Origin of the sequence: Chitinophaga nivalis, assembly GCF_025989125.1 — a bacterium.
In the GTDB taxonomy this organism is placed as follows: Bacteria; Bacteroidota; Bacteroidia; order Chitinophagales; family Chitinophagaceae; genus Chitinophaga; species Chitinophaga nivalis.
This window is the reverse complement of record NZ_JAPDNR010000001.1, coordinates 7,179,963-7,237,633: the sequence shown is the minus strand read 5'-3', so window position 1 is coordinate 7,237,633 and position 57,671 is coordinate 7,179,963. Positions and strand designations below refer to the sequence as shown.

Sequence of the window (57,671 nt, the reverse complement as noted above, 5' to 3'; positions counted from 1 at the left end):
GACTACTATATTAATTATTCAGATGCGAATCAGCATTATTACAGCAGCGGGTATACTGTGCGGGTGGCTCTTGTCCGGATATGCACAGGCGCAGGAATCCCGGCGTCCTGCTATGGCTTTTACAGATACTGCTTTTGCCGGCGTGAAGGTGATTGATAAGGCGTATATACATAAGATGGGCGCCGTTAGTCTGACCGATGTGCTCCGGTATGAACTAAATATAGAAACGGAACAGTACCCGGCTGATGGTGGTGCGCGTACCCGGGTATTTGATCTGGACAGCCGGTATTTTAAAATACTGGTCAACGGTATTCCCATAGGAGGCGCTGATATGTTTGGCGGCCGTGTAGATATCAGCAGTATTCCCCTGGCCAATGTGGATTCCATCCTGATCACGCAGGCGCCGTTAGGCGTGGCCTATGGCAGTGGTACCCTGACAGGTATTGCCAATATCATTACCCATAAAGGGGGAGACGCGGAAAAAACGACGTTACGTGCTTTTCTACAGGAAGAAAGTGTGGGAGATGAATATAACCTGCGCTTCGGTCATGGCGCCAGGGGGCGGCATGTACAAGGTTTATCCGTCAATCATCAGTTATCGAGGCAGCTATCTGTTGGTGTTAGTGGGGTGAGAAATCGTTTTAATGGGCATAGAGGCGCCTTTAACGGTGATGACTATACTTCGGGTCCATCTTATCAAAGAGGCTATGAATGGTCGCCTTATACCGCCTGGAATGCAGCCGCCTATCTGGCGTTCCAAAGCAAAACCTGGTCTGCTTATTATACCTGCAGCCATTTTAATACAGACCTGACCTTCTATGGCCATGGTGTAGAACAGGAGTTTGCCGGTAATGAGCCCTTACCGCTATACGCGGCTACCGATAATCGTTATGTCAACCGCCGGACCAATCATCATATCAACCTCCGGGGGAGTTGGTGGAAGGGAGCTGCATTTAATATAGATCTGTCTTTGCAGGAAGGCAGTACCAAAAGAGGGATCGGTAAGGTCAATACGGAAAATAATAAGTCGCTGGAAGACGTCACACTAACCACCCTCTATGCAACTAAAACATTTTATGCCAGGGCAGGACTGGAAAAAGCACTGACCGATAATATAAAGTGGCAGGCGGGGCTGGAGATGGATCGAACCAACGGATTTATTGCAGTGGCTCCCGGGACTTATCTCAGCCGCGAAATAGATCGCAGTGTGTTTTCCATCGCCGGATTCACCTTTTTTCAATGGCAGGTATTTCGTCGGTTTGCATGGCAGCCAGGGTTTAGATTAGCCGGTAATGGACTGTCTAAAGCTTATCCCACTGTATCACTATCGATGAATTATGACCTGAACCCGAAAAGCAACCTGCAATTGACACTGGAACAGGTACGCCGCTTTCCTAATCACAGGGAGTTATTTACTTATCTGGAAAATGAGTTTAACCTGCTGGAAGGGAATGAAGCCCTGAAACCGGAAACAGGAAATGCCGTGTTGCTGACCTGGCAATACCGCTACCGGCATACCGGTAATACCCGTGTGCAAATAGCCGTGCAGTCCGGCTTCCGGGAACTGAAAGACCGTATCATCATCGTGGCCATGCCATACCGGATACCTACACAGGAGGTGTTTCAATATGCCAACTTAAATAAACAATATTCCTGGTTGAATAAAGTAACACTAACAGCCAGTAGTACACACCTGCAGGTAGTAACAGGGATTTTCCTCACCGGTCTGAAAGGAAACGATTATGCCCATGCCAGCCAGTATGATAAATATCTTTTTCATACACAGGCGACAGCAGCGGTTACCTATACTTTCTCCAACGGATACTGGCTACACGCCAACTATCGTTTTACCGGCCGGCAGCCCGTCTATTCTTTTGAACGGGAGTTGCCTGCACCGGCCCTGATCAGGGTACATAACCGGGCCCCCGCTTTTCATATGCTCGATATAAATGCAGGCCAATCCTTTTTCAATAATCAGCTGGAGGCCAGCATCGGCGTCCGGAATCTACTGGGGGTAAAGGAAATCAACTTTCACCCAACAGATGGCCAGGAACATTATCGGGGAGATCTGAGAACCTTATATGCCGGTTATGGGCGAAGTGCTTACCTCCGATTGGGATATCGTATCGGAAAATAATAAGATCATATTGTATTTATAAAATTCAGTCAGTTTAAACAAGAGAAAACATGTTGAAATCAGCAATCATCACCGCTACCGCTATGCTCTTTGCGGGTAGCATAATGGCACAAAAGAAACAGGATGAGGAAGCGATCAAAAAACTTTGCGGCTGCTTTGCTGTTACGTTTAACTATGCGGAAACATTCACCCATGACACGGTACACAAGAAGTATGCACATCCGATGGATAACTTTGCTGTTACAGAGTATGCCTATCCCATAGCAACATCCAAAAATAAATATGTCATCCAGCATTTGCTGGTAATCCCTGATGACAAAGGCACAGTAATTAAGCACTGGCGGGAAGACTGGGAGTATGAGCAAACAGAAAGATGGCAATATACCAATGCCAAAGAATGGAGAAAGGTACGTGTTCCACTGGCGGATGTAAAAGGTGAATGGACGCAGTCTGTATGGGAAGTGAGCGATGCACCGCGATATGTGGGCTCTTCTGCCTGGGTACAGGCCAATAAACAGACTTTCTGGCTGAATACCACAGATGCACCATTGCCACGTCGGGAATATACCACGAGGAAAGACTATAATATACTGAACCGTACCAATAGGATTACGGTTGCTGCCGATGGGTATCTGCATGAGCAGGATAACAAAAAGATTATCCGTAAAAGCGGTACCGCAGATAGTTTACTGGCAGAAGAAAAAGGCTACAACAAATATGTACGGCTGCCAGACAGCGACTGTGCCAAAGCCCGGGCCTTCTGGACAAACGCCATCGCGGAATACTGGCAGGAAGTACGACAGGTATGGTCAGATAAAATGAAGGTAACAGACAAGGTAACGCTGCAAAACAGGATAGATGGTAAGTACCTTTTTGAAAAGCTGGATGAACTGCAAGACAAACCTTTCACCGGTACGGAGAGAAAAGCAGCCATCACAAAAGTGATTACGCAATATCTGCAGGAAAAACCGGAAGAACCGGAAGATAGTCATAAGCAAGGATCCCATTGAGTAGTTACCATTGTAAAATAATAAACGATGATCCGGTTTATGCAAGACATCCCGTTTTTATGGACAAGAAAGTTCGTTTATGTATTGATGCTGCTGATCCTCTTTTTTACCGCGTGTAAAAAAGAGGATCAGCCAGGTCCACCGGCACCTGCGGAAGGTACACGTCTGCAGTTAAGCCTGGATTCTCTTTATCTGTATGCTAAAGAAACCTATCTGTGGTACGAGGCACTACCGGATTACCATCAGTTCAATCCACGTAGCTATGCCGGCTCTGGTTCAGACCTGTCGGATCTTCGCAGGGAGTTGAATGCGCTGACGGCACTGGCGATAAATCCGCAAACCCAAAAACCTTACGAATACCGGTCAGGTGATGACCGCCCCTTGTATTCCTATCTGGCGGCAGGTAATATTATCACAGGCCGCCGGGCCGCCGTAGATATGGAAGGAACAGGTAATGATATGGGATTGGGCTTATCCCTGCTGACGGAAAATTCGGTATACGTTAGCTATGTGGAAGCCGGTTCCCCGGCAGCGGAAGCAGGCATTAAAAGAGGGATGCGCGTAACTGCTATAGATGGCGTACAGGTGCCTTTAAACAACAATATTATACAAGAGTTACTCGCCGGTACTGCGCTGGGTATTCATTTACAAAAACAGTCGGGCGAAAGCTTTCATGTAACCCTGCACCCCAAAGTATATCATGCTGCACCGGTATTCAAATCTGCGATCCTGGCAGCGGGTGGCAGGAAAGTGGGCTATGTGGCATTGGCGAGATTTAGTGCGCTGCTCCGTGCGAAAACCAGTATAGAAGCTGTATTTAATCAGTTTGCCAACGAAGGCGTCAACAGCCTGATTGTTGATCTCCGGTACAACAATGGCGGCTACGTAGAAACTGCAGAATATGTTGCCAATCTCATGGCGCCGCCGGCCATCCATGGTGCGGTGATGTATGAAGAGCATTACAATACCCTGTTGCAGCAAGGAAAGGCGCCTATCCTGCAAAGCATTCCTTATCTCGATAATAATCACCAACCGGTATATATCAATGGCAGAAAAGCAACGTATGCAGATGTTGATTTTTCTGTAGCCAGGAATACGTACCGGTTTGCCAAAAAAGGATCCTTTCCGGGCAGCCGCAGTATTGTATTTATTGTGAGTGGTATCACCGCTTCTGCCAGTGAGCTGTTAATAAATAGTTTTAAGCCGTATGCAGATGTAAAGCTGGTAGGTAGTAAAACCTACGGAAAACCTGTGGGTTATTTTGGGATCGGTATAGATGTATTTACCGTGCATCTGTCGCAGTTCCGGATCTTAAATGCAGAGAAGAAAGGAGATTACTATGAAGGGATGCCGGTTGATTTTCCGGGTGCAGATGACGTCACCAAAGATTTTGGAGATCCGGAGGAAAGCTGCCTCGCTAAAGCGTTGTCGTATATCAATGGCGCCGCTTTACGCAGTGCCGCTGTAGTGTTGTCTCCGCTGGAAAATACAAGCTGGAAGCAGGGGCAGCGCACCGAAAGATGGGCTATCTCCGGTATGGCAGAAAACAGGTTAAAACTACGTTGAGCCGATACCGGTATAAAAAAACCTTACCCGCTTTACGAATAAAGATGGTAAGGTTTTTTTATGGAAGATATTACTGTGTTACAGGTTGCCGATATTGGTAATCATATTGTTTCAGGATCATACCGTCCAGGTCACGTACTGTTTTCAGTCTGTTCAGCCCATCATATTCATAGTAAATAAACTGGCCTTTGCTATCGCTTTGTGAGGTAAGTCCCACTAATGGTTCATACGTATAGGTAGCAATGCTGGCATCTGCAGGGTGAAGTTTCAGTTCATCAATGAATCCGGTTCCGCTGAGGGTAACCGTGGAAACGCCCGTTACCTGATGGGAGTAGAAGGTCCAGCCTCTGAGCGAACGTCCTTTCTCCGGACTGCCAATCGTACCTGCAATCGTGTAGGGACTGGCATTTTTGGTCCAGTAAGATACCCGGAATTTTATACCTGCCGCAAGCCCTGATTTGCTGATATTGCCCGAAGCCAGGTTGTAGTATTTTTTGCCGGATGGTACGGAGGCATCTGTGATGCCGGTGCCGGCAAAACTCCAGCTTTCATTATTGGCAGCTTCAAAAGAAGTATAGGCAATGTTATCGTAGGCGCTGCCGGTTACAATGGCAATAGGCCCGGGATAGTCCTTATTCCAGATATAGCTGCTTGTTTCGCCACCGTCGGTAGTCTGTTGCAGTAAGTTGCCATAAGTATCGTAGCGGTCGAATGTCAGGCGCTTTTCATAGGCGGCATCTTTGCTGCTTACGCCATTTGTAATGGTGAAGGGTATGAAGTTGGTGCGTGGCGCGTCAGCTGTCAGTTTATAGACCGCGTTGTATTTCAGGTTGTTTTCGTTGAATTCTTTCAGTATCGCATCGAGTACCCCCCAGGTATTGCTGCCATTTTTTTTGATGGATGTCACCTGCTCTACTACTTCACCAATCATATGCGCGTCCTGCATTTTCTTCAGGGCACGGGTGGCCGGATCAGCGCCGTTTTGCCGGGGATAATTAAGCGGATACTTGTTGCTTATCTGTTTTTCGTCGCCATTACTTTGAAAAGTAGTGATGATGGCGGGCTGGTAAACGGTAGTGTCATATTGAATAGACTTCGTAATACTAAGTGTATTGGTGTTATCATCTCCATAGGTAACAGTGGTATCTGATTGCGGCAGGAAAGCCTCTGAGATCATTTTGAATGGCGCCACGGATACCTGATTGATGTTATACTTGTACTCGTACCAGCCAATATTGGTAACATAGCCGTAAGTCACCGACCTGGCGCCGATTTTGACACCATGCATCGTTTTCCGGAACGCAGAATCCGGGAATGTAGTTTGCGGAAAGTTCACGGCTACATCTTTATACCAATATTTTATAGCAGTTCTTTTCACTGGTCGGAAAAGGGTACCCTCTTTTTTGAATTCCTCTTTTTTCAACAGCTGGCCTCTCCGGTGCTCGAAACTGAATTTTGGCGCGTAAGGGAAATTGTGGTTAGAGGGTAACATCTGATCCGGAAACCAGGTATAGGTATAATCCGTTCTAAGCGTATCCCGGGCAGAAACTACCAGTTCGGAAACATTCGGGTAATACACACAGGCCCCGTTGGGTTGTAATAGTGGATAGTTGCTATAAGCCGAATATTTTGTCTGGGTATATTCTCTGGTTACTAATACATACGTGGTCCCCATCTGCATATCTCCATACATCTTGATTTGTATTGGAGCCGTCTCATAACGGGGAGATTCCAGCAACTTTACATCCTGGTATCGGAAAATTCGTTTGAACGGTTCTGCTGTTTCAAAAAGAGAAGAATCCGTGATGGATTTGATCCGAAGACCTCCTGCATAGGATTTGTAATAAGTGGTATCAAACTTCGCTTTCTTTTCTTTCCAGCTTAGCTCTGTACGCATGACTGCAGTGGTGGGCGGTTTGGTCGGAAAAACACTGTTGAGATAATAACGGCCATTGGTAAGATAGAGATAGCTGCTGTCCAGCAAACTGTCAAAGATATCCACTTCAAATCCCGGGTTTTCTCTTTTCCGCAAATAAATGCGGGTATCAGGAAAAATCTGGCCGGAAACAACTTCGTGTAACACATTTACTTTTAAAAAGGGCGTCGCAATATTAATATCAAAAGAGTCTTTTCTGAACTGAGCGTTGTTGGAAGTAACCAGATGTGTTTTGGAGCGTGAGATCACAGAATCTACTTTGAAGTTAACAAACTCCAGTTGATTGGGCTCATATTCAAAACGGGTGCTGCCTCCGGTTGGATAAGTTATTTTTTCCAGGATGGCAGCTTTTACACTGGTGGTATCTATATTTCTGTGGTTATTGAGAAAATTACCGTCGATGCCCTGGTAATAATCCAATACATCCGGCGGAGTAGACGGGTTTTCTGAATAGTAGCCCCAGTGATCCTGTTTGTTATGTTCCAGGCGGGGTGGTAGTGGCGTGTTGTTGTAATTGAAGGCATGAACGGCTGATGCGGTGCCGGTAGCTACATCTATTTCCTTGAGAGAATCCAATCGTAGCCGCAATTCTTCCGAAGTGGTGGAATTGGGCAGTGTTTTGAAGTAGGAATAACCAAACTGATACTTTTTGATGGGTTGCCCCTGTTTATTAAATACGTTGATGGCATCCACCTTTTTGCCGCCGGTAAGATCGTTACGGTCGCTGTTCACAAACTGGATGCTGCCATTGCTGAACTCAATACGATCCGGATAATCGGTATAGGTATTATTTTCCGAGGTACAATTGACCATTTCTCTCGATAGGGGAAGAGGTGGAAGACTTCCACCGCTGCCTGCTAATTGGAAAACATTGTGCGTGGTAGAACTTTCAGAATTAATCTTGTAGGTGGTGCGGGAAGTGGTATAATGTAGCCGGATGGTATCCGCATTGGGTGAAATGATCTCGGCTAGTTTCCAGGCAGTCGTAACGGGTAGGGGTTCATCCGGACTGCCAATCGGTACGGTACATTGACTGTAGCTGACCGTTGATTCTGTATATTCTGTGCCGGCACTATTCCTGCCAAAGATATAACGTACCCCTTTCGGATCTGTGATAATAAATTGCCGGACGTAAGAGGAGTTGCCATCGTATTTGTCGCAATAAATTTTCAGTGGCTGATAGGGAGCTGTATAAAATTTGTTGTCGTCACCCAGCATAAACTTACCGGAATAACCACCAAAACTGAAGACATAAATATCCGGCGCAAAGTCTATATAATTTTGAAACCCAGGTACATCGATCAGCTCCTGTAATTCACCTTGTTCGGTGCCATTGAGGGAACCTTTATTTTTTAACGTATTTATACGTTGGATATACCAGGAATAGTTTGTTTGATTTACACGCTCATCAGGGATACCCTGTACAGATACGGTGATGCTCCCGCCGGTCTGTAAAGCCCATCCCAACCCAACACTGGAAGCTACATCTTCTACTTTATTACCACCACTATGGTAACTAAGACTGACAGGCAATTCCAGGTCGCGGGTTTTAATCTTGTAGAGGGGGATGCCTATATTGGCCAGCCCATTGTAATGTGTAAGCGGAATCAGGGAAAATTTAGCCAGGTTGGCGACATCTGGCGACGGTGGTGCGAAATTGGCAGGCTTGTATAAGGCTGGATCTTGTGCAAAGCACGATAAAACAACAATATGAAGCAGGCAGCACAGGTAAAGTGCACGTAAATTCATAGCTATATTTTAGGGATAAATAACCTGCTACAGCAGGTTGTATACAGGATTACAGATTGAATGAATGTGAATTAACGGATAACGGTGTTGGTCGGATACATGTATCAAAGGTTAAGCGGATAAATGAATATAGTTTGTATGACAGGGTATGTCTGTTCCCGTAGGAACACACAATTCATGGATCAATTTCCATAACGATTTTGGTTATTTGATTAAATGCCTGATACAAATTAATGGAATAAAATGAAAATGAGAGGAGGGATTGCAGCTTGAAAACTTGGATGGTGGCGGGATATAATCACAGGCAGCCACTACTTGTTAATGTATATCTGCAAAGCATCGGCGAGGGGTGGACCGGTGAGATAAGTATAATACACCACGGTGTAAACTTTTCCTTCTTCAAAAGTAATATCAGCCTTTGCATAGTTTCTGGTGGAACTCTGCACGCTAAACAGACCGTAGGTACCTGCACTGATGGCGGTATAACCATCATTGGCCTGGGCAGTAGCTTCCGTTTCATAGCTACGGTTCACAAAGATGGGCGTAAAACCTGCTACGGTCACTGTGCCAGCTTTTACGGGTGTAGAGCTGCTCACGAGATTAAAAAAGCGGATATACGATTTTCCTGGCGTACCAGTTATTATATCATCTTCTACAAACGCAGATTTTGTATTGGTGTAAACATCATACAACAAAAGGCTGTAATTTTTTCCATTGACAAAATCTACCTCTTTACTTAAAACCACATTACTGGTGTTGGCCTGATAAATAGTGATAGTACCGCGGCCGGCTGTGGTAGATTTATAGCCGGAACTATTGGTGAAAGTGACGGCGGCATCGTTTAATTTTTTACCGTTGACGGTAACGTCTATACCTGTGGTGCCTACAATTAAATTGGCGACCATGAGTTGCGCGCTCCCGGGATCGCTGTTATTATTGCTTTTGCTGCAGGAGGACAACACCAGAAAAAGTACCAGTACAAATGAACAAAGAAAGCTGCGATATTTCATATATGCTACTTGGAGGATGGTAAATGCTGCGAAGATGAAGAGGTATGATGCGAATATAGACAACCTGAAAAGAGGTTTGTTTTGCGACAGTGCCAGTCTGCTGAAAATAGCCGGGTGATCATGACTAGTATTCCAAATATAGTAAAATTTGTAGAGAAAGCAAGGTACCGGGCCTCCCGGTGGGTTTCAGGCATTCAGGTATACTCAACTATTGTCAATCGTTATTTTAAGCTATTTTTGCGGGCTAATTCAGCTAAATAAGTAATATTATATATGTCAATAGGTGAAAATGCCAATGCCGGCTTAAACGGGGATCCGTATGAGAATCTTCGTTCATTATTACAGCAGTCGATTGTGTTCCCGACAGATTATACTTTTAAGTTCATTATAAAAGCAGCGGAAGAAGGTAAGATAGCGGACCTGAAATCATTGTTTACAGGCACCGGGGCCCGCATTACAGAAACCGGTTCCTCCGGTGGAAAGTACAAGTCTTTCACCGTGGTGGCACCTGTCCGCGATGAGGAAGAAGTGATCTCCTACTACAAGGAGGTATCAAAGATTGATGCCGTTATTATGTTATAGGGAGGAATGCCTGGTGGGGAAAACTGTAAATGTCAGAGAATTGCTATAATATTGATATTATTCAATATATTGTAGGATCGTTTAAATCAAATCATGTATTTTCGATGACTTATACATTGTTTAAATTTAAATTTATGAAGCAAACAGTACCTGCACTTGTTATGCTGCTGACCATGGCGGCATGTGGTGGAGCCTCCACCGATCAGGCAAAGACCGAAGAAAAGAAAGAAGCAGCTGCCACCTCCGGTGCAGCCTATGCGATTGATAGCGCTACTACAACCGTTGAATGGCGTGCTACCCACAAAGGTGGTTTTGCACCGCGCTTTGGTGTCATCAAAGGCGCAGAAGGCAGCCTCAATGTAGAAAATGGTGCTGTTACCGGTGGTAGTTTCACTGTAAACCTGAACACACTGGCGGTAGATCCGGCTTCTATCACTGAACCGGAGAAAAAAGCAGCAGACCTGGAAGGACACCTGAAAAGCGGTGACTTCTTCGATGTAGCCAAGCATCCAACTGCTAAATTTGTTATTACCGGCGTAGCTCCTTACGACAGCACTAAACAGAAAAGCCTGCTGCCAGGTGCCACTAACCTGATCAGCGGTAACCTGACCCTGAAAGACAGCACCCTGAACATCACTTTCCCTGCACAAATCGTAGTAGGTGAAAACGATGTTACCGCTAATGCAAAATTTGTGATCGACAGATCTTCCTGGGGTATCAACTACAAAACAGAAGGTAGTCCGGAAAACTGGGTAATCAGCAAAGATGTTGAAATCGGTTTTAGCGTGAAAGCAGCGAAGAAATAATTGCTTGTAACAAGATCTTTTTATTAAACAGCCCCGCCCCGCAGATATTATTGCGGGGCGGGGCTGTTTAATTGACCGGTATCCTGCAACCTGTACTTAATCGTTCAACGTATTTTTGTAGATGATCCCGTTTTTGATGATAACCTGGAAATATTTTTCCGGATCAGCTATCAGTTGTATGTTTTCGATAGGATTGCCATCAACGATGATTAAATCTGCATAAGCACCCTCCTGTATCACGCCCAGCTTTCCTGCTTTATAGGGGTTCCGGGGACCACTGAGCGCCAGCAATTCGGCATTGGAAGAAGTAGCCATCGTCAGGATTTCCAATGGGGTATACCAGCGGGTTAATTTGGCGAGTTGTTTACCTTGTTTTACTGCCAATGTGGGATCAAATAAGCAATCCGTGCCCCACGCAGTTTTTATTTGATATTTTTTCGCCAGTTTATAAGCCTGATCGGTGCCATTGGTCATTTCCAGCTGTTTTTCGCGGTTCTCCGAACCTGCCGGAAAGGGAATGGCATCTTCATCATCGAGAAAGGGTTGTAGGCTCCACCATATTTTCTTTTCAGCCATCAGCCTGGCTGTGGCATCATCTGCCAATTGTCCGTGATCGATACATTTTACGCCCGCACGAATGGCCAGTTGTATGGCTTTCGGCGTATAGGCATGCACCGTTACGTAGGTCCCCCAGTTTTCTGCGGCACTCACGGCTGCTTTGATTTCTTCCTCGGTATATTGGGTAACATCCAGTGGGTCGTAGTTGGAAGATACGCCACCTCCTGCCGTCAGTTTTATTTGTGTGGCGCCATTACGTAATTGTTCCCTGACCCGCAACAACACCTGATTCACGCCGTCGGCAATCATCACCATACCTTGTTGTTCCAGATAAGATAGTTTACCTGCTGACCGGGGTACATCAGTCGGTAACCCAAAATCACCGTGCCCGCCCGTTTGGGAAATGATGGCGCCGGATGGATAAATACGGGGGCCACTGATGATGCCTTCATCGATGGCTTTCTTTAAGCTGAAAGTGGCGCCGCCTAAGTCCCTGACCGTGGTAAAACCTCTGAGTAGTTGTTGATGGGCGGCATGCGCAGCAACAAGCGTTACATAGCCGATATCTGATGAAAGCGCCCGGTTTAAAGGTATCGATTCCATCATCGTATGCGCGTGCGCATCAATTAATCCGGGTATGACATATTTGCCTTTGCCATTGATGACATTTGTATAGGCACTTTTGTCTGCCGGTAGCGGGCTTGCTGAGATTCGCCGGATGATATTGTTTTCAATCAGGATGTTAGCTACCTGTAGTTTACCATCTTTGCCGTTAAAGATGTGAACATCTGTGATGATAATTTTTTGAACTGGTTTTGATTGGCCACATACGATGGCTGATGATAGCAATACCAATACGGCAGCCAATAGCAACGGTCGTTTTTTTTGCAGGATCATAGTGTAGCATATTTATGTAGCGTCATCTATATCAAATACGCGTTGATACTGCAGGCAGTGTGCTGATAGTAGGAATTATGGTATCCTGCTGCAGTTTTTTTAGGTAAACACCCCTTGCATCCGGATTGTTTAAACTGGGATATAAGGACAAAAGCCTTGCAGATATCCGGAAAATATCTGCAAGGCTTTTGTATAACGAACATGACTATACTGATTCGACCAAAGATCTGAGCCGGTTGTCAGTATTTACATGTAGGGCCGCTAATGCTTAGCTGCTGTTTTATTTTCTTTCGTGAAGATATCATCAAATGCATTTTTATACAGCTGGAATTTTTTAGGATCTCCTGTGGCATCGGGTAAGGCGTGGGGTTGATCAACCAGCCCCATTACAAAGGAACAATCACTGCCCCTCAGTTGGGTAACCCCGTGACATCCCTGGCATCCTCCCATGCTATATAGTTTTCCATTATGCAATGAATTGGGACCATTATCAAAAGGCTTTTTAAGGCTGCTTCCTCTGAAATAAGCCAGCGGAGGATCTGATTCTATGACATAATTAGCCAGGTAAAAACTGAAAGACGTAGGATCATTGGTAGGATTTCCCTGTACGCCTACGAGCCGGTAATTTTGCCAGATGGAATTAGGATTCAGTTTCCGCAGCTCCCTGTGTACATACGCGGTGGAAGAGTCTACCACGGCAGGGATGGGATGCGCGCGATTATATCTTTGCGGCACCAGTGGTATGGGCACGGTATCCAGCCTGATATAACCCATATCGCTTTTCTCCACATCTTTATGTTCAAAGGTGGCAAATATGAAGTTGGGGAAATTAACGGTTTTATGAATGATATGTATACCAATCAGCCCATAATACTTGTTTTGTGGTATAATCTTATTATTGGACTTTACATAGACAATTACTTTCCGTATAAAATATCGGGGAACTTCTGCCAGCGATATTTCTCTCCAGGCTGTTTTTACTTCCAATGCTCCGGTGTAGATGGTGCGGGTAGTGCCGGGAACTTTGGCGCCACCACACGGCAAACAAAAAACGTTTGCTTGCGGTGGACAGTTACAGGTAGAATTATCATATCCCGGATAACGGCCAGGCTGATAGTAGGCTTTAAACATTTGAATGTTAGTCGCCGTATTATGCTGGGCTGTCTTTAACTTAAAGGAATCCTTAAAGGTATCATATACATACTTGTATTCATCTCTGTTAACTTTTGCCTGATAGAGTACCTGTATTTTCTTTTGATTGAATTGAGAGATGTCTGCATACAAATTACAGGAACCGATTTCATTCCCCTCATCCAGGTTATTGAATAAGGTAAGGTCTACGCCGGGTTGTGCTTCGAATGGTACCTCATAAACATACTTCGGCACCTTATCGAAAGGGAGTCTGTTGTCATCATATGGCCTTACCTCTACGCGGTGGGCGTAGGTTTCCCATACCAGAGGATCTTCCGGGTAGGGCGTCTGGTCATTCTTATAACTCCAGCTTTCGTCCGCATGGCCCCTTAAGGCAGTGGATCGATAGTTGGATTTCCAGTTCAGGGCAAAAAATTCATTCCAGGCGAAGGTGATCAGTTCTACAGAATCTGCATTGGGAGAAGAGGGGTTTTTAGGAATGGCCGAACCAAATGTCACCGGGAAATTAAATTGTGTAATTTTCTCAGGTGGGGACGCCAGATTCTCATGCGTGGGTGCTGCCTGGGAAGGATCATTTCTGGAGAAGGCGATAAAAATGACGCCTGTTACAATAACAGAAAAGAGGATGAGCAATACTTTTTTCATAAGATATATTTAAGTGATGAGATGATCGGAACTACCTCAATACCGTAATAGCCCTAATGAAACAATAGGAGTAGAAAAATAAGGTTACTGCAGGCCATGTAATACCTGCCGGATCAATCAGGGGTAAGCGTAAATAAGGGAAATAACGTTACAGCCCTGCTATGAATGCTGCCGTTTAAATGTTTGATTTAATGTTTGAGAGGTCGTGGTTATTTGAGATTTTTAAAAAATACGCTGTTGAGTCTTCTTAGAAATTATTGATGACGACAATCGTTATAATTCTAAATTATCAAAAAAAAACCAGAATACCAATAATTTTTGTGTCCGGTTGATGCGCTGCCGGGATTAAACGATGAAATAATCATGGCCTTGAAAATTATAAAAAGGAAGTGGGCCGTAATTATTTGTTTGATGGGAAAAGACAGTATATCAAGGTATCGCCATGCTGGACAGTATATGGGCAGGAATAACAGGTAACCCCGAAAATAAATCTGATAAAGAAATAGCAGATGAGATGGCTGAATCGAAAATGCTGTTTTATCTTACAAAAGATTTACTGTCATGTTATTTTAAGATAAGTACGATACCCTATACCAAGATGAAAATAAGACTAGTCCTTTTAGTTGCCGGTCTGATAATTTCGCTGTCATCCCTGGCGCAAAGCTGGACGCCAGCGCAGCTGAATGCAGCTAATACGGCACAGCACATTGCCAGCCTGTCAAAAATGGAGAAAGAGGTGATCCTGTATATTAATCTTTGTCGCTTATTCCCGAAAGACTTTCTTCGTATAGAGCTAAGAAAGTATGAGATAGATAGTAATTACGAAGCCAGTTATCTGAAGGCATTTGCCGCGTATAAAAAAAGTCTTGAAGCAGATCTGCTCAAAAGAGTAGCTGCTGATGTGTTGAAATTCGATGAAGCACTTTACAAGGATGCCAGGTGCTATAGTACTGAAATCTCCCATGCCGAGCGGAAGCCGCACGAAAGAAAGGATTGTCCGCCTGGTCAGTATGCAGAGTGTATTTCTTTTGGACTGGCAAACGCAAAAGATATTGCGATGCAATTGCTGATTGATGCGGAAGTACCTTCTTTAGGGCATAGAATGATCTGCCTGGATGAAAGTTATCATAAGGTTGGCATTAGTGCCGGGCCCCATTTTAGCTGGCAGTTTTGCGCAGTGCTGGAGTTTATCTGATCCTAACCTCTTCTCATTTCCCATGTTCCTGTCGTTATTTCAGCGTAATCACCATCCGGATGTGCATGTAGTCTTCCGATAAGTTCCCAGTCCCCGGAAAAAACTTCGTTGATGGGATCATAATGACCATAGTAACTCAATTCAGGGGTTTTTAGCGCCGTATGCGGTACTACCTGGTTGTCATCCGTGATGAGGAAGAATTGACGATATGCTTTTGTGAAGCTGATAAAGTCGTCTTCTACAAACCCCTTAATAGTAGCAGTATTGTTTTGACTGACGGGACTATTTACATCATGGCAAACGCCTTCGAAGTGATCATCCCCTGTATCGGTCAGGGATAACTTAAACAATACTTTTTCTGCGGATAATTTTTCCCCGAATGCAGGGTCATAAATATAGTATCCTTGCCATTCGCCGGTGAGGGAAATCATGATGGATAAGCTGTTGAAAAGGTAAACAGGTAAAGTTATACGGCGTTAAAAATAGTGTTTCCATAGCAAACTTACTATCCATATCTTAAAATGAAATGAGGTCGTGTTACTTCGTTCAGCCAGCGGTGTTATATAAGTACTATGATATTGTCGGGATCTAACTTAACAATTCCTTAATAATGGTTATGTAGTTTCACGGCTGCAAGTCATCATATAAATGGGGATTCAATGAAGTATATTATTCTTTTAGGGGCTTTTCAGGCGTTGGTTGTATTTAGTATATTCATTATAAATGATAAGAGACGATCTGCAGATAAGATATTAGGCTGGTTTACCATCTGGGTATTTATTCATTTGGGCGCTGGTTTTCTGTTGCATACACTTTTTCCGAATGCGGAAATCCACAAACAGTATTACACCTTTATTACGTTGATCTACGCGCCCTTGTTATGGATCTATGCCCGGGAACTCTCCGGCCGGCGCCAGCAGCTGAAAAAGAAAACCTACTACCTGTTTATCCCGGCGCTGATAGCGGCGGTAGCCTATTTTGCCATTGCCGGCTACATTGTATCTCATGGAGGCAAAACACCATCGGTTATTATACAATATAATAATACAGTAGGGTATACGGCTTTAATCCTATTCCCTGTTTTTGCTATCCTGTCTCTGAAAGAATCCTTTCATATTCCTTTTTTCTGGCGATCTGAAAGGCAGCTGGTACGCTTTATCGCCATTATGTTTCTGATACTGCCACTGATCAGTCTGACGATATCGCTCAATAAGCTGTTGCTGCCACCTTCGTACTTCATACAGGATATCCATTCCTGGAGCAGGATTTTTACCTATATCACCCTGCTGAGTATTTGCCTGGCTATTGGCAGGGTCAAAATATTATCCTTGATGGCTACCAATGCCCCGGCGCCATTAATAGAAGAGGAGCCATGCGACCTCCCGCTGATAGTGGAGCAGCCAGCTGCGGCCACGGAGATACCTGTTGAGGAGCCGGTGCCGGATACGCCGGGTCAGCAACGAAAGTCAGTATTGCCATTGGAACAGCAGGAGGTGATAGCCCGACAATTAATCAGGTGGATGGAAGAAAAGGCTGTCTATAAAGACGCTGAGATTACCCTCGACAAACTGGCTGCGGCCATGGAAGTATCCAGACATCATCTTTCAGAAACCCTGAATCAATACCTGGGACAATCCTTTTATCAGTTTATTAATGAATACAGGATCAGGGAAGTCGTTAAGCTGATCGATGGCAGCCTGGAAAATAACCATAGTCCCAATATCCTTTCCCTGGCTTTTGAAGCGGGCTTTCATTCCAAGTCATCCTTTAACCAATACTTTAAAAAGGTGACTAACAGTACCCCTTCTGCCTATATGAAAAGTAAAAGTATGCCGGAAAAAAGCAGACGGGAAGTGATAAAACCTACCCTGACCTAGCGGTTTTAACCTGGTTTAACAATTAGGTAATATTGCATAATTGATTGGTTTTTAATTATTTATATTTTTTATCGTCCTTCCCGATCTACCCGTACGTCTAGGTTTATCTACAAGGGCGACTTCTTTGACCGGCCGGTCCAATTTTGTGAAAAAAATATTTGCTCATGGGTAGCCGGCTTTTGTTATTGATCTTACTCTTTCCTTTTTTCTGTACGGCACAGCAGATCAGGGGAACTATTTTATCCAAGGAAGGGCCATTACCTGCTGCTACCATCGTTATTGATGGGAATGGAACCCAAACAGATCTCTCCGGGGCTTTTGATATCAATGTCAGGAAAACCGGAACGGTAACACTTAAAATTAATTACATCGGGTTTGCTGCCAGGACGGTAGTGGTAACCGTAAAGCCCGGCCTGAATCAGCTGGGAACCATCCTGATGGAACCTGCCAATGACGTATTGGGAGAAGTGGTGGTGAAAGGCGCTTCCGCCGGTTCACAGATACGGGCCATCAGCATCAAAAAGAATGCTTCAGGCATTATGGAGGTACTGGCGGCTGATGCTATTGGTAAATTGCCCGATCGTAATGCCGCGGAAGCCGTGCAACGTATTCAGGGCGTTTCTATCGAAAGAGACCAGGGTGAAGGCCGCTATGTGTCGGTTAGAGGTACGCCTATCCAATGGAGCGCTACCCTGCTGAATGGTAACCGTTTACCTACCGCCAGCCTCGATTATACCGACCGGCGTATACAAATGGATATCTTCCCTTCCGAGCTGATAGAGTACGTACAACTGTCGAAAGCCATCACGCCGGATATGGAAGGAGATGCCATCGGAGGTTCCATTAACTTTATTACCAAAGCAGCTCCGCTGTCCCGCACACTCCGGATCAATGCTGCCGGCGGATATGGCGATCAGGCGCGCAAAGGTTCCTACAATGCTTCTGTTGTTTATGGAGACAGACTGATGAAAGGGAAGCTGGGCTTTGTACTGTCTGCGGTGATCTGGGACCGTACTTCTGCGCAGGATCGTTATAATATGAATTACGATTTTGCCAATCCCCACCCGGTGCAATCCTATTCTATTACAGATCTCCAGTTGCGTGACTACATCGCACACCGCAAAACCACCGGCCTGAATGCAGGACTGGAATACAAATTCAATGACCGGCATAAAATACAGTTTAAAGGTATTTACAGTGAGTTTGTAGATGCCCAGATGGTACGGGAAACCTATTTCTATTTCAACACGAAGAATGCCAGCATTATCGACCGGGCTTCCAATTACCACACCAGTCTGTACTCCGGTGAGCTAAGCGGTCAGTCGGTGCTTTCCGGTAAATTAACCCTCGACTGGGCTGCCAGTATGGACAAATCCAGGTTCCAGTTTAAAAATCCCGGTTACTATCCGATGGCCACTTTCCAACAGGCTGTTACCTACGAAGGCCTGGCAGCTGACGGTAAAAAATACCTGGCGATGGATGCCCCGGATGGACAGGGCGATGTGATAGATGCTGTATTGCCGCATATTTCGGCCGCTACGCCTATCAGTAATGAGGCCATGAAACTCTCTCAACTGGTGATGGTACGTAGCACCAACTGGGAAGAAAACAAGCGTTTCGGCTTTAATGTCAAATATACACCGGATCATAAACTCACGGTAAAAGCGGGTGGTAAGTTCATTCACAAAAACAAGGTAGTACAATCTCCCTACGATATCTACTTAGGCGGTGTGCTGGGCCCCGCGCCTACCATGGCCAGTCTGGGAGCGGAGCCATTTCCCTATAATGGTGGTTTCCTCAGTGAAATAGGTTCGCCCTATAATAATGTCATCATCAACCAGATGCCACTGGGCCAGCTGCAAAACCTGGTCACACCGGAAAGTATCCGTAACAACAAGTTGCTGCCTTACCAGATAGATTCTGCTACCAATGCCTCCGGTGCTACCAAATATTTCACGGGTGTAGAAAACGTATATGCGCTGTACGTGATGGGAGAATATAAGGTGTCGGACAAACTGACGCTGACAGGTGGTATTCGCAATGAATATAATAAGGTAACATTCAACGGTAGCAAAGTAACCACCAATGCGACCGGCAAACAGGTGACGGCTATTACACAGGATAACAGCTACAATGCCTTTTTACCGATGCTGCATGTGAAGTATAGTGTGACCGATAAAGACATCGTCCGGCTGGCCTATACCCGCAGCTTTGCACGGCCGGATTTCAGCAGCCTCAATCCCGGTACCACGCAGGACGAAATGAATAAGGTGATCAGCCGGGGTAATGCCAACCTCAAACCAACCTTCGCCAATAACTTTGATGTCATGGCCGAACACTACTTCGGTGGCATCGGCATGGTGAATGTGGGCGCCTTCTATAAAAAACTGACAGATCTTATTTATAACAACGAATGGTCTGAAAATATTAATGGGGTACGTTATGCCGTGAGTGCGCCTGAGAACCTGCAAAGCGCCTGGCTCGCCGGTTTTGAAGCAGGTGTGGTGAAAAGATTTACCGGTTTGCCGGGCTACTGGAAAGGATTTGGGGTAGATGTCAATTATACATTCACGGATTCCAAGGTAAAGATTCCCCGTTTTGTAAATGGCCAGAAAACGGAAGACAACAGCGTCATCCCGAAACAGGCCAAACACATCTTCAATGCATCCCTCATTTACGAGTACGGTAAAGTAATGGCAAGAATAGCCGGTAACTACAAAGGCAAATACCTGGACGTTATCCGCCAGGCGGCAGGCCCCGATCATTACCGTTGGTATGCCGAGAACTTCACAGTAGATTTTTCTGCCTCCTATGCTATTACGCCCCGGATCAGGGCATTCCTGGAACTGAATAACATCACCAACGCGCCTGTCCGTTATTACCATGGCACCTTTAACCGGGTAGAACAGGCGGAATGGTATTCCTTCCGTGGACAGCTGGGCGTGAGTGCTAAAATCTTCTAATCATAAAAAACAATTGATCATGCAGACAATTATTAATAAAGCATTGGGGACAGTGCTGATGGCAGGTGCAGCAATGGTTTGCAATGGACAGACTGCCCGGCTGGATGCGCTTAAAATAAATCAGGTACAGGTACTGGGTACCCATAACAGCTATGCACAGCCGGTAGATTCCAACGTGTTGGCTTACATTGATCCTATCATAGAAAAAATGGCGGAAGGCTATATGAAAATGATGCCGCCGGAACAATTGAAGTCTATGGCAGAATTTCATCCCAATAAGATGAAGATGAGTGAAGGGCTTAAATACAATCATCCACCATTCGATGTACAGCTGGATGCGGGTATCCGAAGCCTGGAGATAGATGTTTACAATGACCCTACAGGTAATCGGTTTAATGACCCGGCTGCCTACCGGGAGCTGCGGAAAAAAGGAGTGACCAACCTGGCGCCGTTTAGTACAAAAGACCTCGATAAACCAGGCTTTAAAGTACTGCATATGGCCGACATCGACTTCCGGACCCATTACACCACTTTCAAAGCGGCACTGACGGCGATGCGGTCATGGTCTGATACACATCCGGGTCACTTCCCCATCTTTGTGATGATAGAAGCAAAGGATAAAGGCATGCCTTTATTCCCGGGTGCTGCCAGCGTATTACCTTTTGATGAAAAGGCATTTGATAGCCTGGATCAGGAAGTGGTGGCCACCTTAGGCCGGGATAAGCTGATCATACCAGATGATGTACGCGGTCAGTTCCCTACCTTGCGGGAAGCAGTACAGGCTCAAAATTGGCCTACCGTGAAGGCGGCGAGGGGTAAATTTGTTTTTCTGTTGCTGCCATCCATGGCGGGTATGAATATGACTTCCGATTATGCCAAAAACAAACCTAACCTGGAAAACAGGGTAATGTTCCTGCAATCACTGCCAACAGATACCTATGCGGCCTTTTTCCTGCTCGACAATGCAATGGTGCGTAAGCAGGAAATACAGCAGTATGTACAGCAGGGCTTTTTTGTCAGAACACGGGCGGATATTGAAACGTATGAAGCCAAGGTGAATGACTACAACAGAGCCAATGCCGCGTTTGAAAGCGGGGCACAGGTTATTTCTACCGATTTTTTCCGCCCCGGAAACGGATATGGTACCCCTTATGTGGTGAAGCTGCCAGGTGGGGGAGAAGCACGGCCGAATCCGGCGAATGCTAAAAAGAAATAGAGCAAATATATTTTTGCAAAATCGTAGCAGGGATTCCTTGCTACGATTTTGCTATCTGCTGAATTTAATGATGGGTAGTGAAAGGTATTATAGTGGTAATGTTATTTGGGTGGTGCGTAAATCATATCGGGCGGTATAGGTTTTATGGATGATGTGGAAGGCATCACAGTCTACCTGCCATTTGAAAGAAATTTGCCGGTATATAGTGGGATGATTCATTATTCCGGACATTTTTAACAGGGATATAAAAATACAGGCATTTTTTCACCTCCAAAAACAGACAACATTATCTTTCTCCCCTCAATACCCGGAGTACCTCTACATTGTACATCAGTGTATATTTAGCTTTGATCACATTGGCAGCAGCCACATTATAATCCAGTAAAGCCTTGTTATATTCCATGGCACTGGTTTCTCCGATATCATAGCGCTCTTTCATCGCCTGATAATTCTTTTCCAATGCATGGTATTGCACCTGCAATACCTGATACTCCTTCACCGATTTCTGATATTCCTGTGTGGCCATGATGAGCACTTTCTCCCGTTCTGTCTTTACTTTATTCAGCTCAGATTGTTTTTGTTGCAGATCAAGTTTTAGTCTGCTGATATTATTCCGGGTTTTAAAGGCATCAAAAACCGGCATGGAGAGAGACACCCCGAAATTCAACGCTTTATTCTGGTTTACCTGATCTCCAAAAGGCATATAGTGCCCGCTCATATAATCCTTACGCTCGGAAGAATAGTTGGTACCATAGCCACTAAAGAAACTGATGGTGGGATAGTAGGGCGCCCTGGCATATCTTAAATTTAAAGTGGACTGTTGTAATGATAATGCAGCGAGTTGAATCGCAGGATCATGTGCGGGCAGGCTATCGCCATGTTGCGGCGCTGTAGCTGCAATATCCTGGTTGGGTGTTTCCAGTTGCACAGTGTCTGTCAGCGGTATACCCAACAGTTGTTTTAGTGCAACCAGACTACTGTTGCAGGCGGTATTGCTGACAATACCACTTAGCTCGTTGGTGGCCACCTGACTTTCGGCCTGGGCTACATCTACCAATGTATTGGTCTGTAAGGCAAATTTTGCGCGTTCCTGTTCCAGCTGCTCCTGTGCGTACTGCAACTGTTTCAGACTGATTTCATATAAAGCATGGTTGGCCGTAGCATCAAAGTATCGCGCCAGCAATTCCAGTTTGAGGGATTGGCGGAGTTGATTTTGCTGTATTGCTTTACTTTCCAGACTTAATAGCGCCTGTTTGAGTTTATTGATTTGACTGAATCCCTGGAATAGCGTAGTGCGTGTACTCAGGTTGGCATTGGCGGTATTCGACCATTTATTGCCGGTCACCAGCTGGCCGGCGATCTGGTCAAAGGCAAGTCCCATGTTATAGGTATGGCCTGCATTAAACGACAAAGTTGGCAGAAAGGCATTCCGGGCGTCCTTTACATCTACCGTGGCTAATAGCACATTGATATTGGCCTGACGGAGCGCCTCATTTTGCGATGCCAGTAATGCAAAAGACTGATCAATATTCAGTGTGGTCTGAGCCAATAGCGGATTAGCCAACAGACAGCAAAAGGTCAACAGAAAAATAGGACGCATCAGTTTTCCTTATTTGTGTTCGGCATAGATTCCTCTTCATTAGTTATGACTATAGGGTTGGCTTTTTTCATTTTTCTTCATTAACGTGTACGGGTAATTAGCGGAAGCAAAAAAACAGGCACAGCTGCCGCTTTAAAGTAAGCCAATATAATATTTTCTCCAGCTGAATTTTACAGCAAATTTTTTTATGCGGCCTTTCTATTATGTATCCGGTAAAACTATATTGTCCGGAAACCGGCTGTGAATAAGTGTTTGAAAGAAGTGCGCGTTTGAAATAAATTGTTGAAATCATTTTAAATAATCGAAATAATACTTGCTCATTTTATCTACATAGATAAAAATATTTGAATTTTAAAAGTTTCGTATATCTTTAAGACCGTCACCTGTTCATAGCTGTAATTATGTCGATAGCCACGTTATTTGCCAGTAAAAAAGAGAATGATCTTTTTAAGACTTGTCATTATTTATTAAAAAAACTGCAGGTTAATGTTACCCATACCGGATTGTCTGAAACCCTGCAGCGCCACGTAGAATATCCTTCCCTGCTTGCCATCAAGGATACGCTTTTTGAATATGGTATTGAATCCGGCGCCATAGAAAAAGGAGTGCATAGTTATGATGCATTTGAAACGCCTTTTATTTGTTCCATACAACAGGAAGGTTGGCCCATCGCCTGCTTTACCCTCGTAACCAGTACAACAGCGGAGCATATTGAATACCTGGATCCGATTACGGAAAAGCCTATAAGTATTCCGGTGGCAGATTTTGAGCAGATAGATAAGCACATCATCCTGTTGCTGGATACTACTGCACCCAGGGACGAAGCCCATTTTGTTGAAAACAGCAAAAAGCAACGGAATCATATGTTGACGAAGCGCGTGCCGGTATTCCTGGTATTGGCTGCCATATTGCTGGCGGGTGGTTATATCCTGTCTCAGCCTGTTGGCATGCAAACCTGGTACGGATTGGGATATCTGCTGTCGGCTTTCCTGGGACTGGTTGTTTCATCATTGCTGATTTGGAACGAGATAGATGCACACAATCCCTTTATTAAGGAAGTATGCGGCGGCAAAAGCAAAAAGCTGAGCTGCAATGCGGTGCTGTCCTCTTCAAAAGCATCGCTGATGGGGATCAGCTGGTCCGTATGGGGATTTACATTCTTTGCTACTTTTTTCACTACACAGGTACTTTTTCCTGCTAACACCAGCTTTATGCTGATGTGGTCTGTGCTGTCGCTGTTGGTGGCTCCCTATATTTTATTTTCCATCTATTATCAGTGGAAGGTAGTCAGGCAATGGTGTCCGCTTTGCCTGGCTGTACAGGCGGTATTAGCTGTGAATGCACTGATGGCAGTGGGCTGTTTGCCGGGCACACCTGCATTCATCACCGCTATCGCTCCATATACGATGGCGGCGATCCTGTTTACAGGCCTTTTCTTTTTGCTGCTGACCAATATGGCCATACCGCAACTCAAGGATGCCCGTGATGGGAAAAGTTATGAAAAGAGATGGAAAAAGCTGCGCTATAACCCCGAGATATTTCAGGCGTTACTGGATAAAAGCGACCGGGTTACTATTCCGGTCGATCACCTGGGTATCGTAGTCGGCAACCCGCAGGCTACCCACGAGATTATTAAGGTATGCAACCCTTATTGTGGTCCGTGTTCTAAAGTACATCCGGAATTGGAACATATCATCAAAACAAACCCGGATGTAAGGATACGTATCATATTTACCGCCACCGGAGAGGATACCGATAAAAGAACGCCCCCCGTAGCACACCTGCTGGCGATACAACAAAAATATGGCCATGAAAAGGTACAGCTGGCACTGGATGACTGGTACTTGGCTCCCCATAAAGACTATGAAGCCTTCGCACAAAAATATCCGATGAACGGAGAACTGCAGGAACAACAGGAAAAAATATTCGCGATGCGCGACTGGTGCAACGATATGAAGATCAGGGCTACCCCAACGATATACATCAACGGCAGAGAATTGCCGGATAGCTATCGGGTAAATGAACTCAGGAACTTTTTCTAGAAAAATAGCCAGGACCGGTTGCAAACGATCTTGGGCAAACAGAAGGCTCCCTGTCAAAGGCCCTCTCAAGATGCCCCGGAGTGAGCGGACATCAGGTATTCATCTCAATTTCACAATTATGAAAAAAATTTCGCTGAAAGATTTAGGTACATTAGGCATTCAACAACTGTCCAGAGAAAACCTGAAAAATGTAACAGGTGGTAGCTGGTGCGCACCGAACGAATTCGCATGTAGGAATGGTACCTGTATCCCCATATCTAAAGAAATGGACGGTGTCATGGATTGTTTGGATGGTAGTGATGAAATGGCACATTCCTGCTCCTGTACATTGAAAACAACTTCCGGAACGAGTGTTGATTTCCCGATTTCCTCCAGTGCCAATACCCAGGAATTATGTTCAGACGGCTGTAAGACTGCCTGTGATAATGCATCGGGTTGTGCCAGCTGGTCATCTGTGTTTGCATCGTCTAACTAAGTGATCAAATAACATGCTGAATGAGTTTTAACCAGGGATTACAGCTGGTTAAAACTCATTCAGGTTTAGAAAATAATAGCGTATGAAGCAATATATTCGTTTGATGGGTACCTGGTTGCTGTTGTTGCTGCCATATTTTTCTTTCTCCCAATATCATTATTGCGTTGAGGGGGAATTTGATAATAAACTGTTGGGAGATGTCCACCCCTATAGCTTTAAAGACGGAGATACGATCACGATGGAATTGCTGAACTCCCGTCAGTGCTATACGACTATTATCAAAGACGGGCATTTTAAGTTTGAAGGAGAGGTAGCCACACCAGCTGTTGCCTCGATCGTTCTATCTAAAAAAATGGGTACAAAAATTCTTATCGACAGCAGTAAGTATGTCTGTACTTTCTTCCAGGAAAAATTAGCAAATAATAAAGTAGGTTATGATGTGAAGGTAGTCACTACCTCTTTTTTTCATAATCTATGGGTGACGCTGGCACAAAAGCAAGGCGCGCTGGGAAAAAAACAAAGAGAACTACAGGAGCTGATAGCCAACAGTGAATCCGGGTATCAAAAGAATGTCTATAAAGAAGAGTGGGAAACGGTGAATAAATCCCTGTCGGATCTTTATTATCAGGCATCGGTCACCTATAAGGGCACCTATGAAATGACCTATATACTGCAAAGTGCGCCGGATCTAACTTACGACAGGTATATTCATTATTACAATGAATTGCCCGAGGCTATCAAAAAAAGTTTTTATGGTAAGAGACTGTATGAAAAATTGATGGCTACAAAAAAATGAGTATGACAAAAGAACTGTTGAAATGTGCTGTTTTGCTGATTTTTTCCTGTGTCGCCATTGTATCTTACGGGCAGAAAGCCGGATCGGAAAAAAAGAATGTTACCATAAAAGGTTGCCTGAAACCTTATCCCAATACCCAAAAATTCGTATTGACATACCGTACAGACCGTGATACTTTTCAACTGTCCGTTGATGCAGCTGGCTGTTTCTCGCAGACAGTAACAGCCGGATTTGACAATGCAAACCCAGCGTCAGCCATACTGGAATATAAAGATCTGAGCAATGATCCATCCACTTCCATCAAAAGATATTTTATTATTGATACCAATGTTGTTTCCCTTCATCTCAACGTTACGTCGGGAGCATTCATGGTGGAAGGCGGAATGGAAAATCAGGTAGAAGGTCTTTTCAGAGATATAGAAAATACCTACACCGAAAAAATGAAAAACCCATATCTGACGATACCAGGCATGGACAGTATCAGCGTAGAAAAATACCTCCATGAACTGACACTCATAAAAAAATATAACAGCAGCTACATCGCTTTGCAAAGATTACAGAGCCTATTCAGGCCGTCTGCCTATCTTATCAGCGATAGCATAAAAGCAGCCATCGATCACCTGGATACCAGCCGGTTTTCTCCCGCCATACTTGCGGAGCTGATGAAGCAATATGCTGATTATGTAACAGCGAATCGTATCAGACTGGACGATGGCATTTTCCCTCAATTGAACTTTGAAACAATACCAGGTAGTACTGCATTTAAAGTACTGGCTGCACAATATCCCTATCTGCTGATTGATATCTGGGCTACCTGGTGTGGTCCCTGTATTCAGCAGCACCCTGTCTTAAATAGATTAGCTATTAAAGCACAGCATCATAAATCCTACGCCATTGCAGGTATAGCGATCTCCAGCCGGAAAGCTGATTGGGAAAAACACCTGCAACAAAAGCCGTTTAACTATCCCAATTACTGGCTGGATGAGCAGGAGGGCAGAAAACTGACGCAGAAAATACACCTCATCGGCGTACCGAGATATTTATTGTTACGTACAGCGGATAATATTATTGTTGAAAAGGATATAGAGATGGAGCAGCTGGAAAAAATACTCCGTAAATACACCATTCAGCAGCCGTAGATCTACAGTACGATTCCCGGAAGTAACAATACCCACATCATTGGCAACAGAATAGACCTGAAGAGAGACAACTTTATACATGCTGAAACGTTTCCCGCATTACAAGCAAATGGACATGATGGACTGCGGCGCCACCTGTCTGCGTATTATCTTCAAATATTACGGACAACTCGTATCCATTCATAAGATACGCAAGCTATGCCAGACAACCCGAAATGGCGTCAACCTGCTGGGTATCTCGGAGGCCGCTGAAAAACTGGGATTCCGCTCCTACGGGGTGCGCCTGACCCTGGCACAACTTAACCAGGTAGAGCTACCCTGTATTTTACATTGGGATCAGAAACACTTTGTGGTGTTGTACAAGATCCGAAAAGACAAATACTATATCTCCGATCCTGCCAGTGGATTAGTCTCCTATGAAGAGAGGGAATTCAGCAAACATTGGTTTTCTACCGGAGAACAACAGGCCGGATTATGTCTGTTACTAAGCCCCGGACCGGACTTCTATCAGATCGAGGAGGAGGAACCTACATTGGCTTTGGGATGGAGTAAGGTATTTACCTATTTCTACAAATACCGGCGCCTGTTCATCCAGTTGATAATGGGAATGGTGCTGGGTACCGTTTTATCCCTCATCGCACCGTTCCTGGCCCAATCGGTGGTGGACATTGGTATCAATACGAAAAATATCAGTTTTATCAATCTGATATTGATTGCCCAGCTGATGCTCTTTATTGGTAGTACGGCCGTATCCTTCATCCGGTCCTGGATCATGCTCCATATCAGTACCCGGGTCAATATCTCTATCCTGACAGACCTGCTGATCAAGATCATGAAACTGCCGATGAGTTTCTTCGACCTCAAGACACACGGCGATATCATGCAACGTATGGCCGATCAGCAACGGATCGAATCCTTCCTGACAGGTAGCACCCTCAATACCCTGTTCTCGCTGGTGAATATGGTGATCTTTGGGAGTTTGCTTATTATCTACAATAAAACCATTTTCCTGGTCTTCTTTGTAGCAACGGTATTGTATACACTGTGGATACTGGCATTTATGAAATACCGGCGGGAGCTGGATCATAAGCGATTTAAAATATCTTCCGAGAACCAGACGTACATGGTAGAGATGATACAGAGTATGCAGGACATCAAACTAAACAATGCCCAGAAACAAAAGAGATGGGGTTGGGAGATGTTGCAGGCCAAACTGTTCAAATTCCGGGTGCAAAGCCTGGCGCTGTCTCAGTATCAGTCAGTAGGATCCATGGCGATCAACCAGGCCAAGAGCATTTTGATTACCTATATATCGGCCAAGTCGGTCATCGATGGAGAGATCACCCTCGGTGGGATGATGGCGGTTCAGTATATCGTGGGTATGGTCAGCAATCCGGTGGAGTCCCTGCTGGGATTCATGCAATCCTATCAGGATGCTAAGATCAGCCTGGAACGCCTGAACGAAATCTATGAAACCGAAGAAGAGATAGATATCCGGAAAGACTACCTGACCCGGTTACCGGAAGATAAAACCATCGAACTGCGTAACCTTACCTTCCGGTACTACGGGGCCGGTAACGAGCCTGTTTTTACCCGCCTGAACCTGACTTTCCCCACCGGTAAAACGACCGCCATTGTAGGCGCCAGCGGCAGCGGTAAAACGACCATCCTGAAACTGCTGTTACGTTATTACAACCCGGAAGAAGGGGAGATCCTGGTGGGGGGCAAGCGGCTGGACCAAATCGATTTCGGCCTTTGGCGCGACAGCTGCGGTTCGGTGCTGCAGGAAAGTTATGTGTATGCGGATACCATCGAGCGCAATATCGCCATCAACGATGAATTTCCGGACGAGAATAACATACAGAACGCCGTGCAAATCGCCAATATGGAAGACTTTATTGCCAATGAACCTTTCGGGCTGGCTACCAAGATCGGAACAGCAGGTAAGGGCATCAGCCAGGGGCAAAAGCAACGGCTGATGATAGCCCGCGCTGTTTATAAAGATCCTGCCTTCTTATTCCTGGATGAAGCCACCAATTCACTGGATGCCAATAATGAAAAGGCCATCGTAGAAAAACTGGATCGCTTTTTCAATAAACGCACGGTGATTGTAGTGGCACACCGGCTCAGCACCGTGAAGCATGCAGATAATATCATCGTACTGGAAAAAGGTGCCGTGGTGGAGCAGGGCACACATGCTGAGCTGACGGCAAAAAGAGGAAAATATTTTGAGTTGGTAAGAAATCAGTTGGAACTGGGAAATTAAGATCATGGCAAAGAAAACTTATCTGGAAGACGACATACATTCGGAAGACCTGCAGGAAATCATTGCCAGGCCGCCCTCCTGGCTGATGAAAAGAGGGATCTCCCTGGTACTGCTGACCATTCTGCTGCTCATCAGTCTTTCTGTATTCATCCGGTATCCGGAGATGGTACCCGTATCTATGAAATTTAATACCAGCAGTGCCCCAAAGGCACTGGTGAGCCGGGTAAGCGGTAACCTGGTGAAGATATTGGCCAAAGAAGGGCAGTGGGTGGAAAAGAACACGGACATCGCCTACCTCGAAAGTACCGCAGACCATGCAAGGGTCATCGATATATTGAACCGGTTGAAAGCCATCCGGAACAACGGTACTTCCCCGCAGGAGCTGGAGCACCTGGTTTCTCCCACTGAACTGGACCTCGGTGAACTACAAGGTAACTACCAGAATTTTTATACGGCCTATCTGAACTACAGAGCGGTCAACAAAGAAGGTATCCTGCAGAAAAGAAAAGCCTTTGTACAGCATGAGGTGACCAACGTCAACGACCAGAATCGCCGCATCCAACAGATCTATGAACTGCAGAAAAGTGAACTGGCCCTGGCAGAAGCAGAATATGAAAAGTATAGACTGCTGGCAGAAAAGCGGATCATCAGCCCACTGGAACTACAGCGGAAACAAGCGACTTTGCTGATCAAGCGGCAGGCCATCCCGCAGATGGAGAATACCATTATCGGCAACCAGAGCAGCCTGCTGGCTAAAGACAAGGAACTGACAGAGATCAATAACCAGATGATAGAAGAAGAAAAGAAGTTTTATCAGTCGCTGAATACCCTCATCAGTGAGGCGGAGAACTGGAAAAAGCAGTATGTGATTACCGCATCTTCTAAGGGATATCTGGTATATGGCGACTTCTTACAGGAAAATCAGTTGGTAAAAACAGGGGACCTCCTGTTTTATATCAACGCCGGCAAAGAAGATTACTATGGCGAAATACTGATTCCGCAAGCAGCTTCCTCCAAAGTAAAAAGAGCGCAACGGGTACTGATCAAAGTACGTAGCTATCCATTTCAGGAATATGGCTATTTAAAAGGGAGCATAGATTATATATCAGATATTCCGGTTCGGGATAGTCTGTTCTTTTCCCGGGTGGTGCTGACCAGAACCGACCAGGACTCCGTTATCAAGCTGAAACCGGGTATACTGGCGGATGCGGAGATCATCACGGAAGACCAGTCTATATTTAAAAGGATATGGTTTAATCTGACGAAGTCGTTGAAGTTTTGAGGGGGGCTACTACTTAACCACACAAAATTTTCTCTTGTTGGATTAAGTAATAGCCATTGTACCCAAATACTTATTCTCTGTCTTGATATCAGTTATTTAGCGTTATTAATAGCAAATATTTAATCCATGCGTTATTCCTGCTTTGGTTCTTTTTCATTTTCTCCGGCCGCCAGCATATTTTTCCAGGAAATGCCACCTAATTTTTTGAAATAGCGCCTGATTTCATTTGAGACGATGCTTCTTTTATTTATCGGTTGGTTTTTTTGTAAAGAAAAGAAAGTTTTTAGTGCTTCGAACTTTTTTTGATCGTTCTTGTTTCTATAAACCCAATGTATCGTGCCATACGGATTCATGTTCAAACCGTGTTGCTGATTTTTTAGACCCGACGCTATTTCTATTAATAATTCTACATTTTTTTCATTGTCCCATTGATTGTATAAATAATTAAGTTCGGGGAGTGAAGAGGACGTGATGTCTACTATCCATACTTTTACATTTCGTTTTTTTAAATCTTCGATGATGGTGAAAACCTGATCATTTACTACTTTTTTTTCATCATCTTTTTGGGTGTTTTTTGCATCTTTTGATGGAGTTGTAATATTGGGATTCAAGTCGACCAGATAATTATCCTTTGTGTCAAAACCAGGAATAATGAATTTTTTATTCTTGTAATGGTTCAGGAATTCATAATATGTGTCAGGTGCTAAATCAATCTTTGGTTCCGTTTTTTTACTATTAACAGGTGAAGCCGAAATTTGTGGTTCAAAAGGATTAAGAAGCTGGTGAATAGTAGCCATTCCAGAAGGAACAATCAATTTGTTACCGTATTTCTCACTTTTTTCGAATTCGCTGTCACTATCACTTACATCGTCTTCCCATTCTTCTTTTTCCGTTTTTTCTTCAATTTTTTTTGCTATCTCTTTTAATATTGATAGTCTTTGTGTTGTAACTTCATCTGAATTGATATTCTGATCAATCTCCTTTCTTGCCTCTTTTGTTGATAGCCAAGGTGCTTGCAGACTTGATGTAATTCCCTTTTCCACAGATGTAATATTATGCATATTTACTATCGCTTTACTAAGGTCCAACAATGAAGCACTCATTTTTGAAAGCGCAATTATATTATCGGGATGTCTATACATAATTCTGGTTAACATAGAAACTTTTTTACTTCCTTTCTCCATCAAGGTAAATAATAGATGCTCCAGGATCGTTTTTTCTTTTGTATAAGATTGCCATTTATTTTTTGCATCTTGCCCCCAGTATTTTCGCAAGCTCTTCCCTTCTTTTTTACTGTCGTAGTTGAAATGACGTGTTTCTTTATTGTCTAATAGCTCCTTTAATTCGTCTATTAATTTATTCAATGAATCCATTAGTGGCTTTACAATTGCTATATCTATACCAGGGCTTAATCGGATTGTTAAACTCTCTCCCAGATCTCCTAAAGTAGGGACTTGAAAGCCAAAGCTACTTTTTTCAGCAAGTAATGGTTGCTTATCTTTAACATCCACGTCGGCGTTGTAAATGTTAATTAACCGAGCCATCAGGAATTTTGTAACGGAGGAATAAGTTAAAGCTCCAGCTGAGTTCTTTTCTTTGTGTTGACTTATATACGCTTTTAATGCCGGAAAATGAATGTTTACGGGAGCATAATTGCCTTCGTGTATAAATTCCACTATCTTATGTTTATTTATAGGGGCTGGCCATTGCTTAGTCTTTATTTGTTCCATTAATAGCTTTGAAACATTCCGTTGTGATTCGATATAGTCCCCTTCAAAAGGTTTACGTTCTAATTTTGCGGGAATATGACGTTTTTCCAATACCTTAACAATCTCTATAAATTCTTTGGGAGTGATATCCCGATAAATATCAGGTAATTTTCCTGCTGCATTGTCATCCGAAGAGAGCTTATTTTTATTGCCTTTGATCTCGAAATTAATTTTGAGGACTGTGTTGTTTTGGCTACGAATGTAGTTGGTGTTTTCTCCTTCTCCAAATGCATTAAAAACTCCCTTCTTATAAATCAATAGTATTAGCGCAATTTTTTCATTGTCAATATCAGATAACGTTTTTTCGTCTTTCTTTAGTTCAGCAGCTTGCTTTGACCAGAATTTGGCGCCAGTCTCAGATGTAGACTCCTCGTAGAAAGGCGTTAGGGTAATTTCTGCTAGATCTCCATCTGCTTTTTGTTTCTTTATGTCACCGCCTTGAGGGGCTTCCAAGGTATCGTTTGTCTCTTTATTTGTTCTTTTTTTGGTGGGTGCCGGCTGTCCGGTATTATTTTCTTTTACTGCAGGCGTATCCGAAACCTTTGATGGATTCGGTTTTGCCTGGATAGGGGCAGTGTCTTTTGGGGTGAAAAATGGCTTTTCGATATCTGTCGCTGTTGTTCCTTCTGATGCGAAAAAGGGACTTTGCTGTGTGGAATTTTGCTGTGTAGCCGAACGGGTCTTCCGGCTGGGAAGTCTTGATATCATAGGTGATAGGGTTTAAACAAACAATCAGGTTAACTAATTTAAGTTACGAAAACAATCAATTAAAAAATGGGTTGTTTTTCCCCAGGTACGCAGCTGAAATAGTAGAGATTAGGAATAATATATTAAACAAGCGGGGTGACTTGTAGTGTGGGAATAGTGAAGATTCATGAAGTGAAAACCCCGCCATGATAGCGAACTTTGCACTTCATGAACTAAAGTTGAGCGGACTTAATGTCCCATTGATTTCTGATAATGTTTTTATGAACAGGGCAATGGCTGCTCATTGCTTATCATACGTTTGGCAGCAGCCCAAAAGCAGAGAGAAAATATTATTCAGACACATTGTTTACACTAAATCTTCTCAATAAAACTGATACTGATCCCCATGAAACAATCATCTGCACAATTATTTTCAACATATCCACAGCTGGATATCATTCCATTGTTTTTTGCTTCAAAGTAGGTGTCCGCATTATCTCTTTTCTGCAACCAGTTGTCTTTCGCTTCCTGGTATATCTCATCTAAGGTACGAAGGGGGTACCCCGCATCATGCGTACCCAGTTGGCTGCCCTCTTCTTTCCATTCAGCCAGGATCACTATCTCTTTGGTTGTGGGATGAATACCTTTAGCGATATAGGAACGTTGTACGATCTTACCTCCTTTTACGGTAATAGTGGTTACTGAACTATGGCCTGTCCAGGAGGAGGACTGTATGCCATAACGATAAGCGTTGCCTGCTGATGCTTTGAAGTTGATCCAGGCATCAAAGCTCTTGTTGAAATCGTTCTGATAGGCGATTTTGTCTTTTTTGCATGATGTCAATACAATGCCGGTCAGTAAGAATAGAATTAGGTAAATGTTAGCTTTCATATAAGTGGTTTGTCTGTTTTAACGGATGATGATCCGGGAATGTTACCGGGCTGCGGTGGAAAGTTATTCATGAATAGTATAGTTTTTTTTAAGAAGCAGTGCTGCCTGGCAGATTATTTTAGTCTGGAAGCTATAGCGACAGCCTTTCAGAAAGGCTGCTGTAGACGAAAAGAGTGGCGCTTTAATTAAAATATATAGTCAACTATATAGTTGACTATATATTTTGTATATTGGGGTCATAAAAGCTGCAAACCCATGGAAATCGACCTGATAAAACAGCTCGGATATAAAGCATTTGATTCCCGGTTGAAAAGAATCAGCGATCATATTGCCCATAACGTCAAAAAGCTATATAAAGAGATAGACCTCGACGTAGAGCCGAACTGGTACCTGATCTTCATGTTATTAAAGGAACATGATCACCTGTCTATCGCCAATATTGCGGAAAGGATTGGTTATGCACACACGTCGGTTTTTATTACAGTAACGAAAATGAGTGAACGTGGTTACGTAAGACTGTCCACTGATAAAACGGATAAAAGGAAACAACTGGTTTCCCTGACTACGAAGGCCACTAAGAGCTTGCCGATGCTGGAGCAAATCTGGGCAAGTTGTGAGGCCGCCATCCTGCAGATTCTGGAGGATGATCTGGGTATATTCAGTTACCTGGATAAAGTAGACAGCAATCTGGAGAAAACGTCCTTTCACCAACGATTTAAACAGGAATATCTTAAACGCACATCTGCTAAATAAATAAAACATGAAACAGTTGTTCATTTTGCTGCTGCTGGTAAGCGGCCTAGGAAGCTATGCCAAAGAAACAAAGGTTATTATCCGGGCGAAGGCCAGAGATGGTAAGTTTGTGGGCAGTTCATTGGGTGGCGCCTATATTATAATACGCAACAACCTGAATAACCAGATCCTGGCAGAAGGTAAAACAGCCGGCACCACGGGCAATACGCAGCTGATCATGCAAACGCCGTTGAGTCGTGGGGGTAGTATTTGTGACGACCAGACGGCAAAGTTCGAAGCTAATATTGACATAGCTGAACCTACCGCAGTAAGTATTACTGTTTATGCACCATTGAATAATCGCCAGGCTCAGACGAAGGTCAGTACGGAGCTTTGGCTGATTCCGGGCAAGCATATCCTGGGTGATGGTATCATCCTCGAAATTCCGGGTTTTATCATTGATATATTAACGCCACGTACCCATCAATATATACCCCTGCACACCATTGCCGGCAAACCATTCGCAGTACAGGCGAATATGGTGATGATGTGTGGTTGCGTTATACAGAAAGGGGGGATCTGGAATGCCGATAAGATAGAAGTAAAGGGCATCCTGAAAAAAGATGGGCAATATATAAGAGAAGTGGAGCTTAGTCTGATAGCAACCAATCTTTTTGAAGGTAACTTTCCTATTACCACAAGGGGAGACTATGAGTTGACTGTTTACGCCTACGATCCGGCCACTGGGAATACCGGCATAGATAAAGTGAATTATGTAGTATTTGAGTAAATATTGTCAGTGCCTATTAAAATAATATGTTTTATGGGGGAGGAGACAATTCCGCTGCTAAATGATGCCGCTTTTTTTATTTTATATCAACCGTAACGTGAACGATGCAACGCGTTTGTTTTTAATTAGTTCGGATGTCTTATTAATCTGATGAACGATGATGGGGCGTTTGTACGCCCTGGTGTCGCAGGGCGGTGCAGTTCAGACCGCAGAGAGTTGAGCTAGATTTAGTTTTTTATTAACCAAAATCTGTGTTTCAAAATGAGAAAAGTTTTACTCTTCGCAACAGCTTTGTTGTGCAGCGCAACGTCGTTTGCGCAGGATTATTGGCGGCCGCACACTGATGCCGGTAGGATTACTACCGATAAAGCCGTAGCCAGACTGGCATTTCCGACTGAGTTTAAATTGTTTGATTTGAATCTCACTCCGTTACGGAATGAAGTATTTAAAGCGGTAAGTCGTACTGCCGCAAACCCAACCATCATCTCTTTGCCTAACGCAGACGGACAGATTGAACAATTCGAAATCAGGGAAGCTTCCAATTTCGAGCCTGCATTACAAGCACGGTTCCCGGAAATCAGGGCGTTTTCCGGAAAAGGTATTACAGATAAGGAGGCTACCTTAAAACTGAGCATTTCTCCGCAAGGGATTCAAACCATGATCCTTCGTGCCGGAAAAGAAAGCGAGTTTATTGAACCCTATTCTGCAGACCACACGGTTTATACCGTATTCAAAAAACAACCGAAGGCTTTACCCTGGAAGTGTTCTACACCAGAGCAGAAATTGTCAGCCAGTATCAGCGCGCAGGTACCTAACATTACCGGAAGAAACACCGGCGATCTGAAAACATTACGGCTGGCGCAATCTGTTACGGCAGAATACTCCAATTATTTCGGGGCAACCAGCGCCTCCCAGGTTTCGTTGGTGCTCACAGCGGTCAACGCGACGCTTACCCGTAGCAATGGTATTTATGAAAGAGACCTGGCACTCCACCTGAACCTGATCAGTGCTACGACCAATGTATTTTATTATAACCCGTCCACAGATCCTTATTCTCCGGGGAGTACAGGTGCTGGCGGATCATGGAACGGCGAGTTGCAGAGTACCTTGAATTCTGTTATTGGCGCTGCTAACTATGACATTGGTCACCTGTTTGGCGCCTCCGGTGGCGGCGGTAATGCCGGTTGCATCGGTTGTGTTTGTGACAATCAAAAAGGAAGTGGTTTTACTTCTCCGGGCGATAATGTTCCTCAGGGAGATAACTTCGATATTGATTATGTGGTACATGAAGTAGGGCATCAGCTGGGAGCTAACCATACTTTTTCCCATAGCAATGAAGGTACCGGTGTGAATGTGGAACCAGGTTCCGGTATTACCATTATGGGTTATGCCGGTATTACCAGCCAGGATATCGCACCGCATTCTATTGCCGCTTACCATGCTGCTTCCATTGCACAGATTCAGGCGAATCTGGCCAATAAAGCCTGCGCGGTAACGACAAATATTTCCGGCACTAACGCCACTCCAGTGGTGAATGCCGGCGGTAATTTTACAATTCCGATCAGCACCCCGTTTGCATTGACGGGTTCTGCTACGGATGCCAATGCCGGTGATGTACTGACATATAGCTGGGAACAAAATGATAATGCTAGCTCCGGACAAACAGGAGGTTCCAGTGTGGCCAGTGCTACCAAAGCTTCCGGACCTAACTGGATATCCTATCTCCCTGTTACCTCACCAACCAGATACTTCCCTAAACTCGCGACTATTCTCGCCGGTGGTTTAGTATCTGGTCCGTTACCAGGCGGTGATGCCAGTGCTAATACAGAAGCATTAAGTTCCGTATCAAGAACCTTAAAATTCCGGCTAACAGTAAGGGATAATGCGCCTTTCAGTGCTACCCCGCCGGTAAGTGTTGGACAAACCAATTTTGCGGATGCCACCATAACTGTCACCAACTCCTCAGGGCCTTTTGCCGTGACAGCTCCCAACACCGCCGTATCATGGGCTGGGAATTCAGCACAAACCATTACCTGGAGTGTGGCGAATACCACCGCCTCACCTGTTAGTACTGCCAATGTAAAAATATCCCTCTCTACAGATGGGGGTAATACCTTTAATACATTAGTGGCCAGCACACCAAATGATGGCAGCGAGGTGGTAACCATTCCCAATACGCCCACCACTACAGCCAGAATAAAAGTAGAAGCCGTAGGTAATATTTTCTTTGATATTTCCAATGCCAACTTTACCATTACATCCGGCTCCTCCTGTGCTTCTCCGGCAGGATTAGCGGCTACAGCGATTACTATTAATACTGCTACCATAGGATGGACAGCCGTAAGTGGCGCCGTATCCTATGATGTAGACTATAAACTCAGTTCAGCTGCTACCTGGATCAATGCTGCAACAGGTACTACCGCTACCAGTGTAGGCTTAACCGGTCTTACATCCGGGGCTACCTATGATTACAGAATAAGAACCAATTGTGCGAGTGGCAGCAGTGCTTATTCAGCTGAGCAGTTTACAACGGTATCCTCCTCCACCTGTGCTGCACCAACCGGTTTAAACAGTTCCGCGGTAACAGCCACCGGAGCCACTGTTAGCTGGACAGCCGTAAGTGGCGCCGTGGGTTATGATGTGTCTTATAAAGATAATGCAGCTACTACCTGGACCGTTGCCGTGTCCGGAACGACTGCCACAAGTGTTACTTTAACAGGATTAATATCTGGTACTTTATACGACTGGAGAGTAAGAACCACCTGTTCAGATGGTAATAGTTCCTTTACTGCTGCACAGTTCACCACCGTTTCTACTGGTTGTTCCAACCCATTGGATAATGCGACCAACGGCACCATAACAGGAGCAGCTACCATTCCGTTTAATACCGATGTTACAGGTCTCATCAGCCCTAGTGGTGATATTGATAACTATAAATTCGTGATCACCAACGGTGGTACGATTACGATTACTTTGGGTACACTGCCGGGCGATTACGACCTGAAACTGCTGAACAGCGCAGGTACACAGGTGGCTATTTCACAGGCGGCCAGCACTACCAGTGAAACGATCAGCAGAACGGTTACTCCGGGTACCTACTATGCACAGGTATATGGTTACGGTGGGGCTAACAGTGCTACCTCCTGCTATACATTGCGGGTACAATTGGGTACCGCCAGCCGTGGCGCCGATATTGCTACCGACGATGCGCAGAAAGTAGTGGTATTCCCGAATCCGGCTACGGATGTACTGAACCTTAACCTGACAGGCTACAAAGGCAAATCAGATGTGCGTATCGTGGATCTAAAGGGCAATGTGGTATTGTATCGTGAAGTGAACGCTACGAATTCACAACTGAATATTTCTACCTTATCACCGGGTATTTACATCATCCGGGTAAAAAATGGTGTGAAAGAAGTAAATGTGACGAAATTCATTAAACAATAATCATTACGGTACCTGACGCCTGCGCATCAGTACCAGACTGCAATGCCCCTGAAAAGTGTACCGCTTTTCGGGGGCATTGTATTTTGTAGGGAGGCAGTATTCCTATGCTGGCATGGAACGAACCGGCTTCATATGAAAACTATTTTATTTTCTATAAGCCAGGCTTATCTTTGGCTGATTATATAGAAAATTGATGACTGCATTGGATCATATAATCAAAATGGCAGGTTTGTCTGCCGAAGCTGTTGAGCTGCTCAACAGGCATGTCGTCTATATGAATGCCGCTAAAGGCTCCCTGTTGATAAAGCAGGGGCAACGCGTTGAACATTTCTATATTATTGAAAAAGGATTTATACGGATATTTTCCTTGATAGACGATAAGGACATTACCACATTGTTCGCCCGGGAGAACGATATTATCACTTCTACCTATTCCCTGTTTACAAAAACCGGTAGTAATGAGAATGTGGAGATATTGGAAGATGCTGTGCTGTTGAAAATAAACTATGTCACATTTGTTCAACGCTGTCAGGAACACCCGGATCTGTTTAACCTGTACCGCCTCCTGATGGAAAAGTACTATCTGGCTTTGGAAGAAAGAGCGTTATCGCTTCAATTCGACAATGCATTAGAACGTTACCGTAAACTCATTTCCCGGCATCCCTTTATCCTGCAAAGGGCGTCACTCTCCTCCATCGCTTCCTTTCTGGGCATGTCGCCCGTAACATTGAGCCGTATGCGGGCACAAATCTGACTCCTGCTACTTTTTAGCATTTGCTAAAAAATCGCCTTCCTGCTGCATTTACATTTGCCTTAACAAACAGTATGGCAATGGTAAAGATATGTTTATCGCTGATTATTTTATGGACGTTTGCTACTTCATACGCCGCTTATGGAGTGACGCAGGATACTAATTATTATTATATGGAAAGACCAAGTTTCAAAAGCCGCATTTACCGTGCAATCATTCGCATGGCGGGTATAAAAACAAAAATCGAAAAAGAGTTCAGCACCGGAGATTTCAGTAAATTCCACAAAGCTGCCAGTATACCGGAGAAAGTAAAAAGCCAGTGTGATGTCCTATACCGGACCTCTCCCAACGGCAGAACGATCTGGGAACTAAAGAAAAAGAACAGTACGCCGCAGCGTTATATATTTTTCCTGCACGGAGGAGGCTTTGTATCGAATATTACAAAATACGACTGGACCTTTTTAAACAGGATTGTTCAACATACGGATGTAGGAGTGGTGGTACCCGACTATCCGCTGGTACCTGCCAGCAATTACAAAGATGTATTTAGCATGGTGGTGCCTGCCTATGAAGAACTGGTACGGCGGGTAGGTCATGAAAAGGTAGTATTGATGGGCTTTTCTGCAGGTGGCGGACTGGCTTTTTCGCTGGCGCAATATGTCCGGAACCATCAGATGGGCCAACCCGCTACCATCATTTTATTATCGCCTTTGCTGGATGGTACCATGCAAAACCCCGACATTCCGGTTATTGACAAGTATGATCCCTATATTGATATTAACGGTGTGCGCAAATCGATCGCCATTTATGCAGCAGACACGCCTGTTGATGATTATAGGATTAGTCCGATATATGGTACGTTGGAAGGGTTAGCCCCTATTCATTTATTTGCGGGTACCCACGAGGTGGTATTGCCCGATGCCAGAAAGCTGGTAGCATTGTTAAAAGAAAAAAAACAGGCCGTCGATTATTATGAATACCAGCAAATGTATCATGCCTGGATTTTCCTGCCTATGCCGGAAGCGGGAGATGTATTTAATAAGTTGACGCATATTTTGAAGTAAGGCATTTGAATGCCTGGCATTGGCCGTTGCTGCAGTGTTGTGTTGTTCCGTGTAATGCTCAAAAGTTTTAAATAAAAAACCGGCTTCGGGTCAAACGATTTGAAGCTGTTTTTTTCTTTGCAGACAGGGTGTCTGAATTATAGCCAGTAAAGGATTTTGAAGGTAAATATCATAGAATGGTAGCCGGATTGAAGAAAAAAGGGAAGATCCCGACCGAGCTATATCCATTCCTGTACTTTTAGAAATTCAGCTAACTGTTTATTTAATTTGGCAGGCGTTCTTTCTTCCCTAAAGAAACGCCTATATTGCTGAACAATAGGCAGGAGCTGGCTACTGTCTGTAGCGAGTAGCTTTGTGAGCTGTGCTGATGACACCGAATCATCCCATTTAAATATATTTACCGCTGACAACATACTTGTCGGCAGTTGTCCTACAGGAACACATCCTGCATACGCACATTCCCGGAATTTCAGAAATTCAAGCTGACATCTGGAAGGGCAAAGAAACATAAATTTGTATTGGGACAGAAAAGTTAAATAGCTTTCCTTAATAACGTCATGTTGCATGATATCTCCATCATCTTCATGTCCGGGATGTTTCAGCCAATCAATAAGATGTTCATTTCCGGCATGTATGTTCTTTTTAAGAAAGGCAGACCGCAGCGGGTAAATGCCGTGAAGTAAGGCACCTGAAAAGATAATCTTGCTTTTCCGGTTATTAAGGGAATCTGTATTTATTTCCCGGGAAATATCATATGGATAAGGGATCCAGGTGGTCTTTCGTTGTGCAGGATCCAGATCGAGGGCCCATTCGGTGGCGTTATATTTAGTGAGATATAAAACATTGGGCAGGTGATAAACGTTTTCCATTAATTCATAATAGTAATGATTGACGCATGCTTCGCGATAGGGGTCTATGATGACAAACATAAATTTTCGATGTGCGTTTTCTCTAAGGTACTGATGCAGTAACAAACATTCACTTTCGATAATCCGGTTATCAATCACACAGATTTTATTTTCGTAGTGAGATATGTTTGATAGCGTATCAAAAGACCAGCCCATGTCCCGTGCGTATTCCGGACCGGAAGCACTACAGATGAGCTGATGGTATGGAAAATCATTCGAAATCAGATAAGTGATTTCCTGGTCTATGCCCATATTGATGAGTTGCGGAAATTTATTAAATTAATTTTTTGAGGCATGTAGAAAAATAGGATGATACTAACGCCACAAGGGCTGTTGCAGGTGTTTGTTTATTATGCAGCAAGTTTATCTCATCCATACAAATTTCAATAAGCAATTGTTTCCCGAAATCTGCTGATTAATCAAAAAATTATACTGGTAAATAGTAGGTGCTATCTGTTGGATGAATGAGCGGACAATAATATTCACACACCTGTTTGATCTGATGAATTGGATGCCTGCTCCAGCTCATTCATGACAACTGATGGCGTATGTAAGGTATCCCTTTGCACTTTTTCTTCCTGTAAATGTGTATACCCCCAACGGATGACCTTTTCAATAACGGGTAACAGAGTCTGCCCGTCTGCGGTGAGTTGATATTCCACTTTAGGCGGAACGGAAGGAAAGGACTGCTTCTCTACAATTCCTTTTTCTTCAAAAAATTTAAGATTTTCGGTTAAGACCTTTTCACTGAGGCCTGGGAAGGTATCTTTGAGGGCGTTAAACCGGATAGGCCCCTGCCGCAGTTGCCAGAGGATCCCCATTTGCCATTTACCGCTGATGTACTGCAATGCATGTTGTACCGGACAACCGGCCAATGTTTCCTTTGAAGCCATGTTAAATCCTTTAATTACCCTAAGGTAAGTTAATTACCTGAAGGTATATTTCATCAGACAGACAAGATTATGTACTTTCTTTGCAACAAGCCGGAGAAATAAATATTTTTAAACAACGGCAATATCCGGGATCTATTGAAAATCAAAATCACTTATAATGGAAAAGACATTATTAATCCTTGTTTTTCTCGCCCTCATACAGGTATCTTCCTATAGTCAGTCCAATACAGAAAAAACAATCCGACAGCTGGAACAACGGGAGCTGGCGGCTGTACATCACTCCGATACTGCTACGTTGCTGCAGATCTGGTCGAAACATTTCGTCGTTAACAACCCTTATGGCCAGATTGTAACGGTGCCGGAAATATTGACCTTCATCAGGGAAGGAAAAATAGATTATGCGACCGTTGAAAGAATTGTGGATCGGGTAACGGTGGTGGAGAATATTGCCATAGCAATGGGCAAGGAAATCGTAACGCCGGAGAAAGCCACCGCACATGCGGGTAAAAAGGTAACAAGACAATATACCAATATATGGATGAAAGAAAAGGATCACTGGCGGCTCGTGGCAAGACAGGCAACGATTGTAAATATGGAATAGCTTACGCCCATTACTCTCCGAAATAATGCGTAATAATATGACTAATCGTATCCGCTTTATCTAACACCATCAGGTGCCCTCCACCTTTAATGCGATACTCCGGATGTACCAGCCTGCTGCTGATAACCCGGTCGGCCGTGCCATGTATCTGAATCGTCCGGTCGGGTGCTTTGTTGTTATCCCAATAAGACAGCGCTTTCAATGCCCAGCGAAAGAAGGTCACATCTGTATCCTGTAATAATTTTGTCAATGCCTTTTTATCTTCCGGCGACCGGGCGCCAAAATAACGATAGGTAAGGAAGTTGGTGCGTTTGATCAACGAGCTGGGAATAATGCGATACAACCCTATTTTCATGAAGAAAAACTGGACCCGGTTCAATTCACTTTTTGTCCGGACGGAAGAAATCAGCACCATTTTTTTGACCGTGATCTGTTTGGATACTTCCACTGCCGCAATACCACCAAAAGAAAGTCCGATAATATAGGGACTATCGACCGTAATCTGGCTTTTTATCCTGCCGGCATATTGTGTTAATGACTCATGAGGCAACGCCGGTATCCAGGTGATGTAAACTTTGTGGTAGCCAGGGAGTGTCAGGTTCATGAATATGCTGGAATCTGCCCCGATACCACTGAAAAGATAAACCGTCTTTTGAGCTGTGTCTGCCTGCATTTGAGAAACCGCCGGAAAGCCGTTTATCAGCAGTAAAACAGTAAAAATCACTTGCACACAGTATACCCTGAATTTGCTCATTTCCTCGCTTTTTCTTGATTTATTTAATCCTGATTTCAGTAGTTGTTTTTTAGGTACTGCTACCACACATCACTATACTACCCGCAGTACTCAAAAATATTGCCTAATATCATACCTGGGAAGATAAACGCCCATATTTTACCTGTATTGCACGGAATGAACTGTATATGTACGAAATAAGCATACAATCTCCATTTACCCGCCATCCGGTTGCTTATCCCGGCTGCGATAGCGAAAAAGCCATGACCTTATACCAGGGTATCAACTGGGAAGACCTTTATAAGCAGATTGAAGCCACTGGCAGCAGTCCGGAAAATCCGTTTTACTTCTTTGAAATAAAACGGCGAAACTACCTTGGGGAGGAAGAAACGCTTTGTATCTCCGGATGTTTGTGGGGCCTTGTAGGAATAGGATATATGCGCCCCAGGATGGAGCGGAAAGGATTTTTTAAGAAAAAAGACGTACTCAATCCCAGGTTTGCTACACAAATGGATGGTATGGACACGCCTTTTGCGTTTTCCTGCCTGCAGGCTTTCATAAAAGGAAATACCAGCTACCTGGAGGAAAACCTATACAACAAAGAGATGGATTGATAAAAAGGGAAAGTCCCCAACATAACTGTCACTTAATGGGAATTTATCTGTCACCTTTATAAGGCTATGCTGTCAACTGAGGTAATGGTTGTTGGTATTGTGGTGGCTGAATAGAAAAAATCATCACGCGATAGCTGTATGGCGGCGGCATTTTTATGCTGGCAACGCAACGAAAATTAGTACTGTATTCCACTTTAGTGTCTAAATCGCACAAATACCTATTATGAATTGCTGTAAGAAATTTTTCGGGAATGACGATTGTCTTCCATCACAGGAAGGGATAAACGAAAACCAGGTAATTACCACAGGAAAGATTTACGGGATCAAAAGAAACAGGAATAAGATATATTACCTGCTATTGACCGGCTTACTTATTTGCGGAACGATCCATGCGCAGGTGTTTAAGCCGGGAGACCCTTTGCCTGCCTGGAAAGAAGGTTACCTCGATCTGCATCACATCAATACTGGTAAAGGAAATGCCATGTATGCCGTTTTTCCGGATGGTACGACCATGCTCGTGGATGCCGGGGAACTGTTTCCCCGGGATAAGAAGACACCTGCCGGCCGGTTTACGACTGTTAAACCCGATACTTCAAAGAAGCCTTATGAATGGATTGTGAACTACATCCGGCAGGTAGCCCCTGTGAAGAATCAGCTGGCTATCGATTATGCCATGATTACGCATTTTCATGATGATCATTACGGGGCCTGGTATCCGGAGGCGCCCTGGTCATCTTCCGGAAAATTCAGGCTGACAGGTATAACCGGTGTGATGGACCTGATACCCGTAAAAACATTGATAGACCGGGGCCACTATTATCCCAATGACATTAAAACGGTGGTATCCCGCAACAGCAGCGATTTAACGGTATTTGAAAATACCACAAAAAACTACTTCGACTGTATCACGGAAAAAATAGATCAGGGATTAAGGGTGGTGCCATTAAAGGCAGGTAGCAGGCAACAGATCACCTTATTGAAAAAACAGCAAGCGTATCCACAGTTCTATGTCAGGAATGTAAAATCCAGTCAATGGATCTGGACCGGAAAGGATACCAGTGTGGTAGCTCATTTCCCGGAACCGATTCCGGCAGACCGCTCCACATGGCCGGATGAAAATAGCCTGAGCTTGGCGTTTACCATTAATTATGGTCCTTTCCGGTATTATACCGGCGGAGATAATACCGGCAATGTTTTCAAGGGGGATAGTCCCTATCGCGATGTGGAAACCGTTATAGCCACAGCCGTAGGAGAGGTAGACATTGCCACGATGGATCATCATGGTAACAGGGATGCTGTGAATGAATCGATGATCAGCGCATTTAAGCCCCGGGTATGGATTGGACAAACCTGGAGTGCAGACCATCCCGGACATGAAGTGTTATTAAGGGTGATGAACCAGCATATTTACAAAGGAGAGCGGGATGTTTTTGCTACCAATATGCTGGAGGCTAATAAACTGGTGATCGGGCCATTGATTGATCGGGCCTATAAAAGCCAGCAGGGACATATAGTGGTGAGGGTTAGTCCTGGTGGAGAAAGCTATCATGTTATCATACTGGATGATAGCAGCGCTGCGATGCCGGTGAAAGCAGTATTTGGGCCTTATACATCAAAAAAAAATAAAGGCTAGTGTGTTTGATGATGGTGTTGTAGTATCTTAGACTGGTGTAAAAAATCGTCCGGGAAGCGATTGTATGGACTTTCTTATTTATAGTAAACCTGCATACGGAATCCAATGTCATGTCTTGAAAAACATCATCAATATATGTTTATAAAAAAATACCTGCTGTCAGCCTGTTTATTATTGGTTACCTTTTGGGCGTCTGCTCAGAAAGTAGTGGAACCGGCAATTACCAATGCCAAATGGAATAAGCCCTATTCCCCCTTTCAGATTGCCGGGAACCTTTACTATGTGGGCACTGCTGAATTGGCGGTCTATCTTATTGTAACCCCACAGGGTAATATCCTGATCAACACAGGGGCGGCTGCCTCTGCGTCTATGATTAAGAGAAGCATAGCAGCGTTGGGCTTCAAACTCGCCGATACCAAAATATTGTTAAACACCCAGGCACATTACGATCACATGGGAGCAATGGCCGCCATAAAAGCTGTAACCGGTGCTAAAATGATGGTGAACGAAGGAGATGCCGGCGTAGTAGCTGATGGCGGGTTATCAGATTATTCGGAAGCGGGCAAGGTGCGTCTTTTTGCACCAGTAAAGGTAGACCGGGTATTGCACAATGGTGATACCATAAAGCTGGGGGGCATGCAGCTGGTTATGCTGCACCATCCGGGACATACCAAAGGGTCGTCTAGTTTTTTGTTTGATGTAAAAGATGCCAGTCGCTCCTATAGGGTGCTGATAGCTAATATGCCTACGATTGTTACCAGCAAACGCTTTGATGATATTCCTGCCTATCCGGGTATCGCCAAAGATTACGCATATACCCTGCATGCGATGAAAAAATTATCGTTCGATATCTGGTTGGCGTCCCATGCCAGCCAGTTTGGGCTTGAAAGCAAACACAAACCCGGCAGCAAGTATAACCCTGCTGCTTTTATGGATCGGAAGGAATATGATGCGGAATTGAAAGACCTGGAAGAGGAGTACCTTAAAAAAGTGAAGCAAAACAAGCAATAGTGAAGATTGGGAGAGGGGATTGCCGCCGCTATCTTTAGGGGATCTCGCCAGATCTATCGCCTGATTGATCCTATGGCTAACACGTTATACAAAACTATTTCCTGAAACGGAGGTACCGATGGCGATAGATCGCCATCGGTACCCTTTTATTAGCTTTTTTTGGCCCTGCATTGACCACCACCGGCGTTGATGATATTGGGGTTGTCGTTGCCATTGAGTACCTCAAGCAGATACTGGTAAACGGGTAGCTGGTGTGCACATCCGAAGGCGGTACTTACGTTCTTGTTAGTGGATGAATCAACCTGAAAGCCCCCGGCAACCTGAGTATAGATGTTTTTGCCGTTTTCGAACCACTGTGGAAGGTCAGGAACAACATCCGGCTTGTTATATACCCGGTAGCTTTGGGGAATGTTCTGGTTGAACGTACCGGTAAAGGTACTATCGCCTGTCAGGGGTGACGCGTAAGTATATACGCAAAGGTGTAGATCTTTACCTTGTCCGACAGAAACAGCGGCAGCATAATAGGTAATCAGCGCGGCGCCCAGGCTGTGACCAGTAAGTACGGATCGTACATGGGGCGCATCTTTCATAATCGCTGCCGGATTGGCTGCCACAGTTGTTATCGGGATGGGAGTAATCTGATGGACAGTACCACCTGGTAATATGATCTGGCCTGATTCATAAAGGTCGTAAAAGCCGGATGGTACAGATGGGCTGCTGCTAAACTCCCGAAAAGAGGTAGGAACGAAATACTTATCTGCATGGGATTCAAAAGAGCTTTCTGTGCCCCGGATGGCGATCACATATTCCTTGGTGACGTTATGCTGTGCTATAAAACCGAAATAGACCGGGTGTATCTTTTGTACCCCCTGTCTCTTCTCTTTCATCTGTACATTATACAATACCTTGTAATTTGTCAAAAAGTCCTTGTCTACCAGCAATTGGTAGGTGCTGTCGTTGCAGATAGCGGCATACGCCTGTAGGGAAGGGTTTTGTTGTGTTGCCTTGTCTTCCTGCGCTACTGCCTGTTTGTAAATAATGTCAGCGAGATTGACATGTTTGGCGTACTTGACAGCCTCAGACAGGGAAATGGATAGAGGTTTTACTTGCGTTTCCATAGAGCAATGGTTTGAGGGTGAAGAATGAATTGGTTATTTGAGGTGTGTTGTGTGACTGGTTATGTAAGGAATGCAAACTAATATATTTTTTCTTGTCTGGTGAAATATTTTTTTTAGCTTGATATTTGTGGCAGGGGTGCTTCTTTTTATTGGTTGGGGTAGAAAGTATAAATACCTGCTGGTAAATAATTTCGGGGTTTTATTTCGTGTTATTTGGGTCAATAAAGTGATACGTGTCATATATATGATGGAAGGCCGCTGGCCAGAATTAAAATAGGCCAAACGAGTATAGATCTCATTTGGCCCGCACGATCAGCTGGCGTAATAGCTACGCTGATGTAAGAATATTTAATCGGCTATCCTTCGGGGATGTGCCATGGTCAATGATTGTTACGGTTGTATCTTTAGTATATAAATCGTAATGATAACAAATACAACGAAGCCCTTCTCTAAAGGCGATGACATTGGATGGGTAGTCTTCAAATTTTGCCTGAAGCTCTCTGTTTAGCACATCTCCCTTTCTTGCTGATTTATTTTCATGGGGATAGCTGCAACCAAAATGCCACGCAGAAAGATAGTCTTTAACTCTCTTGGATAATGACAAACAGGTTTCATGGTCAGTAGACTTTATTACAACTGAAAAATGGTAGGTAACAATACCATTGTAATATGGATTGGTCATATCTATTGCTTTATATAAATCTGTTGAGGTGATGTTATTTTTCTTTTCCGGTAGCGTGTTTTACCTTTCAATGAAAGTATTAATTTAAGATTATTTTTAAAAAAATAGATTCCCTATGATGGCAATAACTATTTAATTGTAGCAGGATAAGTTGGGGGATGTCAGCATTTACTTCTGGGGTCATGAATTTGAGTGGGGATATTATGTGGAGCCGTCCTGTCTAAAGTCAGACTACTGATTTAATAAAACAAATAGCCCTATATTTACCCCGATAGAAAAAACCTTATGAAGCAACGCATCGCCCATATCGCTTTAGTCGTAAAAGACTATGATGAAGCTATCCGGTTCTACACGGAAAAACTCAAATTCAGGTTGATAGAAGATACGCACCTGTCGGAAGACAAAAGATGGGTCATCGTAGCGCCGCAGGGAGCAAATGAATGCAGTATCCTGTTGGCAAAAGCGGCCGACGATCAGCAGACTGCCGCTATCGGCAATCAAACCGGCGGCAGGGTTTTCCTGTTTCTGTTTACCGATGATTGCCGGAGAGATTATAACAACATGCTGGCTGAAAACGTGCGCTTCATCCGGGAGCCTAAAGAAGAAGCATATGGACTGGTAGCCGTATTTGAAGACCTTTACGGCAATCTATGGGATTTATTACAACCCAACGAAAATAATAAAGGCGCTCTCCAGGGAGAGCGCTGATTCAAATAACATGTGCCCGGAAAGGAGCGGTTATCATTATTTCTTGCTACGGAGAAATTTGCCAATACTATATGACACACTCATCGTAATACAAAGTGGACATACCCCAAAGCGAAAAAATGTTAAGGCTACTTTCTTATACCAGGGCAGATGAGCGGGGATGATGGGGCAACTTTCTCCTTCAAATTCCTTCATCCCCTGTACATTAACGGCTGTTTTCATTTCCATCATTTATTTTAACCTAAGAAATGATAAATACAAATGCCTGTTAATACCAGGGAAACGATACAAAGGGTAATTTTTGTTTTTGCTGACATAATGAGCTGTTTTAAATGTGATTTCCTTATTAATACCAGCTACTAGTAATTATCACCCATAAAAACAGCCGTTTTTTTTATTTTCTTCATTTGTGATGTGTAGCGTTGCTTTACGGAAGGTCCGGTGAAAGTAACGGTTAAACCTGTAGTACGATTTTTCCAAACACTTTACCGGATTCCAATCTTTTATGTGCGCTTACCGCTTCATCCAGCGGGTAAACCGTGTCAATGACGGCACTGATCTTACCCTGTACTGCCAGCGTAAATATATTGGTCATAGCATCCATCAACTGGTTATCAGCAACAGCATTAAGACTCAGGAAGGATATTGAAAGGGATTTTTGGAGCGATGTCACCATTGGCATGGCAAAATCGGGGGGAGGAAAGCCGTCGGCTATGCCATTCAGTACGTAACGGCCGCCTGATTTCAACCGGCTAAAGAAAGAGGCCAGGTTATTTCCTGCAACAGTATCCATGATCACATCATATTCCTGCTGCCCATTGTCAAATTGCTGTATACCTAATGCTGATAGCATGGAACGCTTTTCAGGCGAGGTGGTGGATGCCGTTACCTGCGCACCGTTCAGCTTTGCCAACTGCACCGTCATGGTACCTATTCCGCCACCGGCGCCTCTCACCAATACCTGCTCCGATTTTCCGCAGCGCCCTTGTAATAAAGAGAAATGTGCTACCAGTGCATTAATGCCCAATGCAACGGCAGCCGTTGAAGATAAGGCATCAGGGATTTCGGCTATGTTGGTAACATCGGCAACAAGCTGCGTAGCATAACCTCCCTCCGCGACTTTGGCAAATACCCGTTTCCCGATCCATTCCGGAGACCCGTCTATAACCCTCCCGGCCACCTCCAGCCCTGGCACGAATCCTATAGGGGAGCGGCTGGGGTCTAATCCCTTTCTGAGCAATACATCTACTAATCCAACACCACAGGCCTCTACTGCTATAAGTACCTGTCCTGCACCTGCTGTAATGGGCTCAATGGTTGTTACACGCAACTCTTCCGGTCCTCCAAAAGCTTGCATATTTATTACTTTAACTGACATATTATTGGATTTTAAAAGAAACCCAAAGGTATTTCGGCAGATGCCGCAGTAAGGCATTGGTTACCTGCAGGCAACTGATTACCTGGTGGCAACCGATCAGAATAATGAGTAACTTTCCAACATATTAACAGGTGTTATGAAGAAGAAAGACCGTATTGTAGAGATGGCAGCATGTTCCTATAACCGGCTGGCCATTATGGATGCTGTAGCTATGCTGTCGGGTAAATGGAAAATTCCGGTTTTAGGCGTGTTGATGCAGCATGGCAGCCTTTGTTTCCTGGATATTGTCAGGCATGTCCCTGGCATATCCGCCAAGACGCTGACAAAAGAATTACGCGAAATGGCATCCAATCAACTGGTAACCCGAACGGTATTGAACACGCGTCCTGTTACTGTGGAATATACCTTAACAGAATACGGCAGAACGTTGGATAAAGCCGTTTTCGAGCTCCTGACATGGGGGCTGGCACACAGAAAGAGATTGATTGGAAAGGATACATTGGGGGAGAAAAGCGTACATAATTATATTGCGGAAATGCAGCAGGACTGGCCGGTTAATCGTGCCGGGTGAACCGATGTTGAATAATATCAGTGGTTTGTTAACTCCTGCTGATTGAGTGCCGGATCATGTAGATTTAGTGATCTCTGAACATGATGGCCGAAATTCTGGGGAGCTGATATGTTCACTATAACAAAAACGGCGTTCATATGAACGCCGTTTTTGTTATAGTGAACAATGAACTGATATAATACTTTGGAGGGCAATTTAATTGTTGAAGTTATCTTCAATGAAATACCCTTTTGGTAACTGATTATTTCATTTTAATAAACCTGATTGTTTGATTTTTGCCGCTACTATTTTTCAATACAGCATAATACATACCGTCATTTAGTTTGGATACATCAATCGTCACGCTGGTCATACCCGATACAGTTACTGCCGGCATTTGCACATTACCATAGCTATCCAATATCTCCAGTGTAGCCCAGTTATCCGCCGGACTAATATTTCCTATTACAAGACTATTTTGTACCGGATTGGGTTTGAGTATGGGGATTTCTACACGGGGTGCTGGTTTAACGAAGGTCGTATAATCCGATTGGGTCGCACACGCTCCATTTACCGCAATTACATAATAAATGCCACTCGTTGAAGGCGTAAATCGGTTCAGTAATCCCGTATTTATAGCAGGATTACTGGTAGTGTCTATTGTGGCATCTTTCCACAGGTACGTTGATCCTGGCCAGGCATTCAATGCCACCAGGTCATCTCCATCTGTCTTCACCTCCAGCTTAACTGGTTTAAGGTGGGTGATGTTCAGCGTATCCGTTATAAATGGTTGCTGACAGCTGCCTGTTGGCGGAGTTACTTTACAGAAATACTGTAGGGTAACATCTTTTTCCGGAACACCAGGATAAAAAAGCAGGCTGTCTGCATAAAATGGCTTTGATATCATTAGCCAGAATGCTCCCTGACCATTACTTGAATAGAAAGATACAGTGCTGCCTTTCTCTACCGTCTTAGAAGTAAATAAAACCGGCTTTAACGTAGCGATGCAGGATATTAATGGCGGAGAATAACTCAGTTTAGCGTTGGCAGCCAGCTGACTGCCAGGAGTTATTTTCACGGTATTACTCCTGAATTCTTTACCAGCGATACAGACCCCACTGGTTGGTGTTACGATAAAATGGATACTGTCACCTTGCTGCACGCCTGTTTTAGTGAGTGTACTTGTTACTTCACCGGGCAAGAAGGAACCGTTATAATACCATTTATATACCGGCCCATCTCCGGCACCCATAATATTTATACTGGCATCAAAGACAAAACGGTCGGTATCATTGCTTTTACAGACAACTGTTGAATTTGCCTCTAAAGTCGCTTTCATAAAAGCATTACTATGAGGTGAAAATTTTTCTTTCTGACTTTCCAGAAATGCTTTATCAGGACAAACACCCTTACTGATCAGTCTTACATGTACGCTGTGCGCGCGGGTGAAGGTATCACAACGGAACAATGGCCCGGTGGAATCAAAGCGAATACTGTCATCTATAAACCATTGGAAAACAGGAGTGGTGCCTGCATTTGTTGCGGTGGCATTCAATGTAATGGCTTGCCCCGGACAAAAACTTTCACCCATAATATTCTGTAGGGACAATGATGGATGTGTATTAGGCGTTACTTCCAATCCAAACATTTCCTGGGTTTTCCCATCCACGAGGCAACGATAAGTATAGCCGGTTAAATTTTCCGGTGTTTTTTTGATGATAAGTTTTTGCTTAAGCACATCTGCATAAACGGTATCAGCCACCAGATTTATAAAATCGCCGGTTGTTTTGCGTATCTGCCATTGGTAATTACTACCAGTTGCCAGACTGGTGATGCTGGTGTCTGAGTTGCTACATACTTTTATGTTTATCACTTCATCATATCTGTTTCTGCATACCCAGGAACCACAATCGCTATTCCCAAAAATTACGAGATCGGGTTTGGAATCACCATCCAGATCCCCCACTGCAGCCGAACCAGCACCATCCGGGCCTACTTTTACCGGCACGGGTTTCAGTAGCTTTAAAGTGTCTGCAGTGCTGGCATTTTCCAGTAACTCATTATAGCCATCATAGTAAGTATGATTTAATATAAAATCCGTCATGCCATTGCCGTCGAAATCACCGGCTGCCAGCTGGTTAGCCCAGTGATAGACAGGCGTACCATTTTGATAGGTAAAGATAGTTGTGTGGTCATCATTTATGCCAGCCGGTATGTCATTCTTATAAAGACTTAGTTCCTCATATATCCTGCCTCCATTATCTCCTTCTACCACCACACGATCCGGCGCGCCGTCATTATTCAGGTCGTACAGTGCCGTTACTGCACGCTTAAAACCAGTTATACCGGGCCCCCAGATTTCCAGCTTCCCAGGGACACTCCTGTTATAGTAAGCAATTTCCCCATCCATCGCATCCAGCTTTCCGTCGAGATTAATATCACCCCAAGCGAGGTTTTTACTGTTGGCATCACGAAAGCTTACCATCGCTTGTCCGGGAGCCAAAGAAAAGGAATCTTTGGATATATTTCTGAATACCCTGAAGCCCGTATTTAACGCATGGATAATATCAGGTTTTCCATCTCCGTCAAAGTCGTGTATAGATAAAGAGTAGGCTTCCGGAGAGGACACTTTGTAAGGCGTTTTAAAACTGAAATTATGATGGGTACTGTTGTTCAGGTACACATACAGCATATTATCGTCCGGATTAAAGATCACGATATCAGCTTTCCCGTCGTTATTCAGGTCCATTACAGCTGGATTGGATAAAGGCAGGGGAGGGTTAAAGGTAATGCCCGGCACAAATGTATCGCGTACAGGATTCAGACTACCATCTCCTCTTATTGAAATGAAAAACGGTGCATCGAAAAGCATTTTTCCCGGGGTACTGTTGTTATGATGAAGGATAAGATTATCGTTATCATGCGTGATGATGTCTTGTTTCCCATCGTTATCCATATCCATTAATGTACCATTGCCCCGACCATTCAATCGAAGATTCAGATCAAAAGTAGCTATTGAGAATCCATTCCGGGGTCCTGAAAAAGTTACTTTGAATAAGTCGGTATATTCCCCCATTCTTCCATTTGTCGTAACGATGATAGAAGCAGTACTGGTGTAAGCTGGTACCTTTACCTTTATACTGGAGTCGGTTGCGCTGATAACTGTTGCTGCCACACCACCAAAGTTGACGTTATTCTCTGTGGCAATAGGGCTGAAGTTACTACCTTTGATAGTTACTTCCGTGCCTACCGGTCCGGAGGAGGGAGAAAGACTGGAGATCCGCGGCACCCTGGCAAATTCAAAATTACGGATCGTGTCGCTGCCGGATGGATTGGTTACGCTTATTTCACCGTTAAATTCATCGCCAATACTAAAGCGGATAGCACCATCATTTTCAACTTTAAAATATGGTGCCTGCCGGTTACCCAGCATAACCCGGGTAGTCCCGCCAAAGTTGACTCCACGCATACGTATCGTATCTCCGGTTTTTCCAACTGTTGGAGAAAAGTCAATGATGTAGGGTCTTCTGCTGGCATTGTTCTGATATAATATCAGTGTATTCCTGACTGTATCGAGTATGATCATGTCTTTTCGGCCATCACCATTCAGGTCTGCCAATGTGAAATACGGCCCTGATGAATTAATATCCAGTGCAGTTGCGTCTGAGAAGGCGGGAGTGGTAGTACCTTCCTCAAATGTATTGTGATAGAGGTAAATTTTGTTGGTGCCCTTCCGGCCATGAATGATGTCCGCTTTTCCATCACCGTCCATATCCTGCAGCGATACCTGGTATGCATCATTTATGCTTGTACCAAAAAGCCAGTTCAACTCCGCCGGTTGACCGAACCTACCTGTTGAATAAGATACGTTTACACTATATTTGGAGTGGACACCCAGATCGAAAAACCCATCTTTATTACCATCTCCTGCTATTGGATCTCCGGTAATATTATTACCGGAGAAGTAAATGAACTGGAAGCCAAGGCTATCAGGCAGACTATTGTTTCTATACATATTAGCCTCTCCGGTATTAGCGTCATAGAAGATGACAGTAGGTACTGCCCTGCCAGATAATGGAATGGTGATGGCATTAGGTGTTGCTGTACTAAAATACTTATCGACTAAGTGGGTGTTTTCTTCAAAGGCGAATGTATCTGCTTCACTTTTATTGGATCTGATGACGCCGGTACCATTAACGGATTGCAGTAAATCCAATCTGCCATCCTGGTTGATATCTGCGACATCCAATACTACGCCAGCAATTGGTGGCACTGCCTCAAAGGAAAAATTACCAGGAGTAGATTTATTCAGATAGATATAGGTGCTTTTGTTGTTGAGATTTGCAATGCTGAAATCTATTTTTCCATCGCTGTTAATATCCGCTGGAATAACCTTATAAAGGCCGTTGGCTCCGGCAGGGCCAACATGGAGGGTGAGCTGATCCTGAAAGCTGATATCGGCACCATTACTGTTATTTCCGGAGATGACTACGGCATTCGACGTTCGGTCCGCAACGATCAGGTCCGGTTTTCCATCTCCATCAAAATCTGCTGTTACTGCTTTTCCCGGCCGGGTCAGTGCATTCCCGGGATTCAGATCTCTGGGAGCAGCGAAAGTGTTCGGATTAAGCTTTCCGCCGTTGGGAAATGTAACACTAAATGCAGCAGCGGAGGATCCTGTCAGGAATCCATTGGCTACGCTTATCGGAGCATAAGCCGCTCCCGCCGGCACTTTTACCTTTATTTCGGTAGTACTGGAAGATACAATGTTTGCACGCAGTGTTCCAAAACATACCTTATTACTATCGGAGGTACGACTGAAACCAGTACCGGTAATAGTCACAATGGAACCTGCGGGACCTTCCAGTGGAGTCACACTATTGATAGTTGGCCGGCACCTGTACGTAAAATTATGCAGGGTAATTACTGTGTCGGGGCTGATGATTTGTATCGTTCCATTGGTGGTGTAGGGTACAGAGAACTGCAGGTTATTATTATCCAGCTTTGTGATTCCTCTCGCTAATACATTACCTACCTTTATCTGAGTGATACTATTGACATTCGTTCCAGCTATCGTTACCCGGGTATTGGTAGTACCGGTTTTAGGGTAGATATCAGATACAGCCGGATAAGCTCTGAATCCTCCCAGCGTAACAGTATTTACAGGCGTGTATATGATGACGTCGCCGGAGGCACCTTCACCCACCGTTACGCGTAGTTTTGTTTTATCGAGTACCTGCCAGGCGGCAGCTTTTACACCACCAAGCGTAACGGAATCGATCATACTAAAATTATCTCCGCTGACGATAAAGGATGCCCCCTTCCTGGCAGCTGCGGGAGAAAAACTACTGATACTGCACTCTCTAAGCCCCAAACCACCTCCATTCGTGGTGCCTTCCAGTACCTGATGGCGGGCAATCCAGCAATAATTGGTTCCGGTAAATTTCCAACGTACAAAGCTGCTGTTAATCGGCTCAGGCCCGGCCATTTTTCTGATTATGCGCAGCCAGGTGGCCCCTCCATCCATTGTTTTATACAACTTATTTCCATAGCCACGCCCATACCCCTGCTGATCATTTATCATGACCGTTTCCACTATTGAATCCAGCGGTTCACCGTTATTTACTACCTCTGTCCAGGTGGCCGCTCCGTCCACCGTCCTATAAAATTGGTTACGCTGGGCAGGCCCTCTTACAAAAGCATACCCTTTTGTAGGTGAAACCATCTGTAAATCTACATAACTCCACCACCGCGGCAGTTCAATTTTCTGAAAGCCTGCATCTGTTTTTTTGTAAAGGAGTGGGCTGTAATA

The 57,671-nt window shown here is 44.3% G+C and carries 42 protein-coding genes (1 of these 42 only partly in view); 26 read left to right on the top strand and 16 right to left on the bottom strand.

What is annotated here, in order from left to right:
• Window positions 1-22: 22 nt before the first annotated feature.
• The 3 genes from OL444_RS26460 to OL444_RS26450 are packed head-to-tail and all read left to right on the top strand — an operon-like array spanning window position 23 to window position 4,713.
• A complete protein-coding gene (locus OL444_RS26460) occupies window positions 23-2,137 on the top strand; it encodes a TonB-dependent receptor plug domain-containing protein (RefSeq protein WP_264728479.1) in 2,115 nt (704 codons plus the stop codon).
• Between the two features lie 50 nt (window positions 2,138-2,187).
• Window positions 2,188-3,147, top strand: coding sequence for a DUF6607 family protein (locus tag OL444_RS26455; RefSeq protein ID WP_264728481.1), 960 nt, complete (start codon window positions 2,188-2,190; stop codon window positions 3,145-3,147).
• 27 nt (window positions 3,148-3,174) lie between these two features.
• A complete protein-coding gene (locus OL444_RS26450; RefSeq protein ID WP_264728484.1) occupies window positions 3,175-4,713 on the top strand; it encodes a S41 family peptidase in 1,539 nt (512 codons plus the stop codon).
• A gap of 70 nt (window positions 4,714-4,783) precedes the next feature.
• On the opposite strand, the gene OL444_RS26445 is transcribed toward OL444_RS26450, so the two are convergent.
• Together OL444_RS26445 and OL444_RS26440 are read right to left on the bottom strand one after the other, a co-directional pair.
• A complete protein-coding gene (locus OL444_RS26445; RefSeq protein WP_264728486.1) occupies window positions 4,784-8,398 on the bottom strand; it encodes a hypothetical protein in 3,615 nt (1,204 codons plus the stop codon).
• Window positions 8,399-8,709: 311 nt separating this feature from the next.
• Window positions 8,710-9,408, bottom strand: coding sequence for a DUF4397 domain-containing protein (locus tag OL444_RS26440; protein WP_264728489.1), 699 nt, complete (start codon window positions 9,406-9,408; stop codon window positions 8,710-8,712).
• Window positions 9,409-9,681: 273 nt separating this feature from the next.
• Here OL444_RS26440 and OL444_RS26435 point away from each other — a divergent pair, with 273 nt between their 5' ends.
• Entirely contained in the window at window positions 9,682-9,990 is a 309-nt protein-coding gene (locus OL444_RS26435; RefSeq protein ID WP_264728491.1) for a DUF493 domain-containing protein, read from the top strand.
• Between the two features lie 134 nt (window positions 9,991-10,124).
• Complete coding sequence (locus OL444_RS26430; RefSeq protein ID WP_264728493.1) at window positions 10,125-10,796, top strand: YceI family protein; 672 nt, start codon at window positions 10,125-10,127, stop codon at window positions 10,794-10,796.
• Between the two features lie 96 nt (window positions 10,797-10,892).
• Here OL444_RS26430 and OL444_RS26425 read toward each other — a convergent pair whose 3' ends face one another.
• Together OL444_RS26425 and OL444_RS26420 are read right to left on the bottom strand one after the other, a co-directional pair.
• Window positions 10,893-12,251, bottom strand: a complete 1,359-nt coding sequence (locus tag OL444_RS26425; RefSeq protein ID WP_264728495.1) for a metal-dependent hydrolase family protein — start codon at window positions 12,249-12,251, stop codon at window positions 10,893-10,895.
• Between the two features lie 261 nt (window positions 12,252-12,512).
• Window positions 12,513-14,048, bottom strand: coding sequence for a hypothetical protein (locus tag OL444_RS26420; protein ID WP_264728497.1), 1,536 nt, complete (start codon window positions 14,046-14,048; stop codon window positions 12,513-12,515).
• 598 nt (window positions 14,049-14,646) lie between these two features.
• On the opposite strand from OL444_RS26420, the gene OL444_RS26415 reads away from it, so the two are divergent.
• The gene (locus OL444_RS26415; protein ID WP_264728499.1) at window positions 14,647-15,243 is read left to right on the top strand and encodes a hypothetical protein; all 597 of its coding nucleotides are present in this window, start codon (window positions 14,647-14,649) and stop codon (window positions 15,241-15,243) included.
• Window positions 15,244-15,245: 2 nt separating this feature from the next.
• Here the strand turns inward: OL444_RS26415 and OL444_RS26410 are convergent, their stop codons facing one another.
• Window positions 15,246-15,674: a hypothetical protein gene (locus OL444_RS26410; protein WP_264728501.1), complete on the bottom strand. Its 429-nt coding sequence runs from the start codon at window positions 15,672-15,674 to the stop codon at window positions 15,246-15,248.
• Between the two features lie 228 nt (window positions 15,675-15,902).
• Between OL444_RS26410 and OL444_RS26405 the strand changes: the two genes are divergently transcribed.
• The 3 genes from OL444_RS26405 to OL444_RS26395 all read left to right on the top strand — a co-directional run bounded on the left by OL444_RS26405 (window position 15,903) and on the right by OL444_RS26395 (window position 21,299).
• On the top strand, window positions 15,903-17,120 hold the full coding sequence (locus OL444_RS26405) for an AraC family transcriptional regulator (protein WP_264728503.1): 1,218 nt from the start codon (window positions 15,903-15,905) through the stop codon (window positions 17,118-17,120).
• 164 nt (window positions 17,121-17,284) lie between these two features.
• Window positions 17,285-20,083 (top strand): TonB-dependent receptor, encoded by a 2,799-nt coding sequence (locus tag OL444_RS26400; RefSeq protein WP_264728505.1) that lies wholly within the window; start codon window positions 17,285-17,287, stop codon window positions 20,081-20,083.
• 19 nt (window positions 20,084-20,102) lie between these two features.
• Window positions 20,103-21,299 carry a Ca2+-dependent phosphoinositide-specific phospholipase C gene (locus OL444_RS26395; protein ID WP_264728508.1) on the top strand — a complete coding sequence of 399 codons (1,197 nt, stop codon included), beginning with the start codon at window positions 20,103-20,105 and terminating at the stop codon, window positions 21,297-21,299.
• A gap of 286 nt (window positions 21,300-21,585) precedes the next feature.
• On the opposite strand, the gene OL444_RS26390 is transcribed toward OL444_RS26395, so the two are convergent.
• Window positions 21,586-22,899 (bottom strand): TolC family protein, encoded by a 1,314-nt coding sequence (locus tag OL444_RS26390; RefSeq protein ID WP_264728510.1) that lies wholly within the window; start codon window positions 22,897-22,899, stop codon window positions 21,586-21,588.
• Window positions 22,900-23,300: 401 nt separating this feature from the next.
• Here OL444_RS26390 and OL444_RS26385 point away from each other — a divergent pair, with 401 nt between their 5' ends.
• From OL444_RS26385 to OL444_RS26360, 6 genes are all read left to right on the top strand, one after another.
• A complete protein-coding gene (locus OL444_RS26385; protein ID WP_264728512.1) occupies window positions 23,301-24,941 on the top strand; it encodes a vitamin K epoxide reductase family protein in 1,641 nt (546 codons plus the stop codon).
• Window positions 24,942-25,059: 118 nt separating this feature from the next.
• Window positions 25,060-25,416 (top strand): low-density lipoprotein receptor class A repeat-containing protein, encoded by a 357-nt coding sequence (locus tag OL444_RS26380; protein ID WP_264728514.1) that lies wholly within the window; start codon window positions 25,060-25,062, stop codon window positions 25,414-25,416.
• 82 nt (window positions 25,417-25,498) lie between these two features.
• On the top strand, window positions 25,499-26,212 hold the full coding sequence (locus tag OL444_RS26375) for a DUF4369 domain-containing protein (RefSeq protein WP_264728517.1): 714 nt from the start codon (window positions 25,499-25,501) through the stop codon (window positions 26,210-26,212).
• A 2-nt stretch (window positions 26,213-26,214) separates the two neighbouring features.
• Window positions 26,215-27,351, top strand: a complete 1,137-nt coding sequence (locus tag OL444_RS26370) for a TlpA family protein disulfide reductase (protein ID WP_264728519.1) — start codon at window positions 26,215-26,217, stop codon at window positions 27,349-27,351.
• A 79-nt stretch (window positions 27,352-27,430) separates the two neighbouring features.
• Complete coding sequence (locus tag OL444_RS26365; protein WP_264728521.1) at window positions 27,431-29,617, top strand: peptidase domain-containing ABC transporter; 2,187 nt, start codon at window positions 27,431-27,433, stop codon at window positions 29,615-29,617.
• Window positions 29,618-29,621: 4 nt separating this feature from the next.
• Entirely contained in the window at window positions 29,622-30,899 is a 1,278-nt protein-coding gene (locus OL444_RS26360) for an HlyD family secretion protein (RefSeq protein ID WP_264728523.1), read from the top strand.
• 131 nt (window positions 30,900-31,030) lie between these two features.
• Here OL444_RS26360 and OL444_RS26355 read toward each other — a convergent pair whose 3' ends face one another.
• Both OL444_RS26355 and OL444_RS26350 read right to left on the bottom strand, forming a co-directional pair.
• The gene (locus OL444_RS26355) at window positions 31,031-33,376 is read right to left on the bottom strand and encodes a BAR domain-containing protein (RefSeq protein ID WP_264728525.1); all 2,346 of its coding nucleotides are present in this window, start codon (window positions 33,374-33,376) and stop codon (window positions 31,031-31,033) included.
• Between the two features lie 351 nt (window positions 33,377-33,727).
• Window positions 33,728-34,246 carry a hypothetical protein gene (locus OL444_RS26350; RefSeq protein WP_264728527.1) on the bottom strand — a complete coding sequence of 173 codons (519 nt, stop codon included), beginning with the start codon at window positions 34,244-34,246 and terminating at the stop codon, window positions 33,728-33,730.
• Between the two features lie 255 nt (window positions 34,247-34,501).
• Here OL444_RS26350 and OL444_RS26345 point away from each other — a divergent pair, with 255 nt between their 5' ends.
• The 5 genes from OL444_RS26345 (at window position 34,502) to OL444_RS26325 (ending at window position 41,030) form a co-directional block, all read left to right on the top strand.
• The gene (locus OL444_RS26345) at window positions 34,502-34,999 is read left to right on the top strand and encodes a MarR family winged helix-turn-helix transcriptional regulator (RefSeq protein WP_264728529.1); all 498 of its coding nucleotides are present in this window, start codon (window positions 34,502-34,504) and stop codon (window positions 34,997-34,999) included.
• A gap of 7 nt (window positions 35,000-35,006) precedes the next feature.
• The gene (locus OL444_RS26340) at window positions 35,007-35,768 is read left to right on the top strand and encodes a hypothetical protein (RefSeq protein ID WP_264728530.1); all 762 of its coding nucleotides are present in this window, start codon (window positions 35,007-35,009) and stop codon (window positions 35,766-35,768) included.
• Window positions 35,769-36,029: 261 nt separating this feature from the next.
• Entirely contained in the window at window positions 36,030-39,215 is a 3,186-nt protein-coding gene (locus OL444_RS26335; protein ID WP_264728532.1) for a reprolysin-like metallopeptidase, read from the top strand.
• A gap of 202 nt (window positions 39,216-39,417) precedes the next feature.
• Window positions 39,418-39,969, top strand: a complete 552-nt coding sequence (locus tag OL444_RS26330; protein WP_264728534.1) for a Crp/Fnr family transcriptional regulator — start codon at window positions 39,418-39,420, stop codon at window positions 39,967-39,969.
• A 170-nt stretch (window positions 39,970-40,139) separates the two neighbouring features.
• On the top strand, window positions 40,140-41,030 hold the full coding sequence (locus tag OL444_RS26325) for an alpha/beta fold hydrolase (protein WP_264728536.1): 891 nt from the start codon (window positions 40,140-40,142) through the stop codon (window positions 41,028-41,030).
• 218 nt (window positions 41,031-41,248) lie between these two features.
• Here the strand turns inward: OL444_RS26325 and OL444_RS26320 are convergent, their stop codons facing one another.
• Together OL444_RS26320 and OL444_RS26315 are read right to left on the bottom strand one after the other, a co-directional pair.
• Window positions 41,249-42,094, bottom strand: coding sequence for a hypothetical protein (locus OL444_RS26320; protein ID WP_264728538.1), 846 nt, complete (start codon window positions 42,092-42,094; stop codon window positions 41,249-41,251).
• A gap of 326 nt (window positions 42,095-42,420) precedes the next feature.
• A complete protein-coding gene (locus OL444_RS26315) occupies window positions 42,421-42,831 on the bottom strand; it encodes a winged helix-turn-helix transcriptional regulator (protein ID WP_264728541.1) in 411 nt (136 codons plus the stop codon).
• Window positions 42,832-42,988: 157 nt separating this feature from the next.
• On the opposite strand from OL444_RS26315, the gene OL444_RS26310 reads away from it, so the two are divergent.
• Entirely contained in the window at window positions 42,989-43,432 is a 444-nt protein-coding gene (locus OL444_RS26310; RefSeq protein ID WP_264728543.1) for a nuclear transport factor 2 family protein, read from the top strand.
• Between the two features lie 10 nt (window positions 43,433-43,442).
• Here the strand turns inward: OL444_RS26310 and OL444_RS26305 are convergent, their stop codons facing one another.
• Window positions 43,443-44,186, bottom strand: coding sequence for an alpha/beta hydrolase family protein (locus tag OL444_RS26305; protein ID WP_264728545.1), 744 nt, complete (start codon window positions 44,184-44,186; stop codon window positions 43,443-43,445).
• A gap of 167 nt (window positions 44,187-44,353) precedes the next feature.
• Here OL444_RS26305 and OL444_RS26300 point away from each other — a divergent pair, with 167 nt between their 5' ends.
• The 3 genes from OL444_RS26300 to bla all read left to right on the top strand — a co-directional run bounded on the left by OL444_RS26300 (window position 44,354) and on the right by bla (window position 47,423).
• Entirely contained in the window at window positions 44,354-44,779 is a 426-nt protein-coding gene (locus OL444_RS26300; RefSeq protein ID WP_264728547.1) for a hypothetical protein, read from the top strand.
• 223 nt (window positions 44,780-45,002) lie between these two features.
• Window positions 45,003-46,412, top strand: a complete 1,410-nt coding sequence (locus tag OL444_RS26295) for a ComEC/Rec2 family competence protein (RefSeq protein WP_264728549.1) — start codon at window positions 45,003-45,005, stop codon at window positions 46,410-46,412.
• A 135-nt stretch (window positions 46,413-46,547) separates the two neighbouring features.
• Window positions 46,548-47,423 (top strand): subclass B3 metallo-beta-lactamase, encoded by an 876-nt coding sequence (bla, locus tag OL444_RS26290; protein ID WP_264728551.1) that lies wholly within the window; start codon window positions 46,548-46,550, stop codon window positions 47,421-47,423.
• A gap of 149 nt (window positions 47,424-47,572) precedes the next feature.
• On the opposite strand, the gene OL444_RS26285 is transcribed toward bla, so the two are convergent.
• Both OL444_RS26285 and OL444_RS26280 read right to left on the bottom strand, forming a co-directional pair.
• Window positions 47,573-48,541, bottom strand: coding sequence for a lipase family protein (locus OL444_RS26285; protein ID WP_264728553.1), 969 nt, complete (start codon window positions 48,539-48,541; stop codon window positions 47,573-47,575).
• Window positions 48,542-48,869: 328 nt separating this feature from the next.
• Window positions 48,870-49,223, bottom strand: coding sequence for a hypothetical protein (locus tag OL444_RS26280; RefSeq protein ID WP_264728555.1), 354 nt, complete (start codon window positions 49,221-49,223; stop codon window positions 48,870-48,872).
• Between the two features lie 285 nt (window positions 49,224-49,508).
• On the opposite strand from OL444_RS26280, the gene OL444_RS26275 reads away from it, so the two are divergent.
• A complete protein-coding gene (locus OL444_RS26275) occupies window positions 49,509-49,931 on the top strand; it encodes a VOC family protein (RefSeq protein ID WP_264728557.1) in 423 nt (140 codons plus the stop codon).
• Window positions 49,932-49,967: 36 nt separating this feature from the next.
• Here OL444_RS26275 and OL444_RS26270 read toward each other — a convergent pair whose 3' ends face one another.
• Entirely contained in the window at window positions 49,968-50,153 is a 186-nt protein-coding gene (locus OL444_RS26270; protein WP_264728559.1) for a hypothetical protein, read from the bottom strand.
• A gap of 232 nt (window positions 50,154-50,385) precedes the next feature.
• Window positions 50,386-51,288 (bottom strand): quinone oxidoreductase family protein, encoded by a 903-nt coding sequence (locus tag OL444_RS26265; protein WP_264728561.1) that lies wholly within the window; start codon window positions 51,286-51,288, stop codon window positions 50,386-50,388.
• A gap of 157 nt (window positions 51,289-51,445) precedes the next feature.
• Here OL444_RS26265 and OL444_RS26260 point away from each other — a divergent pair, with 157 nt between their 5' ends.
• Complete coding sequence (locus tag OL444_RS26260; RefSeq protein ID WP_264728563.1) at window positions 51,446-51,880, top strand: winged helix-turn-helix transcriptional regulator; 435 nt, start codon at window positions 51,446-51,448, stop codon at window positions 51,878-51,880.
• 241 nt (window positions 51,881-52,121) lie between these two features.
• Here the strand turns inward: OL444_RS26260 and OL444_RS26255 are convergent, their stop codons facing one another.
• Window positions 52,122-57,671, bottom strand: the 3' portion of a protein-coding gene (locus OL444_RS26255; protein ID WP_264728565.1) for an FG-GAP-like repeat-containing protein. 282 nt of this gene lie beyond the right edge of the window; 5,550 of the gene's 5,832 nt are visible here — the last part of the coding sequence; the start codon falls outside the window, past its right edge; it ends in the stop codon at window positions 52,122-52,124.

Coding starts and splice junctions, on each gene's coding strand:
- OL444_RS26460 (WP_264728479.1), top strand. CDS start 23: ATGCGAATCAGCATTATTACAGCAGCGGGTATACTGTGCGGGTGGCTC.
- OL444_RS26455 (WP_264728481.1), top strand. CDS start 2,188: ATGTTGAAATCAGCAATCATCACCGCTACCGCTATGCTCTTTGCGGGT.
- OL444_RS26450 (WP_264728484.1), top strand. CDS start 3,175: ATGATCCGGTTTATGCAAGACATCCCGTTTTTATGGACAAGAAAGTTC.
- OL444_RS26445 (WP_264728486.1), bottom strand. CDS start 8,398: ATGAATTTACGTGCACTTTACCTGTGCTGCCTGCTTCATATTGTTGTT.
- OL444_RS26440 (WP_264728489.1), bottom strand. CDS start 9,408: ATGAAATATCGCAGCTTTCTTTGTTCATTTGTACTGGTACTTTTTCTG.
- OL444_RS26435 (WP_264728491.1), top strand. CDS start 9,682: ATGTCAATAGGTGAAAATGCCAATGCCGGCTTAAACGGGGATCCGTAT.
- OL444_RS26430 (WP_264728493.1), top strand. CDS start 10,125: ATGAAGCAAACAGTACCTGCACTTGTTATGCTGCTGACCATGGCGGCA.
- OL444_RS26425 (WP_264728495.1), bottom strand. CDS start 12,251: ATGATCCTGCAAAAAAAACGACCGTTGCTATTGGCTGCCGTATTGGTA.
- OL444_RS26420 (WP_264728497.1), bottom strand. CDS start 14,048: ATGAAAAAAGTATTGCTCATCCTCTTTTCTGTTATTGTAACAGGCGTC.
- OL444_RS26415 (WP_264728499.1), top strand. CDS start 14,647: ATGAAAATAAGACTAGTCCTTTTAGTTGCCGGTCTGATAATTTCGCTG.
- OL444_RS26410 (WP_264728501.1), bottom strand. CDS start 15,674: ATGATTTCCCTCACCGGCGAATGGCAAGGATACTATATTTATGACCCT.
- OL444_RS26405 (WP_264728503.1), top strand. CDS start 15,903: ATGAAGTATATTATTCTTTTAGGGGCTTTTCAGGCGTTGGTTGTATTT.
- OL444_RS26400 (WP_264728505.1), top strand. CDS start 17,285: ATGGGTAGCCGGCTTTTGTTATTGATCTTACTCTTTCCTTTTTTCTGT.
- OL444_RS26395 (WP_264728508.1), top strand. CDS start 20,103: ATGCAGACAATTATTAATAAAGCATTGGGGACAGTGCTGATGGCAGGT.
- OL444_RS26390 (WP_264728510.1), bottom strand. CDS start 22,899: ATGCGTCCTATTTTTCTGTTGACCTTTTGCTGTCTGTTGGCTAATCCG.
- OL444_RS26385 (WP_264728512.1), top strand. CDS start 23,301: ATGTCGATAGCCACGTTATTTGCCAGTAAAAAAGAGAATGATCTTTTT.
- OL444_RS26380 (WP_264728514.1), top strand. CDS start 25,060: ATGAAAAAAATTTCGCTGAAAGATTTAGGTACATTAGGCATTCAACAA.
- OL444_RS26375 (WP_264728517.1), top strand. CDS start 25,499: ATGAAGCAATATATTCGTTTGATGGGTACCTGGTTGCTGTTGTTGCTG.
- OL444_RS26370 (WP_264728519.1), top strand. CDS start 26,215: ATGACAAAAGAACTGTTGAAATGTGCTGTTTTGCTGATTTTTTCCTGT.
- OL444_RS26365 (WP_264728521.1), top strand. CDS start 27,431: ATGCTGAAACGTTTCCCGCATTACAAGCAAATGGACATGATGGACTGC.
- OL444_RS26360 (WP_264728523.1), top strand. CDS start 29,622: ATGGCAAAGAAAACTTATCTGGAAGACGACATACATTCGGAAGACCTG.
- OL444_RS26355 (WP_264728525.1), bottom strand. CDS start 33,376: ATGATATCAAGACTTCCCAGCCGGAAGACCCGTTCGGCTACACAGCAA.
- OL444_RS26350 (WP_264728527.1), bottom strand. CDS start 34,246: ATGAAAGCTAACATTTACCTAATTCTATTCTTACTGACCGGCATTGTA.
- OL444_RS26345 (WP_264728529.1), top strand. CDS start 34,502: ATGGAAATCGACCTGATAAAACAGCTCGGATATAAAGCATTTGATTCC.
- OL444_RS26340 (WP_264728530.1), top strand. CDS start 35,007: ATGAAACAGTTGTTCATTTTGCTGCTGCTGGTAAGCGGCCTAGGAAGC.
- OL444_RS26335 (WP_264728532.1), top strand. CDS start 36,030: ATGAGAAAAGTTTTACTCTTCGCAACAGCTTTGTTGTGCAGCGCAACG.
- OL444_RS26325 (WP_264728536.1), top strand. CDS start 40,140: ATGGAAAGACCAAGTTTCAAAAGCCGCATTTACCGTGCAATCATTCGC.
- OL444_RS26320 (WP_264728538.1), bottom strand. CDS start 42,094: ATGGGCTGGTCTTTTGATACGCTATCAAACATATCTCACTACGAAAAT.
- OL444_RS26315 (WP_264728541.1), bottom strand. CDS start 42,831: ATGGCTTCAAAGGAAACATTGGCCGGTTGTCCGGTACAACATGCATTG.
- OL444_RS26310 (WP_264728543.1), top strand. CDS start 42,989: ATGGAAAAGACATTATTAATCCTTGTTTTTCTCGCCCTCATACAGGTA.
- OL444_RS26305 (WP_264728545.1), bottom strand. CDS start 44,186: ATGAGCAAATTCAGGGTATACTGTGTGCAAGTGATTTTTACTGTTTTA.
- OL444_RS26300 (WP_264728547.1), top strand. CDS start 44,354: ATGTACGAAATAAGCATACAATCTCCATTTACCCGCCATCCGGTTGCT.
- OL444_RS26295 (WP_264728549.1), top strand. CDS start 45,003: ATGAATTGCTGTAAGAAATTTTTCGGGAATGACGATTGTCTTCCATCA.
- bla (WP_264728551.1), top strand. CDS start 46,548: ATGTTTATAAAAAAATACCTGCTGTCAGCCTGTTTATTATTGGTTACC.
- OL444_RS26285 (WP_264728553.1), bottom strand. CDS start 48,541: ATGGAAACGCAAGTAAAACCTCTATCCATTTCCCTGTCTGAGGCTGTC.
- OL444_RS26280 (WP_264728555.1), bottom strand. CDS start 49,223: ATGACCAATCCATATTACAATGGTATTGTTACCTACCATTTTTCAGTT.
- OL444_RS26275 (WP_264728557.1), top strand. CDS start 49,509: ATGAAGCAACGCATCGCCCATATCGCTTTAGTCGTAAAAGACTATGAT.
- OL444_RS26270 (WP_264728559.1), bottom strand. CDS start 50,153: ATGAAAACAGCCGTTAATGTACAGGGGATGAAGGAATTTGAAGGAGAA.
- OL444_RS26265 (WP_264728561.1), bottom strand. CDS start 51,288: ATGCAAGCTTTTGGAGGACCGGAAGAGTTGCGTGTAACAACCATTGAG.
- OL444_RS26260 (WP_264728563.1), top strand. CDS start 51,446: ATGAAGAAGAAAGACCGTATTGTAGAGATGGCAGCATGTTCCTATAAC.